At 50.4% G+C, this 57,671-nt stretch carries 51 protein-coding genes (2 of these 51 running past the window's edge); 19 read left to right on the top strand and 32 right to left on the bottom strand.

Translation table 11 applies throughout. The features are described from left to right. The 8 genes from BO53_RS0105930 to pxpB form a co-directional block, all read right to left on the bottom strand. Positions 1–1,238, bottom strand: partial view of a glutathione ABC transporter substrate-binding protein gene (locus BO53_RS0105930; RefSeq protein WP_031546533.1) — the 5' portion only. 331 nt of this gene lie to the left of the window's left edge; only the first 1,238 of its 1,569 coding nucleotides appear in the window; its start codon is at positions 1,236–1,238; its stop codon lies off the left edge, out of view. 115 nt (positions 1,239–1,353) lie between these two features. Then, a complete protein-coding gene (locus BO53_RS0105925; RefSeq protein WP_031546532.1) occupies positions 1,354–2,124 on the bottom strand; it encodes a putative hydro-lyase in 771 nt (256 codons plus the stop codon). A gap of 12 nt (positions 2,125–2,136) precedes the next feature. Continuing rightward, positions 2,137–3,348, bottom strand: coding sequence for an NRAMP family divalent metal transporter (locus BO53_RS0105920; protein WP_031546529.1), 1,212 nt, complete (start codon positions 3,346–3,348; stop codon positions 2,137–2,139). Between the two features lie 15 nt (positions 3,349–3,363). After that, positions 3,364–4,122, bottom strand: coding sequence for a LamB/YcsF family protein (locus BO53_RS0105915; protein ID WP_031546528.1), 759 nt, complete (start codon positions 4,120–4,122; stop codon positions 3,364–3,366). A 2-nt stretch (positions 4,123–4,124) separates the two neighbouring features. Then, positions 4,125–5,525, bottom strand: coding sequence for an acetyl-CoA carboxylase biotin carboxylase subunit (accC, locus tag BO53_RS0105910; RefSeq protein WP_051683034.1), 1,401 nt, complete (start codon positions 5,523–5,525; stop codon positions 4,125–4,127). Further along, positions 5,485–5,916 carry an acetyl-CoA carboxylase biotin carboxyl carrier protein gene (locus BO53_RS0105905; protein WP_245608202.1) on the bottom strand — a complete coding sequence of 144 codons (432 nt, stop codon included), beginning with the start codon at positions 5,914–5,916 and terminating at the stop codon, positions 5,485–5,487. The genes accC and BO53_RS0105905 overlap by 41 nt, the downstream gene beginning before the upstream one ends. Continuing rightward, positions 5,913–6,899 carry a 5-oxoprolinase subunit C family protein gene (locus BO53_RS0105900; protein ID WP_037341827.1) on the bottom strand — a complete coding sequence of 329 codons (987 nt, stop codon included), beginning with the start codon at positions 6,897–6,899 and terminating at the stop codon, positions 5,913–5,915. Before BO53_RS0105900 ends, BO53_RS0105905 begins: the two co-directional genes overlap by 4 nt. Next, the gene (pxpB, locus tag BO53_RS0105895; RefSeq protein WP_031546517.1) at positions 6,899–7,618 is read right to left on the bottom strand and encodes a 5-oxoprolinase subunit PxpB; all 720 of its coding nucleotides are present in this window, start codon (positions 7,616–7,618) and stop codon (positions 6,899–6,901) included. The genes BO53_RS0105900 and pxpB overlap by 1 nt, the downstream gene beginning before the upstream one ends. Positions 7,619–7,707: 89 nt before the next feature. Here pxpB and BO53_RS0105890 point away from each other — a divergent pair, with 89 nt between their 5' ends. After that, complete coding sequence (locus BO53_RS0105890; protein WP_031546514.1) at positions 7,708–8,973, top strand: Zn-dependent hydrolase; 1,266 nt, start codon at positions 7,708–7,710, stop codon at positions 8,971–8,973. Positions 8,974–9,022: 49 nt separating this feature from the next. Here the strand turns inward: BO53_RS0105890 and BO53_RS0105885 are convergent, their stop codons facing one another. After that, positions 9,023–10,696 carry a M20/M25/M40 family metallo-hydrolase gene (locus tag BO53_RS0105885; RefSeq protein WP_031546511.1) on the bottom strand — a complete coding sequence of 558 codons (1,674 nt, stop codon included), beginning with the start codon at positions 10,694–10,696 and terminating at the stop codon, positions 9,023–9,025. Between the two features lie 170 nt (positions 10,697–10,866). On the opposite strand from BO53_RS0105885, the gene BO53_RS0105880 reads away from it, so the two are divergent. Continuing rightward, on the top strand, positions 10,867–13,122 hold the full coding sequence (locus tag BO53_RS0105880) for an ATP-binding cassette domain-containing protein (RefSeq protein WP_031546509.1): 2,256 nt from the start codon (positions 10,867–10,869) through the stop codon (positions 13,120–13,122). A 62-nt stretch (positions 13,123–13,184) separates the two neighbouring features. Here the strand turns inward: BO53_RS0105880 and BO53_RS0105875 are convergent, their stop codons facing one another. From BO53_RS0105875 to BO53_RS0105825, 10 genes are all read right to left on the bottom strand, one after another. After that, positions 13,185–14,054 (bottom strand): DMT family transporter, encoded by an 870-nt coding sequence (locus BO53_RS0105875; RefSeq protein ID WP_031546507.1) that lies wholly within the window; start codon positions 14,052–14,054, stop codon positions 13,185–13,187. A gap of 209 nt (positions 14,055–14,263) precedes the next feature. Then, complete coding sequence (locus tag BO53_RS0105870) at positions 14,264–15,541, bottom strand: TolB family protein (RefSeq protein ID WP_156956103.1); 1,278 nt, start codon at positions 15,539–15,541, stop codon at positions 14,264–14,266. 136 nt (positions 15,542–15,677) lie between these two features. After that, positions 15,678–16,859: a diaminopropionate ammonia-lyase gene (locus BO53_RS0105865; RefSeq protein WP_051683033.1), complete on the bottom strand. Its 1,182-nt coding sequence runs from the start codon at positions 16,857–16,859 to the stop codon at positions 15,678–15,680. Positions 16,860–16,931: 72 nt separating this feature from the next. Then, positions 16,932–18,383, bottom strand: coding sequence for a glycoside hydrolase family 32 protein (locus BO53_RS0105860; protein WP_031546500.1), 1,452 nt, complete (start codon positions 18,381–18,383; stop codon positions 16,932–16,934). A 13-nt stretch (positions 18,384–18,396) separates the two neighbouring features. Then, positions 18,397–19,803: a sucrose-specific PTS transporter subunit IIBC gene (locus BO53_RS0105855; RefSeq protein ID WP_031546497.1), complete on the bottom strand. Its 1,407-nt coding sequence runs from the start codon at positions 19,801–19,803 to the stop codon at positions 18,397–18,399. Positions 19,804–19,899: 96 nt separating this feature from the next. Next, positions 19,900–20,889, bottom strand: a complete 990-nt coding sequence (locus BO53_RS0105850) for a LacI family DNA-binding transcriptional regulator (protein WP_031546494.1) — start codon at positions 20,887–20,889, stop codon at positions 19,900–19,902. 169 nt (positions 20,890–21,058) lie between these two features. Further along, the gene (locus BO53_RS0105845; protein ID WP_031546491.1) at positions 21,059–21,271 is read right to left on the bottom strand and encodes a DUF6366 family protein; all 213 of its coding nucleotides are present in this window, start codon (positions 21,269–21,271) and stop codon (positions 21,059–21,061) included. A 454-nt stretch (positions 21,272–21,725) separates the two neighbouring features. Beyond that, positions 21,726–22,694 carry an alpha/beta hydrolase gene (locus tag BO53_RS0105835; protein WP_031546488.1) on the bottom strand — a complete coding sequence of 323 codons (969 nt, stop codon included), beginning with the start codon at positions 22,692–22,694 and terminating at the stop codon, positions 21,726–21,728. Between the two features lie 55 nt (positions 22,695–22,749). After that, entirely contained in the window at positions 22,750–23,409 is a 660-nt protein-coding gene (locus BO53_RS0105830) for a DUF6320 domain-containing protein (protein WP_031546486.1), read from the bottom strand. After that, entirely contained in the window at positions 23,406–24,683 is a 1,278-nt protein-coding gene (locus BO53_RS0105825; protein WP_031546484.1) for an alcohol acetyltransferase, read from the bottom strand. Before BO53_RS0105825 ends, BO53_RS0105830 begins: the two co-directional genes overlap by 4 nt. Positions 24,684–24,875: 192 nt before the next feature. Between BO53_RS0105825 and BO53_RS0105820 the strand changes: the two genes are divergently transcribed. Further along, entirely contained in the window at positions 24,876–25,094 is a 219-nt protein-coding gene (locus tag BO53_RS0105820; protein WP_031546482.1) for a hypothetical protein, read from the top strand. 18 nt (positions 25,095–25,112) lie between these two features. On the opposite strand, the gene BO53_RS0105815 is transcribed toward BO53_RS0105820, so the two are convergent. Then, complete coding sequence (locus tag BO53_RS0105815) at positions 25,113–25,958, bottom strand: putative RNA methyltransferase (RefSeq protein ID WP_031546478.1); 846 nt, start codon at positions 25,956–25,958, stop codon at positions 25,113–25,115. Between the two features lie 429 nt (positions 25,959–26,387). Here BO53_RS0105815 and BO53_RS0105805 point away from each other — a divergent pair, with 429 nt between their 5' ends. The 3 genes from BO53_RS0105805 (at position 26,388) to BO53_RS0105795 (ending at position 27,935) form a co-directional block, all read left to right on the top strand. Further along, on the top strand, positions 26,388–26,837 hold the full coding sequence (locus BO53_RS0105805) for a hypothetical protein (RefSeq protein WP_031546472.1): 450 nt from the start codon (positions 26,388–26,390) through the stop codon (positions 26,835–26,837). Positions 26,838–26,859: 22 nt separating this feature from the next. Continuing rightward, positions 26,860–27,318 carry a hypothetical protein gene (locus BO53_RS0105800; RefSeq protein ID WP_031546469.1) on the top strand — a complete coding sequence of 153 codons (459 nt, stop codon included), beginning with the start codon at positions 26,860–26,862 and terminating at the stop codon, positions 27,316–27,318. 134 nt (positions 27,319–27,452) lie between these two features. Further along, positions 27,453–27,935 carry a MarR family winged helix-turn-helix transcriptional regulator gene (locus BO53_RS0105795; protein WP_156956102.1) on the top strand — a complete coding sequence of 161 codons (483 nt, stop codon included), beginning with the start codon at positions 27,453–27,455 and terminating at the stop codon, positions 27,933–27,935. Between the two features lie 128 nt (positions 27,936–28,063). On the opposite strand, the gene BO53_RS0105790 is transcribed toward BO53_RS0105795, so the two are convergent. The 3 genes from BO53_RS0105790 to BO53_RS13560 are packed head-to-tail and all read right to left on the bottom strand — an operon-like array spanning position 28,064 to position 31,640. Continuing rightward, positions 28,064–28,501, bottom strand: coding sequence for an SRPBCC family protein (locus tag BO53_RS0105790; RefSeq protein WP_031546464.1), 438 nt, complete (start codon positions 28,499–28,501; stop codon positions 28,064–28,066). A 30-nt stretch (positions 28,502–28,531) separates the two neighbouring features. Further along, on the bottom strand, positions 28,532–29,578 hold the full coding sequence (locus BO53_RS0105785) for a 5-methylcytosine restriction system specificity protein McrC (RefSeq protein WP_031546461.1): 1,047 nt from the start codon (positions 29,576–29,578) through the stop codon (positions 28,532–28,534). Beyond that, positions 29,571–31,640: an AAA family ATPase gene (locus tag BO53_RS13560; protein ID WP_245608201.1), complete on the bottom strand. Its 2,070-nt coding sequence runs from the start codon at positions 31,638–31,640 to the stop codon at positions 29,571–29,573. The genes BO53_RS0105785 and BO53_RS13560 overlap by 8 nt, the downstream gene beginning before the upstream one ends. Positions 31,641–31,803: 163 nt before the next feature. On the opposite strand from BO53_RS13560, the gene BO53_RS0105775 reads away from it, so the two are divergent. The 3 genes from BO53_RS0105775 (at position 31,804) to BO53_RS0105765 (ending at position 35,105) form a co-directional block, all read left to right on the top strand. Continuing rightward, positions 31,804–32,652, top strand: a complete 849-nt coding sequence (locus BO53_RS0105775; RefSeq protein WP_031546458.1) for an aldo/keto reductase — start codon at positions 31,804–31,806, stop codon at positions 32,650–32,652. 307 nt (positions 32,653–32,959) lie between these two features. After that, complete coding sequence (locus BO53_RS0105770; protein ID WP_031546455.1) at positions 32,960–33,673, top strand: aggregation-promoting factor C-terminal-like domain-containing protein; 714 nt, start codon at positions 32,960–32,962, stop codon at positions 33,671–33,673. 148 nt (positions 33,674–33,821) lie between these two features. Then, positions 33,822–35,105 (top strand): CBS domain-containing protein, encoded by a 1,284-nt coding sequence (locus tag BO53_RS0105765; RefSeq protein ID WP_051683030.1) that lies wholly within the window; start codon positions 33,822–33,824, stop codon positions 35,103–35,105. A gap of 79 nt (positions 35,106–35,184) precedes the next feature. On the opposite strand, the gene BO53_RS0105760 is transcribed toward BO53_RS0105765, so the two are convergent. Next, the gene (locus tag BO53_RS0105760; protein ID WP_031546449.1) at positions 35,185–36,585 is read right to left on the bottom strand and encodes an MFS transporter; all 1,401 of its coding nucleotides are present in this window, start codon (positions 36,583–36,585) and stop codon (positions 35,185–35,187) included. After that, complete coding sequence (locus BO53_RS0105755; RefSeq protein ID WP_031546446.1) at positions 36,578–37,792, bottom strand: amidohydrolase; 1,215 nt, start codon at positions 37,790–37,792, stop codon at positions 36,578–36,580. Before BO53_RS0105755 ends, BO53_RS0105760 begins: the two co-directional genes overlap by 8 nt. A 209-nt stretch (positions 37,793–38,001) precedes the next feature. Between BO53_RS0105755 and BO53_RS0105750 the strand changes: the two genes are divergently transcribed. Beyond that, positions 38,002–39,135 carry a trans-sulfuration enzyme family protein gene (locus BO53_RS0105750; protein ID WP_031546443.1) on the top strand — a complete coding sequence of 378 codons (1,134 nt, stop codon included), beginning with the start codon at positions 38,002–38,004 and terminating at the stop codon, positions 39,133–39,135. A gap of 121 nt (positions 39,136–39,256) precedes the next feature. Here BO53_RS0105750 and BO53_RS0105745 read toward each other — a convergent pair whose 3' ends face one another. Continuing rightward, complete coding sequence (locus tag BO53_RS0105745; RefSeq protein WP_031546438.1) at positions 39,257–40,663, bottom strand: sodium/glutamate symporter; 1,407 nt, start codon at positions 40,661–40,663, stop codon at positions 39,257–39,259. A 142-nt stretch (positions 40,664–40,805) separates the two neighbouring features. Between BO53_RS0105745 and BO53_RS0105740 the strand changes: the two genes are divergently transcribed. Continuing rightward, entirely contained in the window at positions 40,806–41,765 is a 960-nt protein-coding gene (locus BO53_RS0105740; RefSeq protein ID WP_051683029.1) for a M23 family metallopeptidase, read from the top strand. Between the two features lie 18 nt (positions 41,766–41,783). Continuing rightward, a complete protein-coding gene (locus tag BO53_RS0105735; protein WP_031546432.1) occupies positions 41,784–42,254 on the top strand; it encodes a peptide-methionine (S)-S-oxide reductase in 471 nt (156 codons plus the stop codon). 225 nt (positions 42,255–42,479) lie between these two features. On the opposite strand, the gene BO53_RS0105730 is transcribed toward BO53_RS0105735, so the two are convergent. Both BO53_RS0105730 and BO53_RS0105725 read right to left on the bottom strand, forming a co-directional pair. Next, positions 42,480–42,842 carry a toxin-antitoxin system HicB family antitoxin gene (locus BO53_RS0105730; RefSeq protein ID WP_031546429.1) on the bottom strand — a complete coding sequence of 121 codons (363 nt, stop codon included), beginning with the start codon at positions 42,840–42,842 and terminating at the stop codon, positions 42,480–42,482. 46 nt (positions 42,843–42,888) lie between these two features. Next, positions 42,889–43,119, bottom strand: a complete 231-nt coding sequence (locus BO53_RS0105725; protein ID WP_031546427.1) for a type II toxin-antitoxin system HicA family toxin — start codon at positions 43,117–43,119, stop codon at positions 42,889–42,891. A 151-nt stretch (positions 43,120–43,270) separates the two neighbouring features. Here BO53_RS0105725 and BO53_RS0105720 point away from each other — a divergent pair, with 151 nt between their 5' ends. From BO53_RS0105720 to BO53_RS0105695, 6 genes are all read left to right on the top strand, one after another. After that, positions 43,271–44,254: a formamidase gene (locus tag BO53_RS0105720; RefSeq protein WP_031546423.1), complete on the top strand. Its 984-nt coding sequence runs from the start codon at positions 43,271–43,273 to the stop codon at positions 44,252–44,254. 158 nt (positions 44,255–44,412) lie between these two features. Next, a complete protein-coding gene (locus BO53_RS0105715) occupies positions 44,413–46,158 on the top strand; it encodes a carbon starvation CstA family protein (protein ID WP_031546420.1) in 1,746 nt (581 codons plus the stop codon). A 13-nt stretch (positions 46,159–46,171) separates the two neighbouring features. Next, positions 46,172–46,429 carry a cory-CC-star protein gene (locus BO53_RS0105710; protein WP_031546418.1) on the top strand — a complete coding sequence of 86 codons (258 nt, stop codon included), beginning with the start codon at positions 46,172–46,174 and terminating at the stop codon, positions 46,427–46,429. Between the two features lie 21 nt (positions 46,430–46,450). Then, positions 46,451–47,383 carry an ArsA family ATPase gene (locus BO53_RS0105705; RefSeq protein WP_031546416.1) on the top strand — a complete coding sequence of 311 codons (933 nt, stop codon included), beginning with the start codon at positions 46,451–46,453 and terminating at the stop codon, positions 47,381–47,383. 154 nt (positions 47,384–47,537) lie between these two features. Next, positions 47,538–48,053, top strand: a complete 516-nt coding sequence (locus BO53_RS0105700) for a cupin domain-containing protein (RefSeq protein ID WP_031546413.1) — start codon at positions 47,538–47,540, stop codon at positions 48,051–48,053. Positions 48,054–48,219: 166 nt separating this feature from the next. Further along, positions 48,220–48,636 (top strand): hypothetical protein, encoded by a 417-nt coding sequence (locus tag BO53_RS0105695; RefSeq protein WP_031546410.1) that lies wholly within the window; start codon positions 48,220–48,222, stop codon positions 48,634–48,636. Between the two features lie 193 nt (positions 48,637–48,829). On the opposite strand, the gene BO53_RS0105690 is transcribed toward BO53_RS0105695, so the two are convergent. The 4 genes from BO53_RS0105690 to BO53_RS0105675 all read right to left on the bottom strand — a co-directional run bounded on the left by BO53_RS0105690 (position 48,830) and on the right by BO53_RS0105675 (position 55,781). Next, a complete protein-coding gene (locus BO53_RS0105690) occupies positions 48,830–49,906 on the bottom strand; it encodes a PIN domain-containing protein (RefSeq protein WP_031546408.1) in 1,077 nt (358 codons plus the stop codon). 264 nt (positions 49,907–50,170) lie between these two features. After that, positions 50,171–51,412 (bottom strand): restriction endonuclease subunit S, encoded by a 1,242-nt coding sequence (locus BO53_RS0105685; protein WP_051683027.1) that lies wholly within the window; start codon positions 51,410–51,412, stop codon positions 50,171–50,173. Then, entirely contained in the window at positions 51,405–52,961 is a 1,557-nt protein-coding gene (locus BO53_RS0105680; RefSeq protein WP_031546403.1) for a type I restriction-modification system subunit M, read from the bottom strand. The genes BO53_RS0105685 and BO53_RS0105680 overlap by 8 nt, the downstream gene beginning before the upstream one ends. A gap of 33 nt (positions 52,962–52,994) precedes the next feature. Beyond that, complete coding sequence (locus BO53_RS0105675; protein ID WP_031546399.1) at positions 52,995–55,781, bottom strand: type I restriction endonuclease subunit R; 2,787 nt, start codon at positions 55,779–55,781, stop codon at positions 52,995–52,997. A gap of 738 nt (positions 55,782–56,519) precedes the next feature. Here BO53_RS0105675 and BO53_RS0105670 point away from each other — a divergent pair. Next, positions 56,520–57,671, top strand: partial view of a P-loop ATPase, Sll1717 family gene (locus BO53_RS0105670; RefSeq protein WP_031546397.1) — the 5' portion only. It continues 369 nt past the right edge of the window; only the first 1,152 of its 1,521 coding nucleotides appear in the window; the start codon lies at positions 56,520–56,522; its stop codon lies beyond the right edge, outside the window.

The following is a 57,671-nucleotide window of genomic DNA, read 5'->3' as shown; positions in this document are numbered from 1 at the left end:
CCATTGGCTGTATATTCCTGATAGGCGCCGGATTCCATCTGACGGATTTCAAGCGTGATGCCGAGGTCGGAGAGTTCCTGCTGGATGAACGTTGCGATATCGGCAGTCGTCCGGTCACGCACGATGATTTCTGCTGTAAATCCATCGCTGTAGCCGTTCTCATCGAGCAGCGCCTGTGCGGCTTCCTTATCGTACTCGATCGGATCGAGGTCATCACTGTAGCCATTTACAGTCGGGTTCAGAGGCGTCTCTGCTACAGCTGGTATGCCTTCCAGCATCTCATTGATGATGGCCTCCTTGTCGATCGACATCGCAATCGCCTGTCTTACAGCCGGGTCGTCGAATGGTTCTTTTTCAAGATTGAAGCCGAGATACGACATGCTTGCACTCTCATGCTGCTCAACCCGCGTACCATCGGCACCGTCGATCTGTGCCACGTCACTCGGATTCACCGGATAGATGAGATCCGCGTCGCCTGTCGAGAGTTCCGCAATACGCGTACCGTCTTCAGGCACCGCCTTGAAGGTCACGGAAGACGGATTTGCCGGTTCGCCCCAGTAGTCCTCGTTGCGGCTCAATGTGATGTGGTCGCCCTCTACGATCTCCTCGAACTTGAAGAAGCCCGTTCCTACCGGATTGGCATTGACTTCAGTCAGCGGATCTCCACCTGATTCCATGCCTTCATAGTCGCTGTCGATGACTTCCTTACTGATCATATGGCCACCCGGATGAGCCAGGTGCGCAGGCAGTGCTGCAAACGGCCCTGCCGTATGTATATTCACAGTGTAGTCATCCACCACTTCCACTTCTTCGATTTCGGTGAACAGGAATTCAAGCGGTGCCCCAACTTCCGGATCACGCACACGATCCAGATTCGCTTTGACCACTTCAGCATTGAACGGGCTGCCGTCATGGAATGTCACATCTTCACGCAGTTTGAATTCCCACGTTGTATCATCCAGCTGCTCGTATGACTCCGCGAGTCCCGGCTCGAGTTCCAGATCCTGGTTCAGTTTGACGAGCGTTTCGTATATGTTGATCATGACATACAGCGAATATCCATCATTCGCCGCATGGGGATCCAGTGAATTCGGCAGTGCCTGCAGGCTGAAGGCGATATCCTCACCTGAGGATTCAGACGCTCCCGTTTCTTCCGTGTCCTCTTCGACATTGCTGTCGTCGGTACATCCCGCCAATGCCAGGACGCATATGAATAAAAACAAATATAATTTCTTCATCTTTCACCCTCCCTTTATTTACTTATTATACCTACATTCAATGTAGGAAATAAAGGGCAAATAAAGCGGAATTCCCGCCCATTCGGCTGAAATTCCGCTAAAAGTGTAAAACATCCTACTTTTTCCTGTAATCTTCATTCTTGATGTCTGTCACGAACATGTGCCCTGGATTGTGGGTGATCATGATGGAGGGCCTGGCATTGAGTGCCGCATTCTGCGGCGTGACACCGCATGCCCAGAACACAGGCTCTTCATCAGAATCGATATCGATCGGCTCACCGTATTCCGGTGCATTGATGTCACGGATGCCGATTTCAGACGGCTCCCCGTGATGCACCGGGCGGCCGTGCATGTCCGGAAACTGTGCAGTCACATCGGATGCCTTTTCAACAAGCTCCCTTTTGAACGGCCGCATGGATACGACGAGTTCCCCACTGAAGATGCCGGCGGGTTCTGTCGGGATGTTCGTCCTGTACATGGCGACGTTCTTCTGCTCCTTGATGTGCTTCACTTCAAGTCCCGCTTCAAGCAGCGCCTGTTCAAATGTGAAGCTGCAGCCGATGAGGAAGGTCACGAAGTCATCCTGCCAGTACTCTGTGATGTCTGTAACCGTCTCCTTGAGCTTCCCGTCCCTGTATATGTTGTACTTCGGCACATCGGTACGGATGTCGGAGCCTTCGGCATAGCTGCTTTCCACTTTGCCATCCTCCATCACCTCGATGACGGGGACGGCCTTCCTGTTCCGCATCGCATAGAGCAGAAAATCGAATGCATAGGATTTAGGCAGAATGACGATGTTGGCCTGCACATTGTCCCCGGCGGCCCCGGATGTCGTCCTGTCGAATGTTCCATTCCTTATCTTTTCACGCAGTGCTTTTGCTTCCATGAACATTCCTCCTTACTGGGTCCAGAGGTCCTGCAGACCCTGCAGCGACATGAATCCGGCAATCAGTGTGATGATGACGGCGACGATGCCGAAGATGATCATCCACATCGGGTGCTTGTAGTCGCCGACGATCTTCCTGTTCCTCGAGGCGATGAGCACCGCGCCCAGCGTCAGCGGCAGGATGAGTCCGTTGAAGGCCCCTGCAAGAATCAGCAGCACGACCGGACGGCCGACGAATGTAAAGATGATGGTCGAAATGACGATGAATGAGATGATGACGATATTGTTGTAGTCATCGAATACACGGTGCAGCGACCTCAGGAATGAGGCGCTCGTGTAGGCGGATCCGATGACCGATGACAGTGCGGCTGCAACGAGTACGACACCGAATATCTGCATGCCGATGTCACCGAGCGCAATCTGGAAGACGGACGCCGGCGGATTCTCTGGGTTGAGTGCAACCCCTCCGGAGACGACGCCGAGCACAGCCAGGAAGAGCAGCGTACGCATGACCCCTGTCGTGAGTATCCCGAGGTTCGCTGCTGTACTGACGAATCCGAGGTTTTCCTTGCCGGTCACGCCAGCCTCGATCAGACGGTGGGCGCCGGCGAAGGTGATATAACCACCGACCGTCCCGCCGACGAGCGTCACCACCGGCAGGAAGAGCGTCATCGGCTCCTCCGGCATGACTGCCCGGTAGGCCGCTTCCCCATAAGGGGGATTGGACCGGATCATGACGAATGCCGTGATGGCGATCATGAGCACACCGAGGATCTGGATGATGACATCCATCACCGCACGGCCATTCTTGAGAAGGAAGACGATGATTGCGATGATGCCGGCCAGCGCTGCACCAATCCTGGGATCCCAGCCGAAGATGGCATTGAACCCGAGGCCGGCACCGGCGACGTTGCCGATGTTGAAGGCGAATCCGCCGAGCACGATCAGGAAGGCGATCAGATAGCCGAGTCCCGGGAACACCTGGTTCGCGACATCCTGTCCCCTTTTGCCGGAGATGCTCAGTATGCGCCAGATATTCAGCTGGGCACCGATGTCGATGATGATGGAGGCAAGGATTGCGAAGGCAAAGCTTGCCAGAAACTGTTCTGTAAATACGCTGGTCTGCGTCAGAAATGCAGGCCCGATGGATGATGTCGCCATCAGGAATATCGCGCCGAACAGGAGACGCCGCTGCACGCCGGTCATTTTCGGTTTTTTATCCATATCCTCAAGTCCCCTCTACATTGTTTGTATGGTGATATCTTCTTTCCCGAGCGCACTTCTGATTTCCCTGACGAATTCCAGGGCTTTCGGTCCATCCCCATGGACGCATATGCTGTCGGCTTGGATATCGATGTCACGGCCGTTGATGCTCTCGACTTTGCCCTCCTTGACCATGCGGACGACACGGTCGACAGCCTGCTTTGTATCGGTGATCATTGCGCCCTCCTTCTTCCGGCTGACGAGCGTGCCGTCATCCTCGTAGGCACGGTCGGCGAACACCTCGTGGCGCACTTCGAGGCCTGCCGCTTCCCCGGCACGCACCAGGTTCTGATTGGACAGCCCCATCAGCTTGAGTTCCGGATTGTAGTCCTTGACTGCTTCAGCAATCGTTTGGGCCAGTTCCGCGTCTTTGAATGTGGCATTATACAGTGCACCGTGTGGTTTGACGTGGTTCATCCGCACACCCTCGACACGGCAGAACCCGTCGAGTGCACCGAGTTGATAGAACATCATGCTTCTGACCTCCGCCATCGACATATCCATATACCGTCTGCCGAATCCCATGAGGTCCGGGAATCCCGGATGGGCGCCGACACCAGTCGACCCGCTCTCCCTGATCATACGGATGGTTTCAAGCATGACCGAGGGGTCGGCCGCGTGGAATCCGCAGGCGACGTTCGCCGAAGAGATCAGCGGGATGATCTCTTCGTCATTGCCGATTGTATAGTTGCCGTAGCTCTCCCCAAGATCTGCATTCAAATCTACTGTGTACATGGTCATTCCCCTTCCTGTCCGATAATGTGATTGCGTGGAAGAAACTTGATGTCCACATCGTTCTTCCTGTAGTTCGGGTGGTTCATCAGGTAATGCTGGAAATCGAGATTCGTATGGATCGGTCCGATGACCGTCTCATCCAGCACATGGGTCATCCTCCGTATCGCCGCCTCCCTCGATACCGCATGGACGATGATTTTGCCGATCATGGAATCATAATGCGGCGGAATCATGTAGCCCGGATAGACGTGGGAATCGATCCGCACGCCCTGGCCCATGCCGAAATGAAGCGTCTCGATTGTGCCCGGGGCGGGCATGAAGTGCTCTGCGGGATTTTCCGCATTGATTCGGCACTCGATCGCAAAGCCGTTGATCGAGATGTCGTCCTGCGTGAGTTCAAGCGGCTTCCCCTGCGCCACCTCGAGCTGCAGGCGGACGATGTCCACGCCGGTGATCTCTTCGGATACCGTGTGCTCCACCTGGATCCGCGTGTTCATTTCGATGAAATAGAAGGCATCCTCCTCTTCGACGTAGAGATACTCGACCGTTCCGGCACCCCTGTAGTTGAGTTTGGCAACGGCTTCAGCCGTCCGTTCCGTAATATCCCTTCTCGATCCGTCATCCAGAATGGCGGCCGGAGCCTCCTCCACCAGCTTCTGGTTGTTCCGCTGGATCGAGCAGTCACGCTCATAGAGATGGACGGCATGCCCCTGCCCGTCCCCGACCACCTGCACTTCGATATGGCGGGCCTTCTCGATGAATTTTTCGATGTAGATCCGGTCGTCGCCGAAGGCATTCTTTGCTTCTTTCTTCGCTTCCTTGTACATCTTTTCAAGCTGCGCCGGCTCATGGACGAAGCGCATGCCCTTGCCGCCGCCGCCCGAGACCGCCTTGATGACGATTGGATAGCCGACCGTTTCCGCAACGGATTCGACTTCATCGAAGCTGTCGATGACCCCGTCGCTTCCGGGGATGACCGGTACGCCGGCATCCTTCATCGTCTGGCGTGCCTCCGCCTTGTCCCCCATCCGGGAGATCGTCTCCGCGGTGGGTCCGATGAAAGTGACGCCGATCTCCTCCAGACGTCCAGCAAACGTTGCCGATTCCGAGAGGAAGCCGTACCCCGGATGGACGGCATCGGCACCACTCACTTCGATGGCCGCAACGATCCGCTCGATATCCAGATAGCTCTCGGTGCTTTTGGCCGGGCCGATGCATATCGCTTCATCCGCAAGCGCCACATGCAGGCTGTCCCGGTCTGCAGTGGAATGGATGGCGACACTCGGGATGCCCATCTCCTTGAGTGACCGAATGACTCTGACTGCAATTTCTCCACGGTTTGCTACGAGAACCTTTTCCACGCTAGTCCTCCTTCGGCCGCAGAATGAAGAGCGGCTGGTCATATTCGACGCTCTCTCCATTTCCGGCAAGAATTTCTTCCACCGTGCCCGCTACATCCGCTTTGACATCATTGAACACCTTCATGGCTTCGATGACCCCGAGTGTGTCCCCTTCCGAAACTTCATCCCCGACGGATACGAACGTCTCGTCACTGTTCTCTTCCTTCTCGATGAAGAACGTGCCGACCTGTTTGGCACGGATTGTATGTCCCGACGCTTCTTCACCGCCAGCCTCCGGCTTTGGTGCAGCCTGTTGTCCGGCAGCAGGCGCATCGGCCACATTCGCCTCCAGATGGATTTTGAAATCCCCATCCTTGATCGTCAGCACCTTCAGGTTCTCTTCCTTCAGCAGCTTTGCATATGCTTTCACTTCTTCTATATCCAACCCGATCACCTCTCCATTATTCTTTTTAGCTTGCCTGCAGTCGGTCTGACGTGAGACCTGAAGTCATTGTTGACCTCAAGATAGCCGCCGTCCCTTATCTTTTTCATTTCTTCACGGTAGAGTGCCGTCGCCTCCTCTACCGATATCTCTTCAAACCTGACGGTATCCCCCGGATGCTTCTGGACCAGTTTCGGGATGTCGACACGCGCCACCGTGCCGATGCGGGCGTATCCCCCTGCCGTCTGCCTGTCGTTCAGGAGCACGATCGGCTTGCCGCCTTTCGGTACCTGAATGCTGCCGAGCTGGGTCGGCTCGGACAGGACATCATGTCCACCTTCAGCAACGAGCTCCGGTCCGTCGAGCCGGTAGCCCATCCGGTCGCAGTCCTTCGTCAAAGTATACCCTTCACCAAACAGCTTCTCCCGCATCTCTTCATTGAAGCGGTCATACTGCTGTCCGGGAATGACACGGACCGCTTCCTCCTCTTCGATTGCGCTGATTCTATAGGGGCGCGGCGCCGATGCCGCATCCCCGATGCCGATTACATCACCCACCTCGAGCGTACGGCCACGATAGCCGCCGATGCCGCTTCTGACATGCGTCGAAGCACTGTCGAGCACCAATTCCACCTTGATCCCCCCTGAGACCGCCAGGTATGTCCGCGAGCCGTTTTCAGCAGCACCGAACTCGATCAGGCTGCCCTTGAACACGGGAATCGGCACCCCGATGGAGAAGGGCGTCCCGTCAATCGAAAGTGCCATATCAGCACCCGCAGCCGCAATGACCGTATCCTGCATCACTTCGAACGAAGCGCCCCGGAAAGTCATTTCGAGGCCGGGCGCATTCCCATCATTGCCGAGCAGCTGGTTGGCCAGCATGAAGGCACGGTAGTCCATCGCACCAGCCGGTGAAAATCCTTCCGCCTGGTGGCCGTACCGTCCAAGGTCCTGGACCGTCGTGTAGAGTCCCGGATTTTTCACTTTAAGCACCATCATTGGCCCCCTTTCATTTCATATTTGATTTCGTAGTCGCCGGCGGCAATGTCATCTTCAATGCGCCTGTATTCCGCTTCATCGATCGGACGGTAGATGATGCGGTCACCCGCCGCGTAGAGGATCGTCTCCTCACGCCCCGGATCGAACAGGGGCACCGGTGTGCGTCCCAAAAGATGCCATCCGCCCGGGGATTCGAACGGATACATGCCCGTCTGCCTGCCCCCGATGCCGACCGAACCGGCTGGTATGCGAACCCTTGGTGTCTCCAGCCGCGCCTTATGTAATTTCTCATCCAGACCACCGAGATACGGAAAGCCCGGCATGAAACCGAGCATGTAGACGAGATATTCCCTGTTTGCATGCAGATCGATGACTTCCTGTTCCGACAGGCCATTCTCTCCGAAATTGCCGAGGTCCGGCCCGTACTCCCCCCCGTAGCATACCGGAATCTCGATGACCCTGTATTTGATCTCCTCTTCGAGCAGTGCCGCCTCATCGATGCCTTCAAGCGCTTCCTTCAACGCCCCGGCATCGGTCTTGAAAATGTCGAAATAGATGATGAGGCTCGTGTATGACAGGACGATCTCATCGATGCCCTCAATTTCCATTCCCTCAATATGATGGCGCAGCGCCACAAGCTTCCGGTTGATCTGTTCGTCGATCTCCTCACCCATCTGGATGGTCAGTGCATTTTCGGCAAACTGTCTGATCTCCATTTTTTCACCCCTCAACTGAATATTCCCACTTTTATTATAAAGGTTCATGTATTATTATCAAATACAAATAGAAAAAAGGAGAATGAGCGATGACAAATGACTTCCTCGGCAAGATGGCGGCTGAAACACTTGATAGTGCATCAAGCAGACGGCTCCATGCACGCATACTGGAGATTTCTGAAATCGGACGCACGGAGAATCAGGGTTCGAAAAGAATGGGATACTCGGAAGACGAACTGGCGGCAAAGGACAGGGTGGCAGACTGGATGGAGGAGATCGGCATGAGTGTACGCACCGACGGTGCCGGCAATGTGTTCGGAAGATATGAGGGCCAGGATGACTCCAGGGTCTTCATGGCCGGCTCCCATATCGATTCCGTGCCCGACGGCGGCCACTTCGACGGTGCTGCAGGCGTCATCACGGCACTTGAAATCGCAACACTGTGGCATGAAGCAGGCTACACGCCGAAGTATTCCTATGAAGTCGTCATCTTCTCGGACGAGGAAGGCAGCCGCTTCGGCAGCGGACTGACCGGCAGCCGTGCATTCATGGGAATGCTCACCGGAGAGGAGATCAACAAGTACCGCGACCCTGACGGTCAGACGATCGATGATGTCCTCGGAAACATCGGCTCCGACAGGAAGGCGTTCCTCGCGGCCGAAGGGCTGGACTACAATATCGAAATCTATGCCGAGGTGCACATCGAACAGGCAAAGCAGCTCGAGCAGAAGGATCTGCCCATCGGCATCGTAAGCGGCATTGCCGGCGCCACACGGACGAACATCACCTTCCGCGGCGAAGCGGGACATGCCGGCAGCACCCCGATGACTGAGCGCCGGGACGCCCTCGTCAAGGCATCCGAGTTCATCAGCACCCTGCCGGAGGTCGCCAAGGGCATCAGCCAGGAAGCCGTCGCCACCGTCGGCAAGATGGATGTGAAACCCGGCGGCGTCAATGTCATCCCGGGTGAGGTGAACCTCGTCGTCGATGCACGGGACATCGATACAGACAACCAGGCCAGGCTGATCGAAGCCGTGGCAGAGCATGCAGAAGAAACCGTTAAGGACAGTCCAATAGGCGTTGAGGTCGACCTCACGACACGTGTCCTGCCGATTCCGATCAATCCGGAAGTCATCTCGAAGATGGAGGCATCATTCAAAAGGCAAGATCTGCTTCCGGTCCACCTGCCGAGCGGTGCGGGGCACGATGCCATGAGCATCGGGACCAAGTTCCCGATCACCATGCTGTTCGTACGCAGCATCAAGGGCATCAGCCACAATCCGGAGGAGTTCACCCATATCGAAGACCTGAGCCGGAGCGTCCAGGTACTGAAGGACTTCTTTGAGAACTACTAGAAGACGACAAAGACCGCATGCATTGGCATGCGGTCTTTACTATTGCCATCTATTCGGATTCGAGCACGCGCCGCAGGACACGATTGGTCAGGTTCGGCACCACTTCGAGCGAGTAGGTCATCTCCATCCGCTCAAGCCGCTTGTGTCCATCTTCGCCATATGGTCCGATGTTGATTACGGGGATATTCAGATCGGCTACATCCTGGTAGTCGACGAACAGTTTCCTGCCCCATGAAGGAGTGTTGGCGACCATATCATCGATTTCCGACATGTCGTCGCTCATCGCCACAAAACTCATGTCGGATATGTGTGGGAAGAAATTCCTCGCCACGATCGGATGGTCATACTCCGGCTGCACCGCTTCAATCGCACCATCCAGTGCATCAAGCAGCCGGCGCTCGTTCTCCCGCTCCCCCGTCAGTGCGACCCGCGGGGAGTAGAGGGACGAGTAGAAGACGATGATCGCCGGGCGCTTGTCCGGCATGAACTTCCATGCCTCCTCGACGACGCGGGCCGCAAGCATGCGTGAATCGAGGCTTTCATCCTCCTCAAGCGCGGCCTTGAAATCCTTCATATGCTGCACATATTTTTCACCATGTGCCTCCCTGAGCAACGTGTCCATTTCATCATACGTATAGACCCTCGGCTCCCAGCTGATCTCCCGCCCCGGACGGCCGCTCGCCTCTTCGTATTTCCGGTAGCGGGTCCGGAAGGTTTCAAGCGTATTCCGGAAGGCCGTCTCCGCCTGTGCCTTCAGCAGCCCGAGCACCTTCTCCGGCGACCAGGAATGGACGAAGAAGTTGTAGTACACATAGGATGCCAGCGCCGTCTGAACGGTGTAGGACGGTTTCAGGTCGGTCTGCTTGAGTGACACCGGCGGCAGGGTCGCCTCCCCGAACGCCACATCGCACAGGTCCGGGTTGTAGCTGATCTGCCGTGTCAGTTCTGCTGCGATGAAGTTCGGGTCGAGCCCGTCGAATGCCGAGCCGACATGTGTCTCCTCCCCGGTGATGAAGAAGGATGGGAGCAGTTTGCCGACCGTCCCCTTGTATATGTAGCGGTTCCCGTCCCCCTCGTGGGCCGGTGCGACGAAATCGCTGTTGATGGCGGCGACGTACTCGAAGCCCTCCTCCGCCTCCCAGCGCTTCAATGTCTTCAGGGCCGAGAGGATGCCGTGCGATCCATCCTCCTCGTCACATTCGGCGATGAAGACGATGTTGCCGTCGAGCTGTTCCGGATGCGATGCATAGTGGGTGAGCAGGTAGAGGTTGCTTGCCACCCCGCTCTTCATATCCAGTACACCCCGGCCAAAGAGCCAGTCCCCGGATTCCAGCTGATTCCGTACATCCTCATGCACTGATTCGCCCTCAAGATGCGCCATCCATTCATCGGGGCGGAATGCCAACTCCTGCTGCGCGCCGAAGTCCGCCACACCGACCGTATCCATGTGCCCCATCAGCACGACCGTACGGCGGCTTTCCCCTTTCGTACCCCTGACATGCGCCATGACATTGTACCGCTTCCGCTCATCATTGACCGTCGGTTCCATGACGAGCTGCGACGGGTGCGCCTCAAAATACGGATGGGCTAGAAGCATCCCGTGAATGGATGCAGCAACCACCCGCTCTCCGTCCGTATTGACCTCACTCCGTATGCCGACGAGCCGCTTCGTGATTGCCAGCAGCTCCTCCCGGCAGTCCAGCCTCTCATTACCTTCTTCCATGAATATGCCTCCTTCTATGTATCGGTCCGTCTTTCATTTCCATGAATCAATTATATCAATCCCCCTCCGCCGCTGCACCAGTGAAATACTTCCCCGATTCCCAATCCCAGCCCGCTTCCATGTGATTTCCACCCTCCATTCGGGTAGACTGGAGGATAGAGGTGAAACGCATGTCAATGATACGAATAAAAGGCGCCAATCAGAACAACCTGAAAAATGTGAGCGTCGACATACCAAAGCATCAATTAACCGTATTTACAGGACGGTCGGGTTCGGGCAAGTCATCCCTTGTGTTCAATACGCTTGCCGCGGAATCGGAACGTCTGCTCAATGAAACATACTCAAGCTACATCCAAAACCAGATGACCCACTATGAGAAGCCCGATGTGGATCAGATAGAGAATCTGCCCGTCGCCATGATCATCAACCAGAAGCGGCTCGGCGGCAACTCGCGGTCCACGGTCGGGACGATTTCCGACATATACTCTTCGGTACGCCTCCTGTGGTCCCGCATCGGTGAGCCGTTCGTCGGCTACTCGAATGTATTCTCCTTCAATAATCCGGGCGGCATGTGTGAACAGTGCCAGGGGCTCGGCTATGTGGAGGACATCGACCTTGAGGAACTGCTCGACTTCGACCGGTCCCTCAACGAGGATGCGATCAAGTTCCCTTCCTTCAGGCCGGACAGCTGGCGCGGGAAACGCTATCTGTATACGGGGCTCTTCGATAATGACAAGAAGCTCAGGGACTACACCAAAGAGGAGATGGACACCTTCCTCTACACGAAGCCGACGAAGCTGAAGGATCCGCCAGACAACTGGCCGCGGACGGCGAAGTTCGAAGGTCTCATCCACCGCTTCAGGCGTTCATTCCTTTTGAACGACAACTTCGAGAAGAAGCGTTTCCTGGCCGATGTGGAGCGTGTCGTCACGAGCCGCAAATGCCCGGAATGCGAAGGGAAGCGGCTCAACAGGAAGGTGCTCTCATGCAAGATCGACGGCCTCGACATTGCAGACTTCACGGCCCTGTCCATCGAGGAGGCGATTCCGTTCCTGAAGAAGCTGGATGATCCGAAGTCGGAATACATCATCCGTCCGCTGCTTGCACAGATGGAATCCCTCGCCTATGTCGGACTCAACTACCTGACATTGGACCGCGAGACACCGTCGCTCTCGGGCGGGGAATCACAGCGCATCAAGCTGATCCGACACCTGAACAGTCCACTGTCGGATCTTGTCTACATCATCGACGAACCGAGTGTCGGGCTGCACCCGGAGGATATCGAGAAGATCAACACCATCATGCGCTCGATACGCGATAAGGGCAACACCGTCCTCGTCGTCGAACACGATCCGGATGTCGTCCGGATAGCCGACCATGTCATCGATATCGGACCCGGTGCGGGCCAGCATGGCGGCGAAATCATATTCACCGGCTCATACGAGGAACTGATGGCTTCAAGCACACCGACCGCGACCGCCCTCGGCAGGACGCATGGACTGAAGGCACGTCCCAGGGAACCGGAAGGCTTCATCAGCCTCGAACACATCACGAAGAACAACCTCAAAGATGTCTCGGTCGACATCCCGAAAAATGTGATGTCGGTCATCACCGGTGTCGCAGGCTCAGGCAAGAGTACACTCATCAAGGCCGGCTTCAAAAAGGATCCGGACGCGATCTTCATCGATCAGAAGCCGGTGCACGCTTCCAACCGGTCCAACCTCCTGACCTATATGGACCTCTTCGACGACATCCGGGCATTCTTCAGCCAGCAGACGGGGCTCAGGAAGGGCATGTTCAGCTACAACTCAGAAGGTGCCTGTCCGGAATGCGGCGGCAAGGGGATACTCAAGACCGAGCTTGCCTTCATGCCGGACTTCTCACAAGTATGTGAAGTTTGCCAGGGCACCCGCTACCGCCCGGAAGTCCTCGAGGCGAAAGTCGATGGCTACTCCATCGCAGACATCCTCGCCCTGACCGTCGAGGAGGCGCTGGAGATATTCACGACGAATACCCGCGTCATCAGTCGCCTGAGGAACATCCACGATACCGGCCTGCACTACATGACGCTCGGCCAGTCCCTCGATACGCTCTCGGGCGGGGAAATCCAGCGTGTGAAACTGAGCCGCCACCTCGACAGTGACGCCAGCGGAAAGGTCTTCGTCTTCGACGAACCGACGACCGGCCTCCATGAGGATGATATCCCGACCCTGCTCGACTGCTTCAGCCAGCTCATCGAACAGGGCAACACCGTCATCCTGATCGAGCACAACCTGACCATGATGACCCATGCCGACTGGATCATCGATGTCGGGCCTGGCGCCGGCATGCGCGGCGGGAACATCCTCTACAGTGGAGCACCTGAAGGTCTTCTTGATGTAGAAGGATCGGTCACCGCCAAGCATATCAGACGGTATATAGAATAGGAATGACCCGAAACCAAAAAAAGCATCCGACATACCCGTCGGATGCTTTTTCACGTATTCATCTATCCTGCCTGTTTGACACTGAGCACGGTGATCGTCACAAGGATGATCGCCATGCCGAGGATCTGTATGATCGTGAGCTGATCGCCGAGCAGCAGCACACCAAAGAGCGACGCCGTCACCGGCTCCACCATGGCGACCATCGAAGCCGTCGTCGGCGCCGTCCGCCGGACACCGATGACATAGATGATGAACGATACACCGGCACCCACTGCACCAAGCAGCAGGAACCACCATATGTCCCCGGAGGTCAATACACTCAAAGCCTCACTGATATCTATGAACCATACCAGGATGAGACAGAATGCGAAGAAGGCGATGGCAAGCACCGTCTGCGGGCTGCCGATTGCGGAAGCATTCTTGAAGCCGAATATGAACAGGGCATACGACAGGCCTGCAGCGAGTCCTGCCGCTACACCGAATATGCCGGTCGACACGGATGCCGGATCGTAGACGCCCGTGAGCAGGACGATGCCTATGATGACCGAGGCGACACAGAGCCACTTGAACCATGTCGACTGTTCCATCCTGAAGAGGAAAGAAATCAGCAGGACGAAGATCGGTGCCGTATACATCAGTGTCGCCGCAACAGCCACACTCGACTCCTGGATCGCGAGGAAGTAGAATGTGAAGTTCCCTGCGACGCCGATGCCGCCGACCACCGACCAGAGGTGGAAGCGCGGTGCAGTGATCCAGTTCTGCCTAAAATGGATGACGAACCATACGAAGAAGAATATGAACCCGACCGCCCCGCGGTAGAATGAAATCACAAGGGGGTCCCATCCCTTCTCCATCAATATATCCGCAATCCCCCCGCTGATGCCCCAGAACATGGCCGCCAGCATGACGAGCACGATGCCGGTGTATTTCATAATTGCGTCCTCCTGCCTTCCATTGATCACCAACCTGCAGTGTCAAATAGTCTGTGTTATCGCGTACCCGTAATTCAGCCGTTCTACACTTATGAATTGAAGGTTCGAGGATACAGGGAGGCAGCACGCAAAAAAAGGATGCGGACGCTTATCCTTCAAATGAAAACACCGTGGGACTCCTGTCAGGGAGACCCACGGTTTTCATTTTTCTACATGGTTTGATTGATTGAAGACACCCGCTTATGGATGAAGGCGAAAGCAAGCAGCACGACGGTGCATCCCAGGAGCCAGATCGCAATCATCATCAGCCCGATACCCATCCATGCGTTATTGAATGATGCGATGATCGAGCCGATGAGTGTGAATGCCGCAAGTGCTGCACTGACGATGGACGGCAGATATGTCCGGCCTTCCGCATGCATATAAAGGGTGGCAAGCCCGAACATCAGGAGATAAAGGATGGTCAGGGTCGCTGTATTGACCATCCGATCCACCACCGCTCCAGGCTGGAAGCCGCCTTCTGACTCCGGCAGGTCCATAGCGAGCGGCACCATTTCCTCTCCGTCATGGTCTGCAGTCATCAATTCGTATGATGCCGGCGCACCAGGCCAGTTCGGCTGTGCCAGAAAAGCAATCCGATCTTCGTCATGGAAGAACGCCGGTGAGGTGACGGAGGCACCATAATCCGTCACCTGCTGCGTGTCGCCACTTCCCATATCCATGAGGAAGAGTTCGTAGATGTACGTTCCCCCCTCTTCCTCGTTCACCATTGTCGTATAGGCTGCCAAGTTCCCATCTGGGGAGAGCTTAACATTAAACACCTCGCCCGGGAGTGGATCTCCCTCAAACGGCTTTTCTTCCCCGGTTTCAATATCATATGTCCGCAGCGCTGCACCCCGCATGCCATCTATAAAATGTAGTGTGCTGCCATCTTCTGATATATTGAGGCTATTCATATCCAGGGCATCTTTGTCGGTCAGCTGTTCATGTTTGGTACCGTCAGCACCGACCCGATACAGATCCCTGAAGTTCTCCTTTTCACCTTCCCGCGCCAGCAGATCTTCTGCCGGCATGCCGATATAATAGAAGGTTTCACCATCCGGCGACATGACCGCTTCAAATACATGCATGTCGGAGTCAGTCAGCTCCACCGGATCCGCACCCCGCTCAGGCAAGTAACGCAGCGTCTGGATTCGATCCTCGACGATGGCGATATAGAACAGCCCTTCCCCGTCAGGTGTGAACGTCGGATGACTGTGTTTTTCTGCTTCGGGAGATGTGAGTTGCGTTGTACTGCCATCCTCCAAATTCCCGACATGAAGCGACTCCCTGCCCTGGTCGAAATAGGAAAATGCCAACTGTTCATCATCCGGAGAGACGTCGATGGCTTCCCCGAGGCCCGTGTGATGGCGGGTTGGATCATTGTCACTCAACATACTGTAGGCAACCGATGCAGCGAACAGTACGGCCACTGCGCCGATCAGCACCAATAGCGTCTTTTTCCTACTGATAGTATCCCCTCCGTCAAATGATTGTAGTCTATCTCATAGCGGTTTCCAAAAATGAAGAAGCATCCGTGTTCATGAATATCTTCTCGCCATGATGGAATGACTATTCTAATACTCATAGCCTCCGAGTCATAACCCTTTCGTAGTTCGCGGCATCGGTATCGCCCTCGGTACTGATGAACAGGACATTTGAAGTGCCATCCAGTCCGAGCCGTTGGCTTTCCTCCTGATATTCTTCTTCCGTCATCAATCGATGGAATGCACCAAACGGTGCGGCACCGGATTCACCGGAGACGATGCTTTGATCGTCACCCTCAGGTCTTCCAAGCAGCCGCATGCCCCTGGCACTTGTCTCATCCCCGCAGCTGATGAAGGCATCGGCTGAGGCTTTCAGTATCTCCCAGCCCTGGATGCTTGGTTTGCCGCATGCGAGACCGGCCATCATCGTGTCAAGGGCGCCCGTGACCCGCTGCGGGTCTCCGGAAGGGTTCTGGATCGAGCGATGGAAGCAATCGGCCTGGTCCGGCTCCACGACGACGATCGTTGGACCTTCTCCACCAGTCAGGTTGAAGAGCGCCGCTGCCATCGCACCGGCGAACGAACCGACACCGGCCTGCAGGAACACATGTGTGATGCCATGGAAAACATTCTTTCCAAGCTGTGACTGCACTTCCTTGATGATCGTCGTGTAGCCTTTCATGATCGAGAGGGGAACCTCCTCATATCCCGGCCACGCCGTATCCTGAACCAGCACCCAGCCGTTCTCCTCCGCCAGTGCGGCCACCCGTTCCACCGTGTCATCGTAGTTCATGTTCATGATTTCCGCTTCTGCCCCAAGCTCCCGTATCGCTTCCAGACGAGAGACTTCCGATCCTTCCGGCATGAACACCTTCGCCTGCTGGCCGAGCAGTGACGCCGCCCACGCAAGCCCCTTGCCATGGTTGCCGTCCGTTGCTGTCGCAAATGTGGCGGTGGGATGGTTTCGGAGGGCATCCTGAAGGGTGTGATAACCATCGAACTCCATCCCCTCATGATCCCTGAAATATTCAGCCACCGCATGGATGCCGCCGAGCCCTTTGAAGGCGTTCAGTCCGAACCGCTTCGATTCGTCCTTCACATATATTTTCCCGACGCCGATGCTGTCCGCCAAATCATTCAACTGGACCAGCGGTGTCTCATCATAACCCGGCACACTCCCATGGAACATCTTCACCGCTTCCAGCCGTTCCGGGTCGAAATGTTCAAGGAGCAGCGGGTGGCTGCCTTTCTTCTTGAAGCCATTCCATACCATCTGCATATCCATCCCTCCCCTTTTCCTCAATGATAACAGAAAAAAGGACCGGGTTTTCACCCGGTCCGATCATTACCATCAGTACATGTCGATCGTATTCTCTTTAAGGTTCCATACGGTCATCTCACACTGTACTGCCCCACGCGCCTTCAGTTCGATATTCCTTTCATCTACTTCAGGGAAGAAGCGGGATGAGCACACTTCCTCCCCGCCATTGACGAAGATCTCCACCGAGGAGCGGTCAAGGAATATGCGGAGGTTCCCAAGTTGTTCCAGCTGGAAGGCACGCTGCTCGCGTCCCTCCCCCGAAAATTTCCTTCTTTCGATGATGAAGCGTTGACCATCGTAGACGACCTTCACATCATTCCTCAGAACCAGCTCAAATCCATCCGTGATGTCATTCTTGAATTCCACACTGATTTCACTGAGCGGTTCGATTCCGGCATGGAATGAGGTCTCGGGATTAAGCATGACCGCATGACTCACCCTCTCATCCCTCAGCTTTTGAAGTTCCGGAGCAGGGGCCTGAATCACCCTGTCCCCTTTCATTTCAAGCACCCGCGGAATCGTCAGTCCATGGATCCAATTCTTCCCGATGGTCGGCTGATCCTGTTCATCATCATCCGTGATGCCCATCCAGGCGATCAGGATGCGTCTGCCCGATCCATCAGTGAAGGTCTGCGGCGCGTAGAAGTCGAACCCCCGGTCGAGCTCGGTAAAATCTCCGTGGCTGTAGGTGTACATGGATGAATCGAAGGCTCCGGTGAAGTGTCCGGCCTGAAAGAGGTTATGGTACTTGTCCCCATCCGCTTCAAGCCCCTGTGGGCAGACGATGAGTATGTCCCTTCCATCCAGTTCAAACAGATCCGGACACTCCCACATGTAGCCGAAGTCGCCGAGCCCGTTGATGTTGCTGCCGGCGATCGGTCCGATGAAATCCCAGTCCACCAGGTTTTCAGAAGCGGCGATGACAGCTTCACCGTGCCCTTGTTCATTCTGTGCACCGAGGATCATCAGCCATTGCCCATCCGTTTTCCACACTTTCGGATCCCGAAAATGCGGGGTGTACCCGTCAGGCAGATGGAGCACAGGGCCCTTCTTCTCGAAATGGATGCCGTCCTCCGACACAGCAAGGCACTGGTAGGTCGACCGTCTGTCCTCGGCGTCCTTCACATTGCCGGTGTAGAAGAGGTACATCTTCCCGTCATGCTCGATGGCACTTCCGGAATAGCATCCATGCTTGTCATACCACGCATCCGGCACGAGTGCCGCAGGCTCCAGTGTCCAGTTGATGAGGTCCCTTGATGTGTAATGGCCCCAGGCCTTCTTTCCATGTGTCGTTTCAAACGGGTTCCACTGGAAGAAGACGTGGTAGGTCCCATTGAACTGTATCAGACCATTCGGATCGTTCAGCAGCCCGACAGGCGGCATCAGGTGATAATCGAGCCGATAAGGATCCATCTCAAGATTCTGTACATTATCGCTGATTTCGGCATCGATATGTGTCTGGTAGTCACTTTTCTGGTCCATTCCAAAACTCCTTCTACTCTTCAGTGATTTCTTCCGCCTTCTTATCGGAATAGCCGAACAGCCATGTCAACGTGAAGGCCACGCCGATTGCCACAACATTGACGAGGATGTACATGAAGATGTTTTCATTCAGATAGAGCAGCGTTCCCGGGATGACGGTGATCGCCATGCCTGTTCCCGCCAACCCTGAGATGGAGGCCACGAACCCGCCGGCGGCACCGCCGATGAGGCCCATGACGAACGGCCAGATGTAGCGCAGGTTCACACCGAATATGGCCGGCTCCGTAATGCCGAGGAATGCTGAAAATGACGACGGCAGCGCAAGCGCCTTGAGCTTCTTCGACTTCGTCTTCAGGCCGACGGCGAGTGTCGCGCCACCCTGGGCGGCAACGGAGGCTGTGATGATCGCATTGTACGGGTTGACGCCAAGCTCATCGAGCAGTTGGATTTCAAGCAGGTTGAAGATATGGTGCACACCGGTGATGACGATGATCTGGTTCAGACCACCGATCAGTATGCCGCTGATTCCGAAAGGCCAGGCGAGTACGGAGAGCGTCACATCCAGGATGACCCCTTCCAGCGCGTGGAAGATCGGACCGATCAGGAAGAGCGCCAGCGTGATCATGATGAGCAGCGTCAGGAACGGCGTGACTATCAGGTCCAGCGACTCCGGTGTCCTGTTCCGTATGAAGCGCTCCACTTTGGCCCCGATGATGCCGGCGATGAAGGCCGGCAGTACGGATGCCTGATAGCCGACGACGGGAATGAAACCGGCGAACATGATCGGCTCGACACCGCCGCCTGCAACATCCCATGCATTTGGCAGGGATGGACTGACGAGCATCAGACCAAGCACAAGTCCGATGATCGGCGTCCCGCCGAACACGCGGAATGTGGACCATGCCACAAGTGCCGGCAGGAAGATGAAGGCGGTATCCGTCAGTATTTCAGTAAACAGGATGAAGTTGTCCGAGATGTCATCGGCCGTCATGCCGAACAGGGCGAGTACCTCCTCCTGCAGGACGAGTCCGCGCAGACCCATGAAAAGACCGGTGGCAACGAGGATCGGGATGATCGGTACGAAGACATCACCGAATGCACGGATGGCCCGCTGGACGACATTACCCTTCTTGGCCCCCTCCTTCTTCGCTTCCGACTTCGTGGTGCCTTCAAATCCGGATTTGACCATCTCATCATGGATCCGGTTGACCGTGCCGGTCCCAAGGATGACCTGGTACTGCCCGGAATTGTAGAAGGCCCCTTTCACCTTGTCGATGTTCTCGACCGCCTCCTGGTCGATCTTGGTTCTGTCTTCTATGATCAGTCGCAGTCGTGTAGCGCAATGGGCGACGGAAGAGATGTTCTCCTCTCCGCCTACAGCTTCGATGATTTCCTTGGCGATTCTGCTGTTATCCGACATTTCAACACTCCTTTTATCTTAATTATCTGAATTAGGGAATCGATTCCACATTTGTGGAAGAAAAAATGAAGGCGCATGATTCCGCTTTCATTCTTACTATATACTATCGCGCTCAACCAACTTAAAGTCAAGCACTTTTTTTTCTGAGACGCCCTTTTCCCCCTGCAGCAGCTGCATCATCGTGCGCGCCGCAACACTGCCCGCCTGCTCATATTCGTATTCGATCGTCGTCAGGGCGGGTTCGATGAAGCGTGACGTTTCGGAAGCGCCGATGCCGACGATCGCGATATCCCCGGGGATATCATAACCGTGGCGCCTGATGTACCGCCATGCCCCGAGCCCCATCCTGTCGGTCGCTGCAAACACCGCATCCACCTTCCTGGATGATGCCTCCAGCATCCGTGACGCCGCTTCATATCCGGATTCGATGGAGAAGTCACCGGTCTCCAGCCAGGCATCCTCCACTTCAATGCCGTGCTGTGCCATCGCTTCCAGGTATCCCGCTTTCCTCTGCACGCCGACTGACCGGTCCGCCTCGTCCACACCGATGTAACCGATCGACCGGCGTCCTTTTTCAATCAGCAGCTCCGTCATTCGGCGTGCTGCAGCATGGTCATCGAAGATGACGGACGGCACGCCGGACATCTCCTGGCCGACCACGACCACCGGCACTTTGGATGTTTTGATTTCATCCATCAGTGCCTGGTCCACATTCGTCGCGATGAGGATGATGCCATCCACCTGCCGGTTCTGCAGCAGACGCAGATGCTCAATCTCCTTCTGCCTCTCCAGATCCGTGGTCGTCAGCAGGATCTGATAGCCGATGCCCTCGAACACGCTGTTCATGCCGTTCACTGTCCGGGAAGAGGTATCCGTGCTGATCTTCGGCAGGATCACCCCGATGATCTTCGTCTCCTTCGTCCGGAGGGACTTCGCATGCTGGCTCGGGACATAGCCCGTCTCCTCGATGACATCCATCACCCTTTTCCGGGCCTTCTCGCTGACATACCCCGTACTGTTGATCACCCGGGACACCGTCGTCCTTGAGACACCCGCCATTTCCGCTATATCGTTGATGGTTATCATTAGCCTTCACCTGCACTTCTCTATCTTCTACTGCCTTCATCATAACCGATATCGCGTCCATTTTGAATCCATTGCTGATGGTTTTTCTTCATCTGGCACCGGATTGAAAAAAGGCGGAGCGCAGTACGCGCCCCGCCTCCGTCTTTGATGCATGGATCTGTCATGGGACTCAGAAAAAGACAAGACCGGCTACCAGCCCGATCACGAACAGCAGAATGAGCAGGCCAAGACCCTTCCAGCCGAGACTCCCTGCCATATCGGCCAGACTGCCGCTGCCTGCCCGATCGGAAGCATCCTTCAGATTCCCTGCAGGATTGTTTTTCAACTCTTCCTGTCTTAGTCTTTCTCCTCTTTGTTCGGAAGTCTCTCTGTCCTTATGCATAATACAAACACCTCCTATGATAAATTCATTATCAGTATCCTCTTACCCAAAATTCATTAAACACTTTTTTCAAATGAAAGGAGATGCTCCTCAAATATATTAATCATCAACTATAGACGGGAAGACGATCCTTCTTATCAAATCTATAAGATATAAAGCAGGACAATAAACACCAAACTCAGAAATCAGGGTATAGAAAAGAAACTATATTGACCTCTGAGGATGATGGAAATGTTGGTATTATTTAGTTTTTTAGGAACTGTATTTGCTGTTATTGCGATTGGGTATTTAATTCAAACTGACAGATGGAAACAAAAATAGTCGAGACTGTAGTGAACCGAAGAGTTGAACATTAATTAAGCAATATTTTCAAGGGCCTGTCTTCTGTATATAGCAGAAAACAGGCCTCTTAATTTTGTTCTGGCTTTCCTATGGGTGTAGTAATCTATTATCTTCATTCCAGCGACTCCAATATCTTTCTCATCTTCCTGCGCGCCTCCGCCCCTTCCGGAATCGGATACTGCGGGAAGACATGGTTCATCAGCGGATACTCGTAATACTCATGTTCGGCCCCGGCATCCCGGAGCATGTGCGCAAACTTCCGTGCATCAGGGAGGCATATTTCCCGTTCCCCGACGAACATGTAGAGTTTCGGCAGGCCCTCAAGCGGTCCATTGATCGGGGAGACCCTGTAATGGGCCGGGTCGTAATTCCCCGCCCAGATCCGCCCGATGACCTTCAGGTTCTCGGGCTTCAACATCGGATCGAGCTTTGCATACTTGTCCATCTCGGGATGCTCCAGCGTGACATCGAGCCAGGGCGAGATGACGATGAGCCCCTTCGGCATGGGCAGCCCCTCCTCAGACAGCCATTGGGCGAATCCGATCGCAAGGCCACCCCCTGCAGAGTCCCCCATCAGCACCGGCGGTGCCGCCGACTCGCCGAGCAGCTTCTGATAGAGTGCCGCGACGGCTATGTATGCCCGCTCAAACGAATGTTCCGGCGCCTTCGGATAGATCGGCACGATGAACTCGAGGCCTGTGTCCTGCACCATGCGGTCGAGGAACAGCCAATGGAATATCGACGGCTGATGGATATAGCCGCCGCCATGGAGATAGAGGACCCGGCGGTGCCCCCGCCTACGGCGGGGACGCATCCTGTACACTTTCATCCCCGCTTCCTGGAAGGGTTCGATTTCCGACCGCATGATGCCTTCCGGGATCCTGTGCTCCCTGCGGTTCTCCCTGAAGTTTCTGGCAAGCATCTCCGCATCGACATCTTCGAGGTCGAAGTTGACGATCCTGATGATATCCTCGGCCAGCCTGCTCCCGACACTCCTGCCTTCGATGAGGACCGCCCGCCCTGCATAGGACAGGACGCTTGCCCCTGCGAGCACTAGAGAGGCCTTGAGCATTTTATTCATCCAATCATTCCTTTCAGATCATGTTGCTTCCATCAAACTGGTCGTGCCGAATATGCTACAGGTGGAACCGGCGACCAAGCTGCGTCATGAAGGCCTGGTTGGCGAAGACCAGCATCAGCGCAAATGTCGCGACTGCATACAATGCCGCAACGAGGCTCGGCCACAGTACCGTGGCCAATCCCGTCAGGTAAAGGACCGCGGGCACGAACCCGAGCCCGATCATCATCAGCAGAAAGCTGACATAGCCCGTCCACTTCAGGCGCACCGTCACCATGATGATTGTAATCACCAGGATGCCCGCAATGATGAGGGCCGGCACGACATAGTCCACCGACCACTGCACGGCGCCCGACATGGCATCTATGACGAGCAGCACGATGGTCAGGCTGATGACTTGGGCAGTGATCTTTCCGCCAATGTGCGAGGCCGAGAGGATCGTATGGCTCAGCGATACCAGCGCATAGAATACGGCGACCGCCACATAGAACACCCACAGGAACTGGGGAACGACGATGAGGTTGATGAAGAAGCAGACGAGTACAGCCAGGAGGCCGATGAAAATCGCAAGACGCGATATGCGGGCGCGGATCCGCTGCTGCTTCCTGTCGTAATCGGGATACCAGCGGATGGCCGCCTGTGCTTCTGATACTTCCGTCTGACACAACGGACACCGCCTGTGCGCCGTCATGACATCACATTCTGGACAGCGGTTCATCGCTCCTCCCCCCATCGATTCGAATAGACCATGACTTCAAGCCCCGTCATCTGCCGCAGCCGCCGGAAGAACGACCGGATGATGGTACTCTCCTCGATCGACCGGGCGAATGTCACGGTCAGCTGGTCATTCAGTGTGCCGACCCCGCAGTTGATCGGGCTTTTCCTTGTGGGATAGAGGATGATTTCCATCCGTTCCACATGTGGTTCCATTGACTCGGGCAGAGCGATGTTCCCGAGATTCGAGAGCGTCATCGTCTTGGCCCGTTCGCCGATCTGATTGAACCCGAAGCGCATGATGGGATATTTCAGGAGGACCGGCGTCGCACGTATGAACAGGCTGCTCTGGAGGGAGACGAAGCGGTTGATGCCCTGCTGCAGGCGCGCCTTATCCGTCTTTTCCACGAGCTGCTCCGTCACTGTTCTGATGATCTCATCAAACTGCATATAGCCATCCATCGGCACACCGATATTGGCCACCGAAAAGAAGTTCCTCAACGTTTCGGAAGGAAACGCCCTGCGCAGGCTGATGGGCAGCGCAACGACCACATTCCCTTCAGGGGATCCCTGCCGGATCTTCTCTTCATGAACGACATCGATCAGGACACTTGTGAGCAGGCCGGTCAGCGATGTCCCCCGGCTCTTGGCATACCGGTTGAGGGCGGATGCATCGACCACGCCGTGTACGACATGGATGCCTGGCGGATCGAGCGTCTTCCCTTCAATCTGATAGGCCTTCTGTCCCCGCTTCTCCGGCCGCCTGACCGAGTGCGATGTCGCATACCTTTCAAAACTGTCCTCCATCTCTTCACGTTTCGGCGAATCCTCGGGCCTAAGCACCTTATCATCCGCCGTGACCTCATTACCCTTGAGGCGCAGATACTGGTAGACCAGCGTCTTCAAGAATTCCATCGCACCCCCGCCATCGGTCAGGGAATGGAAGATTTCGACCGAAACCCGGTGCTCATAATAAAGGACACGGATCAGATAGGCATTGTTCTCCTTCCTGTCGATCGGAGCACAGGGATGATCCACCTCCTGCTTTACAAGCAGCTGTTCATCATTGTGCTCCATGAAGTCCCAGAACAGGCCCTTGCGCACCCGGACGGTGAGCGTCGGAAAGCGGACCGCCACGATATCGAGCGCCGACTGCAGACATTCCGGATCGACCTGCTCCTTCAGGATCATCGCCACCCGGAAGACCGACGAGTTCGTCGTATCGGAGACCGCATGGAAGATCTTGCCCGTGTTGTCTATCCTGTACCATTCATCCATGAGTCCGCCTCCTTTATCATTGGTTGTCCATTTATTGTATCATCTGCCGGGAAATTTTGATGCCGGCCGACGCTCCGTAAGTTCCCGCAGAATCCTCTCCATCCACCCGTAAAGGCCCCCTTGCTTTTAACCGGCATCATTTTCATAATGAAGGTGAACCTGCATATTTTCGGAATAGGAAGGTGAAAAAGGATGCCCCGGAAAAACCGTGCCTCAGACTTCTTTGCACTGGCATTGCCCTTTGGCATGATGGCAGGCACCCTCATCGGCATGATCGCGGGTCTCGTGATCAACGCTGAAATTATGATCTATACTTTGGCTGCCGGAACAGTCGCAGGCTATATGACCGGCCTGTTGGTCTACCTCATACTTCATCACCGGCTCAACAGCAGGGACCAGTCGGATCTATGAACCGAGCCAGCGGCTGATTCACCTGCGCCCGACCAGTATTTCAAGGTCGATGGTCACCGTCTTCTCCGCGGCGATGAAATCATCCAGTTCACCGGGCGCATGGTTCCATGCCAGCGGCGACATCTCTATCAAATGTTCGAGTGCCGCACGGTCGAGCGTCACTTCATCCGTCACACGCCGCCGCTCCACAACCTCATAGTTTTCCTCGAAAAGGGATACGGTGCCGGTGTTGTCGTATGTCTCCCTGTCGGTGTCCCTGTACAGCGCCTCACGCAATTCCTTGAGATATCCGGACTCCGGCACGACCTTCACGACCAGCCCGTCCGGTGAGAGGACGCGGTTGAACTCGGCATAGTTTGCAGGCGACAGGATATTCACGATCGCATCCATGCTTCCGTCCCGGATAGGCAGCTTCGCTAAATCTCCGACGAACCATATGGAATGAGGGTAATGCTTCGCCGCCAGCATGATGCCCTCCTTGGCGATGTCGACGCCGATGCCGACACCATCCACGCCATCCAGTATCCGATCAAGGTGCGAGCCTTCCCCGCTGCCTGCATCAAGCACCAATGGCCTGCCCGGAAGCCGTCTGATGATCCCCGATACTTCCTCATGCATCTGACGATAGAATCCGCTTTCCAAAATGAACGCCCGCCGATGCTGGAACAGATTTTTATCATATTGTGTCTTCACCGGCCGGGTCATCATGTTTACATAACCCTGCTTTGCGAAATCGAATGAATGATTGTTTTCGCACGCGAGGCTTTTTAGTGCTTCAACATGCATTGCACCCCCGCATATCGGGCAGCGCAGCATGCCTGCATGCCCTTCAACCAGTGCGGCCATCTGTTCCTTCTTCTTCATGTTTCTCCTCCTGCTCCGTCATCTCTGTTGCCTTAATATTAGAGGTATTGTATTGAGAATTCAATTGTACCGCGGCAATTCACACAGCCGCTTACGGAAATCATTCCACATATGCAAAAATCATGACAATTATTTACATACCATTGTTTTGCAACGTGCTCTTGTCTATTCTGAAATAAAGGGAGAGATACATATGGAATACTTGGAAATTTTACTGCCCATACTTTTTTTCACACTTGTCCTGATATATGTCAATCGCTCACACCGATTCAACACCAGTGGAAAAAACGCTAAAAATTCTCCTGCAGACATATTCCTTAAAGGCATACTCGGTATTGAAGTCATTGTATTGATCATGATTCTGTCATTACATTGGTACAGTCTATAATCATTCGACTCCTGTGAAAATTAATGAAAGAAGGTAATCAGATGAAAAAAGTGTTTGTCACTTTATTCGCATTTTCAGCTTTGGTATTGGGTGCATGTTCAGATACCAGTAATGAGCTGGAGGGAGAAGTTTTCAGTATTTTTTCATGGACGCCTGTTATTTCTCCCGAAGACATCGCTTCAGACAACTTCAACCCTTCTTCTAGTTTGGAATTCGATTTCAAATCATCGGATACGGTCGAGGTAAGATCAGGAGGAAAGACATTTGAAGGAGATTATTCTTTGGAAAATGATACATTGAGTCTGGATTTGAAGAATGAAGATGATGAAGCGTCATTGGCAATGGAATTCAGGGATTTTACCCGACATGAACAGAATGAAAAATTATATACCGGCACCATTTCGAAGCTGGATATTAAAACGGGTGGACGTCATAGGGTAGGCAGCAATTTTTCCCTGGATGGATATGTGGGGTTCTATAAAAGCAATTAAAACTTCTTGAATAAAATTTTTTATGAGACTGAAGGGAGAAGGTACCATCCATTTCCTTAAAACCAATCTATTAAGTCTGATCCTCGGCCTTCTGTTCCTCGGCGGCATCCAATTGATGCTCAACACCTATCGGCTGTCTAGGCTGGTCAGTATCGGGATGGACACAGTCATCATCCTCTCGATCATCCTGATGTTCATGCTCCTGCTGATTTCAGGCGTCTGCATTTATCTGTTCCAAAGAAATACAGGCAGGATGATCTACCTTTCAGGCATCCTATGGTTCCCCTACTACTATATCGGACTGCAGATATTCAATCACCTGCTTCCCATCACAGATCGGGGCGATGTCCCGCCGCCCGTAGTGGGGCTGTTCATGCTCGCCGGCATGATGATCTTTCCGATATATATCCTCTCTTCCCTCCTGCTGTTTAATGTGATGCACCAATCTGCAGAGTCAAATGATGCGAAACCTGCCACCTGATGAAAAATAGGTTCTTTGCTGCTCCGGACACGCTGGTCCGGGGCATTTTCTTTATAGGCATAAGATTTGAACCTTACACTTATCTGTCCTACACTTTAATCAATCGTGCACGATTAATTATTTGAAGGAGGGGTATATTCATGGAAGATATCAAACTCGCCAACCAACTGTGCTTTTCCGTCTACAACACGAGCCGGCTGTTCACGAAGTTCTACCAGAAGGCGCTGTCGGAGTTCAACCTGACCTACCCGCAATACCTGGTGCTGCTCGCCCTGTGGGAAGAAGACCATCAGACGCTCCATCAGATCGGCAGACGGCTGCATCTCGAAAGCAATACGCTGACCCCCCTGCTCCGCCGTATAGAACAGGCGGGCTGGATCATCCGCGAGAAGTCACCGCAGGACAAGCGTCAGCTCGGCATCCGGCTGAAGGACAAGGGACGCGATGCACAGGAGCCGATCCAGCAGGCCATCGCCGAATGCCTTGGCCATGAACACCTGGACATTTCCGAGTACCGGGAAGCACATGAAACGATTGTGAAACTCGAAGAGACGCTGCGCGCAGCGCTGGCTGAAGACACGGACAAACCAAAAGGTAAATTCAATGGCCTGATGTAATCACGATGCCACATCAAATGATGTCAGGCTTTCCCCACGCATTCAAGCGGCGTCATCGATCTGCTCAAGTTCGAATTGCTGTAATAATGTAAACAAAAACAGTCTGGAATATATTTTCCAGACTGTTTTCATGTTTCCACTACATCCCCAAGTTTCTTCATCTGATGATCCAGCACCCGCTTCATGACAGTCTTTACCCCCTTCAACACAAGCTTGTACCTACGGCTCTCGGTGTCGAAATGGCTCGTCACCCTGACCTTCGTAACGCCACTTTCCAAAGGTTCAAGCCTGAAGTCCGAGATGATGTCTCCCTGCCTAAGGGCAGTCTTCACCTTGATGTACCGCTCCACTTCATACTCGATGATTTCCGACCGGAACTGATATGTCCGGTTCAGCACCTTCATACGCGTCCTGAACTTTGCTCCCGCGCCGCGTTTCTCTTCTGTCAGGTATTCATTCCCTTCGAATATTGGGCTCCAGGATTTAAGCTTTTCGTCATCATTCACCACTTGGAAGATTTCTTCCGGTGTGGCATCCAACTCCCCTTCATAACGGTACAGTTCCATATGCATTCCTCTTCTCACATTGATTAGTCATCACTTTAAGCTACGTTCAGCCATTTCAAGCAGTTGTTCCTCCATCTTATGGAAATCGAGTGAAAGGTCCAGTGTCTCGATACGTATATTTTTACCTTTAATCATATACGAGTTGTTTGGCTGAACAGCTGTATTGGTCTTGGCATACAGCAGTAATCCACTGACCGTCTCCTCTTCTTTTTCATTATAGTTTTCCAAATAGGAAAATATCTGATACATGTTGCCCGATAGATGCTTCAGGGAGGATTTTTCATTGAAACTTGTCATGTTCTGCTGATAAAACTTTGTATCGATGATTAGGGTATTGGCCCCTTTCTTTAAAACAACGTCAGTTTTCATGACAGGCAATCCTTCTGAATACCCACCAGCTGTATCCCAGTTTATTTGCGGCCTATAGACCTTATAATCTGTTTCCTTCCTGTAGAAGTTGAACACAAACTTTTCGAATAGAGAAGATAATTGCTGCTCATCCTTAATTGCCTGTTGATTATGGGAGTAGCCATCCTCCCCCACCAACAACCCTTCATAAAGGTATTGGCACAGGTCAATTGGCAGCTGGTAGAACATGTTTTGGTTCGTAAACCGTATATGACTCCATAACTCAGAATTCAACGTAATTTCCTCTACACCTGTAAAAAAGACAAGAAGATTTCTCAACTTCTTTCTATGTTCAGTCCCAGTGTCTCCGTGTATCGCAAGCTTCAGAAGAGCTGATTTGAGGATCTGGTTCAGTAAATTGTTCTCAGTAAGTTCGTCGTACTGTACCGCAATCTTATGTTTCAAGGTGTTGGAGACGCCCATCGTTTCCCCAATATCAATTTTCCCCCGGATGAAAGTGGAATCTTCTTTGACTTCCCTGTATTCCTTCCACATTCCACGCTTGACTATTTTGGTAGTGCTGATGATCAACAGTTCTGTATAAAGTTCAGTCAGGTTTTTGAATGTTTCAGTTGAATACGATGATTCATCTTCTATTTTCAATGAACGGTAAGCATAGCTGAGCATATAGAATATGTTTCTGATTGGAATGCCGGTCGGGTTATTCATCCAGGACATCCTTCAATTTACCGTATTCAGCCTCTACGATGTCCAAGTCGTCAAACCAATATTCTTCGAGCTGGGGCTTTATTTCATATTCCAATATTTCGTATAGGGCATCCCTTGTATCTTCCTTTAAGGACGGGTCGATGAAATAGCTGTGTCCTATTTGGAAACCTGGCCCGAATGTGTCCTTTATCTTCACATTCAACTTTTTGACTTGTGGGATGAAACGGTTGATCAGAAAGGGGTTCTGATAGATTTCAATGAAGCTATAGAATGTCGGTGTGTCAAATGCAGGTTCCAGATCGAAGAAGGCGAACCTCCTTCTCAATGCGTAGTCGAGCATCGCCAAACTTCTGTCAGCCGTATTCATTGTACCAATGATATAGATATTTTTAGGCACATAGAACTTCCTATTTGAATAAAGCAAATTAATTTCTTGCCCACGTTTGTCCGACTCTATCAACATCATCAATTCGCCAAAGATACGGCTCATGTTCCCACGATTAATTTCGTCGATGATAAAAAAATAGGGCCGATCATCCTGGGAGGCTTTCTCGCAGAAATCGATAAAAGGCCCGGTAGATAGAGAGAAACCTTTTCCATCTCTCTTGGGGCGGAAGCCTTCTACAAATTCTTCATAGCTATAACTTTGGTGGAATTGAACAAAATGAATTCTCGAGTCGTCCGCTTCACCCATAAGAGAGTATGCTAAACGATCTGCAATGAATGTTTTGCCTACTCCTGGTGCACCACGCAGTATCAAATTTTTCTTACGTTTCAAAATCGATTGTAGACGATTAAGATCAGCCTCATTCATGAACACTTCTTCCAGAAAATCTTCATTTACGTAGGGGGTAGTACCCGTATATTCTTCAGGTCTGGTTTTTAGAAACCTTATAAAACTTTCAATACTGATAACAGCATTGGAAATATGTTCTTGATAGATCCCTTCACTCTGCTGAAGAAGAATTTTTTCTTTAAGCTCTTCTAGTGTTTCAGTATTAGTTTCATTAAAAATAGAAATCGAAAAATCTTTTTCAAAATCCAATAAAGTAGCGATTCTTGATTGTACTTCAGATATATCGAGATTCTCTCCATCTTCTTTCTTTTGGGTCAATAACCACTCCTCAAACTCCTGTTGTAGAACCGAGAACTCCGTCCCCCGTTGTTTTATTCTATTTTCAAACTTTAAGATCCAATCCGGATATTTGGTGAAATCAGTCAAAGTCTTTATAGTAATAGGGTCGTCCAACTTCCACTCCCCTTTTTCCAACCATTTCACCTGTCGGGTATGCTTGTATTCTTCCAATTGATCATCATACACATACTCTCCCGTAATTCTACCCTTCCCTATAATTTTTCTAGTGCCTTCTTTAACATATACGATGTCTCCAGGCTTCATTACTCTGGCAAAATCCCATGTAGCGAGCGAGTTGTTCCAAGGGGAATTATTCAGGTTCTCATAATCTTTCATGTAGTTTTTTATTTCATTACGGTTATTAAAATTACTAAGATCCCCCAAGTAACCCCAACCAATGGCAATATAACCTTTTTCATAAAATGTCTCCCAGTATTCAGCTCCCCGACCAGGTTGAAGCATCCAATATCTTATGTTCTTATCAAGTTTGAATGTTCCATGTTCGTCCTCTGGAAACTTTCCTTCAGGATAGTCTTTATAGTATAAAAACTTTAGGTAACTTCGCAATAATGCTCCCAGCTCAGGAATCCCGCCCATATCTTCCGGTCTACTTCTTATATTACTTTCAACTTGTTCTCGCGCTATTTCGCTCCTATATATTAGTGCTTTATCTCTAAACTTACTTGGATATCTCTTATTTGCTCCCGAAAGTATCTTTTCAACATCTTCTTCATTTTCCCCCGTTATTGACTTATATATAGGCAGAAACTCCTCATAAATCTCATAATTGAAGAAGTTATCCTTCGTGTCTGATTGTATATTGTACTTCTTTAGCTTTATCCCCAATTCTTCCAGATATGGACTATACCAAGAACCCACTTTCTCTCCTGCGTAATCTTTAGCCCAGCGTTTATACTCTTCCTTCATATTCATAAACACTCTCCTTATACTATCGAATATAGCTTGATTTCATCATACCATCTTTCCCCTAACTGCTCTAAGTGTCTGAGTGCACATCATTACCCATCAATTTTCATGAGTGGTAGAATGAATTCTGCACCACAAACCAGAAAATGTAAGGGGTATAGATATGGAACATTTGACTAGTACATTCAAACTATCCAACGGAGTCGAAATCCCGAAGGTCGGTTTCGGCACATGGCAGACGCCGGACGGCGAGACGGCAGTGAATGCCGTCAAGCAGGCGCTCGTATCCGGCTACCGTCATATAGATACGGCAGCGGCCTATAAGAATGAAGGCAGCGTCGGCAAGGCGATCAGGGAATCGGGGATTGCCCGTGAAGACATCTTCATCACCAGCAAGCTGTGGAATGAAGACCGTGGCTATGAAAATACGAAGCAGGCCTTCGAGAATACACTCAAAGAACTGGGCACGGACTACCTCGACCTCTATCTCATCCACTGGCCGGCGAACGAAAAGCAGTTCGACGACTGGAAAGAGATCAACCTGGATACATGGAAGGCGATGACCGAGCTATATAAAGAAGGAAAAATAAAGGCCATCGGCGTCTCCAACTTCATGACGAACCATCTGGAGGCACTCCTTGATGCGGAAGTGAAGCCGATGGTCAACCAGATCGAATACCACCCGGGCTACACTCAGGATGCGGTCGTCGACCTCTGCAGGAAGCATGACATCCTGGTCGAAGCATGGAGCCCGATCGGTTCCGGCCGCCTGCTCGAGAATGAAGACCTTACAAAGATCGCCGATAAGTACGAAAAGTCCGTCGCACAGCTGTGCATCAGATATGTACTGCAGAACGATGTGCTGCCACTGCCGAAATCCGTCACCCCATCCCGCATCGAAGAGAACACAGACATCTTCGATTTCGAAATCATGGAGCAGGACATGAAGACGATCGATGCGATGGAAAATGTCGGCTTCTCCGGCATGGACCCGAACGATGTGGATTTCTAGACCCAGAACATCATAGTCAGAGCCTCCGGCCAATCTATTGGTCCGGAGGCATTTTTATTTGAAGCTGGCAGACGATGAACGTTCCAGTATTGAATTTTCTCAAATATTACAGTCATATCTCCACATTACAGACACCGGTGTATTTTGTAATATCATTATTATTTGCCTGTAACCACAGGCGGGAATACACGTGTTATAGTGTGTCTTGTCTTGGAAAAAGCAGGACATCAAAACGTGATGCACCCTGAAGATTAAAAACAACCGATTGATAAATAATATACCCATTCATGGAGGATGAGATTTTTTTATGAAGAAAACAATACTGACGACGACACTCGCACTTGGACTTGGCGTATCCGGCATCGCAGCCGACCAGAATGCAGAAGCTTCAGAAATCAATAAAGCTGAACTTGCGCAGATGGCGCAGAACAACTCAAGCACACTGAACAATGCACCAATCCACGAAGGTGAATACAGCTACAACTTCACTGTTGATGGCGTCAACTACAACTTCGAATCCAATGGTACACAATATACATGGTCCTATGGCGGCTACAGCGTAGAAACACCGGAAGTGGCTGAGGCAGCACCACAAGAGGCGCCTCAACAAGCGGCACCGCAGGTGACTGAAGAAAAAACACAGGAAGCTGCGCCACAACAGCCAGCTGAAACGGTAACTCAAGAAGAGGCACCTCAGGTTGTTGAAGAAGAGCCGGTACAACAGACACAGCAGGTTGAAGATGTACAGGCAGCAGCACCAGCAGCGAACGGTTCCACTAAGGAACAGTTCCTCGCAGCAGGCGGTTCAGAAGCAATGTGGCAGCACATCGTAATGCCTGAATCCAGCGGTAACCCGCAGGCCGTCAATGAACTCGGCTACAGAGGCCTTGGTCAGACGAAGGAATATTGGGGCACTGGTTCTGTAGAAACACAGACTGAAGGCATGCTCGACTATGCTGTTGAACGTTACGGTTCCGTAGAAGCAGCAATCCAATTCCGTCAAGCGAACAACTGGTGGTAAGATCTCCATCCCATTCAAAATCCGCATCACCTCTCTGAGGTGATGCGGATTTTTTTGTTATCCAGCTGAAAAATATAATATGAATATTTTCATTCCTGATGTAGTGATATAATTGAATCAATGACTACGTGGTACGGAGGTGATGCAGATGCAGGTGATCATTTCACATGTGAACACCGATTTTGATGCGCTTGCTTCATTGATTGCAGCAAGCAGGCTCCATCCGGACGCAGCAGTCGTCATCCCGAATGAACAGACCGCTCCTGTCAGGCAGTTCCTCGCCATCTACAGGGACAGCTTCGACCTGATCGAGGATACGCATGTCGACTGGACGGAAGTGACCGATATGATCCTGGTGGATGTAGCGTCCATATCAAGGCTCGGCAACCACACCGGCAAACTCGATGAAGGACAGATGACCATCACCGTCTATGATCACCATACGCCGGGCGAAAATAATGTCAAAAGCAATCATGAAGTAATAGAACCGGTCGGTGCGACGGTGACCCTGCTGATCGAAGAGATCATAAAGCGGGGGCTTCCCGTGTCGCCGCTTGAAGCCACCCTCTTCGGCCTCGGCATCTATACGGATACAGGCGCCTTCACATTCCCGAACACCACCAGCCGGGACTTCATCGCCGCGAGCTTCCTGCTGGAACAGGATATGAACCTAGAAGTGATCCAGCGGTTCTCCGACTATAAGCTGAACCCCGACCAGCAGCACCTATTGACCCAATTGTTCAGCGATGCAAAGACGATCGATCAGGATGGGCTGACGCTGATCGTCAGTGCCCACCAGATCGATGGCTTTCTGATAGAGCTTGCGACGATCACCGACAAACTGCTCGAACTGAGCGGCGCCGATGCCGTGCTGACTGTGGTCAAGATGGAGAAGCATGTACACATCGTCGGCCGCGGGAATTCGAACAGAATCGACCTGCGTCCCCTGCTTGAAGCATTCGGGGGCGGCGGACATCCCCGGGCGGGTTCGGCCACAGTCCGGAAAAGTGAACTGGAGGATGTGGTGGCACAGGTGGATGATCATCTTGACCTTATTTTGAAAAAGGCGGTCATCGCCCGCGACATCATGTCGCATCCTGTCGAAACCATTACGCCCGATACCAGAGTCGAAGATGTCGAAAGTCTGATCGAACAGCGTGGATACTCCGGGTGTCCCGTCATGGAAGACGGCAGTCTGATCGGCATCATCACGCTGCGGGATATCGACAAGGCGAATCGTCATAATCTGGGCCATGCTCCCGTCAAGGCATTCATGCGTGAAGACCCGGTCACCATCAAGCCGGATACTACCATGGAGGAGATCGAAGAATTGATCATCACCCACAATATCGGCCGGCTGCCGGTGATGGAGGATGGGCAGCCGGTCGGCATCGTCACCCGGACGGACATCATTCAGGTGCTGCACAGCTGACTTGTTTCCCCGATAGCGAAACGGATACCTCATAAAAAATTGCCCACGCTCCAGTTTTGGAGCATGGGCAATTTTCAATTCATTCTAAAATTTCCTCCACTTTTTCCAGCAGGAATACTTTGATGAAGAGGAATGCCGTGATGATGATGGCGATGTTCACCATGAAGGCGCCGCTCGCCGCCCACTCGATGCCGAACAGGCCGTTCAGCAGGGAATAGACCGAGACGAGGATTGCGATGCCGAACCCCTGTCCCAATGTCGACGCCATTTTGAATATAGCGGATGCGACACCTGTCTTATCCGATGGCAGTGAGGACACTGCGGTATCCAGTGCAGGGGTGGCGAACAGTCCGACGCCCGCACCAAAGAATGAAAATCCAATCAGTGCGCTGATGATGAACCCGAGCCCATCGAAGAACGTCAGCGTCAGGAAGACCACGCCGACCGAAAGCAGTACCGGTGCGGCCATCAATGCCTTCTTCGGTCCATACTTGGCGATGCTCTTCTCCCCTACCCGTACGAGCAGCAGCAGAAGGATCACGTACGGCAGTGTCACCAGTCCCGACTCGAATGCAGTCAACCCAAGGTTCGACTGTGTGTAGATGTTGAACACTGCGATGCTCCCGACGGACATGTTCAGCAGGAAGTTCCCTGAGGCGACGCCCGTGTAGGAGCGGTTGGCGAAGAGCGAGAAGTCGATGAACGGCTTGTCCTTCTTCTTCTCGACCCTGTAGAAGACGAATGCACTGGCCAGGACCACCGCAATCAGTGCAAGCGAGATGGGACTGAGCCATCCGACTGTGTCACCCTGGGTGATGAACACACTGAGTGCCGCCATTAGGATGGTGAAGAGCGCAAGTCCTGCATAGTCGAATGACAATCCACCTTTTGGCAGTGGCACAGTGTGATGCCTCAATTCCTTCAGGAGGAACAGCGCAAGGAGCGAGAGTGCAATGGAAATGATGAAAATCCACTGCCATCCCAGATAGGTGGAGACGGCGCCGCCGAAGAACGAGGCGAATCCGGTACCACCGAATGCACCGATGGACCACCAGCTCAATGCACCGCGGCGCTTCTCCCCTTCAAATATGCTGTTGAGTATGGAGATCGTCGCCGGCATGAGCATTGCGGCGGAGAAGCCCTGGATGACACGTCCCGCCAGCATGATGTAGGCATTGCCGGTGATGATCAGCATCACGGAACCGATGATGCTCAGTATGATGCCGATGAAGGTGAACCGGACCTTTCCAAGCTTATCCGAAAGGTTCCCGGCAGCCACCATGAAGATGCCGGTGATGAGCGAGGTCAGGCTGATCGACAGGTTGATGATACCCTGTGATGTGTCGAAGGTGTTCTGCAGATTCGGACCCAGGTTCAGGAAGGTCTGGGCAAACAGCCAATAGGTCAGGATCGCAAGCACGATTCCGAGGATGATCATATTGCCTGAACGTTTCGTCACTTCCCCGGCTTCATTATTCATTTCCGGCACCCTTGTCCAGGTTTTCCAGACGGCTGAGTACAACCCCACCCAATGATTTGGCACAGATCAGGAGACTGTCCTCATTGACTTCAAATTTCGGATGGTGGTTCGGATAGGCGGTCTCCACCCCTTCCGGCTTCGCCCCGACGAACAGGAATACGCCCGGTATCTTCTCCAGATAGTAGGCGAAGTCTTCGGAGGCGGACTGGGGTTCAGGGTTTGTATACTTGTCGAAATATGTCCCCTCGGACGCCATGAGGATCTCCTCCAGGAACTCGCATTGTTCCGCATGGTTATGGGTTACAGGATAATCATAGACGTAGTCCAGCTCACATTCGACATCAAACATGTCTTCAATGCTCTGCACGGCCTTCTTCATCGATTCGTAGAGGAACTCCTTGCTGTCAGTCTCGAGATACCGCGCTGTCCCCCTCAATGTGACGCTGTCCTGGATGACGTTATAGCCGCCCGGTGCATCGAAGGCCGTCACGGACAGCACCGTCGAATGCATGGGATTGGAAAATCTAGAAATGATCGTCTGGGCATTGGTGATGAAGTAGGCGCCAGCAACGAGGGCATCCTTCGTCGTATGCGGCATAGCACCGTGGCCGCCCTGCCCTTTTATCTTGAGGTCGAAATTCGAACGCCCGGTGAGTGCATTCCCCTTCACGAGTCCGATTTCACCCTGATCGATCGTCGGCAGGACATGGATGCCGTAGATTTCATCCAGATCGTCGAGTTCACCCGATTCCACGATGCTCTTCGCCCCGCCCGGCGGCACTTCTTCAGCATGCTGGTGGATCAGTTTGATCGTACCGTTCCATTCATCCTTCAGCTCGATCAGTGTTTCACCCAGTATCAGGAGATACGCCGTATGCGCGTCATGTCCGCATGCATGCATTACACCGTCATTTTTGGATTTGAACGGCACATCCGCCTGCTCCTGGATCGGCAGTGCATCAAAGTCCGCACGCAGTCCAATCACCGGACCCTTGCCCTTCCCTTCGATCTCCACGATGATGCCATGGCCATTCCCGACTTCGGATTTGACCGTCACATCCTGATCCTTATAGAAATCGAGGATGTACTTTGCCGTCTCCGCTTCTTCAAACGACAGTTCCGGATTCTCATGCAGATGGCGGCGGATTTCCACCATCCGTTCTTCCTTCTCTTCCAGCCTCTTGAATAACTTTTCCTTCAATTGCATCTTAATGACCCATTTATTAAAAAATTCACATTAATCTTCACTACCATTAATACATATTTCAGCTTTCCATACGTGAAACAAATATGAAATTTTAATTATAATTTTCAATCGACATCATTACTGCAGATAGAAATCGCATTCTATTGAATGATTATTCAGTCAATAAGTTATATAATGGGGAGTATACATTTTAGAAGAGAGGGATATTTATGCGTTTTGAAACAAAAGCCGTCCATGCCGGACGCAAGGTCGACCCCGTCACAGGCGCGGTCACGACACCGATCCACCTATCCACTACATATGAGCGGGCTGAAGATGGTTCCTATACGGATGGCTTCATGTACAGCCGGGGGGACAACCCGAACCGCCGGTCGCTGGAAGCATGCCTCACGGAACTTGAAAATGGATATGACTGCGTGACGTATGCTTCAGGCATGGCGGCGATCGCCTCGGTGATCGAATCCCTGCCTGCCGAGAAATCCCAGCGCATCGTCATGGCCGATGATATGTATTTCGGCGTCCGCACACTGATCGGCGAGACGGACATCGGCAGACGGTATGACATCGTCACAGTCGACATGACCGACCTCAACGCCGTGAGGGAGACTGTCGAGGAGGCGGATACCGGACTCGTCTGGATGGAGACCCCGTCCAATCCGCAGATCAAGATCACCGACATCGAAGCCGTCGTCGAGATTGCCACAGAAGCTGGCGCCTACACCGTCATAGACAATACAGCCGCAACACCGATGCTGCAGAATCCGCTCGCCCTCGGCGTCGACTTCTCGCTCCATTCCGTCACGAAGTACATCGGCGGCCACAGCGACCTGCTCCTCGGTGCGGTCGTTGCGAAGGAAGACACTCAGATGCTCACCAACCTGCGCAACTGGCAGCATGCCAAAGGGGCCGTACCATCTTCATTCGACTGCTGGCTGGCCCTGCGCGGTGTGCAGAGCCTGTCTGCACGGATGCGTGTCCACTGCGCCAATGCCAAAGAGATTGCCGACTTCCTAAAGCAGCATGACAGGGTCGAAGCCGTCCATTATCCAGGCCTTGAAAACCATCCAAGCCATGAGGTCGCCAAGAAGCAGATGAGCGGTTTCGGCGGACTCTTGTCGTTCCAGGTCAAAGGCGGAGAAAAGGAGGCGCTCACAGTCGCCAATACTGTCGAAATCATCACGCAGGCCACGAGCCTCGGCGGCACACACACCTATATCGAGCACCGCTACTCCGTGGAAAAGGAACTGACTCGCGCACCCGAGAATCTGCTCCGCCTGTCCGTCGGCCTCGAAAATGCCGATGACCTGAAGGAAGACCTGGATCAGGCGCTGAGTAACATATAGATCAGACAATTGATGCAATTCCGCTAGATGAAAAAAGGACGAATGGCCCATCACCAGAAAGTGGATGGTCTGCCATTCGTCCTTTAGTATGTGTGTCCATGAAATGCATGAAGAAGTTCTTCTATTCCACCTTCTTCTTCCCGAAATAAAGGAGGCCCATAAGCAGTCCGATCAACAGCATGACCGATGCAAAGATGAGAAACGGTATCGGGCCGAACTGAAAGACGAGCGGCGCGGATAATGCGGTGACGAGGCCGCCGCCAAGGAACGGCTCGAACACAAGCTGTTTGTAGCCGAAACCTTCAAGTGCGGGAGATTCTGTCTCAGGGTCCGCCACGCGGATCAGCATCAGACCGGTGGCGGTAACACCCGTCGACTGGCCAAAGTCACCGATGGCCCGCTCAAGCCAGTAGTCCGGCAGCATCCTTGGTCCGAAGACGAAGAATCCGAACACGTTCCACAAGATACCGAATACAGCGAGCAGCAGGAACGGCACAAGATATTCCCCGAGGACCGCCAGTGAAACGGTCGCAATGGCACTGATGATGAGTATATCGAGGGCAAAGCCCTGGATGCTTGTAATCATCTGCCTGTCGACGAGACGGTGCTTGTCATATTTGTCCACGAAGAACTGGACGGCCAGTCCCCCGAACATCGCTAACGGGAACAGCGGCACATATGTCATGAAGTCCGAGCCGAACAGCGCAGCTTCGAGCCACGTGATGCCTTCCAGCAGAAGGTAGCCGATGAAGATGGCGAGTCCGACGATGGCGAAATGGAATGTAAGCGTCTCGATCGATTCGGACCTGACCGTCTTCTTTGGTCCGGAATCGCGGCCTTCCTCCTCGACGATGCCCGCTTTCTTCGTCGCAGACATCCCTTTTACATTGCTGATGATCTTCGTCTTGTCCCTTCGGACACCCCAGTTGATCAGGATGATGCCGATGATCACCCCGCTCAGGATTCCGACAGTGGCCATACCGACAGCGAGGTCATAGGCTTCCGGGAATCCAAGGTCCGCGAATGTCTCCTGCAGCCCGGCAGCCGTACCATGTCCGCCCTCGAAGCCGATTTCAATGAGTGCACCGACAAGCGGCGGCATGTCATAGAACGGCACCAGGATAAGCAGCGCCAGCAGGAGGCCGATGACATACTGTCCCCAGCCAAGGGTCCAGCCGAATGCCAGCTGCGGTCCCCCGACATTCCAGATCCTCTTCAACCCCGGCAGGACAGTACCGATGAACAGCGTCGCAAAAACGATGTTGATCATGAGGCCGGGAAGTGATGACCAGACCTCCATGATCTCTTCAGTCAATATCCCCGTTGTCCAGAACGAGTCTTCTCCGACGAAGTTACCGGCGATCCGCCCCAGTACTCCCGGGCCCAAAAACAAGGCCACAAATCCCCCGATGACCGACGCTGGGAGGAAAAGGTTCTGCATCAACTCCACACGCATCCGGATCCATTTTCCGAGCAGGAGGAAGATTCCCAGGATCAGCAGCGCAAACCCTATGTGTTCCGGACTCATATTTCCACTCCTCTCAAGTATTTCTTAAAAAACACACACCTTCCTCTATTTACCGTCCATAAACAATAGTTAGTGTTATCCCCCCTCTTCCCAACAATGATAATATGGAAACGTGAAACCAATGACAAAACGGAGGGGTTCTGTGAGTAATCATCGTTCCAACGGTAAAATCGATCCCGAAAATTTCGGGGAGGCTTTCCTGAATGAAAGGCCGAAGTCCATATATGACCAGTGCATTGCGGACTTCAAGCACATCATCACCCTCGACCAGTTCGAGAAGATGGTGTATGGATACAACCAGGGGGTTGAGCAGTATAAGCTGGAGCACGTCTCCCATCTTGGGGAGCACCGGCACTATCTGTGGCGCGATCAGAGTGGCAAGAAGGGACTCAGCGTCTATTTCGACTCGGCCGACCTGATCCACCGGCTCGTAGTGCATGAATATAAGACGTTCCCGAAAACCGACGGCACACTGTCCGAGATCTCCTACACCATGCCGGTGAATGGCGACTGGCTCGTCTTCTGGGGCGGCGCCAATGAATTCATCAACTACCATTACGCCTACCCTTCCCAAAGATATGCGTACGACCTGTTGATCATGGAGAAGGGAAAGACCCATAAGGGCACACCGAAGAAAAATGAAAACTACCATGCCTTCAATAAGGACATCATCGCCCCCGCCGGTGGCAGGGTGGTCAAGGTGCTCAACAACATACCGGATAATGTGCCGGGTGTGATGAATGAAAAGCAGCCCGCCGGCAACTACATCATCCTCCAGCATGCCAAAAAGGAATACAGCCTCCTCGCCCACCTGAAGGAAAACTCGATCAAGGTCGATAAGGGAGATATCGTCCAGGCGGGAAATGTAATAGCGAAATCCGGCAATTCCTCGGAAGCGCACATCCACTTCCAGGTGATGGACGCCCCGAAGATTCATAAATGCAAGTCCATCCCCATCCGCTTCAACGATCGGAGCAGCCTGGTCCAGGGGGACATCGTCAGCCAGAGGCTGAATGACAACGCAAAAAGATTCGATCCGGATGCACTCGGACCTGAAGGCAGTCCCCTCATACCGGAGTTTCTGACAAGAATATTCAAATGACCGGAAGGAGCAGATGATATGGAAACCGTATACTTGGCTGGCGGATGCCTGTGGGGCGTCCAGGCCTTCATCAAGACTTTGCCCGGCGTCATATCCACGGAAGCCGGCCGGGCAAACGGCAGCAGTGACACAATCGATGGTGCATATGACGGATATGCTGAATGTGTAAAGACGGAATTCGACCCCGCAGTCACCTCCATCGACCAATTGATGGGTCACCTGTTCGAGATTATCGACCCCTACAGTGTAGACCGTCAGGGTGAGGATGTCGGCAGGAAGTACAGGACTGGATTATATAGCGAAGACCCGGAGCATCTGGAAGAAGCGGAAGCATTCATAAAACAGAGGGATGACCACGCACAAATCGCCGTCGAAGTACTCCCTCTCACCAATTATGTAAGAAGTGCAGAGGAACATCAGGACCGGCTGGATAAGTACCTCAATGACTACTGCCATATCCCGAAGGAATTATTGACGAAACACCGATGAGTGTCTCCGTCATTACTGGAGGGAACCTATCCTTTCTCCCCCACTGCACTGGATTTATAAGACTTATGGTGTTATAATACAAGCAACAAATAGGATGCTGTACATGAAACACCGAACCCCCAATCTATGGCAGTAGATTGGGGGTTTTATTTGGTACATCGATTATGACATCTGGTAGGGCATTACGATGAGAAAATCCTTCTAAACCAATTTACATAGGTCTATTTACTTGCTGAGCTTATTTATCAGATACTGGTTTAAAGAAACTCCTTCCAATTTAGCCGCCTGGCTTAACTCCCTATGCAGACTCTTCGGCATACGGACCCTTAAATTTCCACTAAACTGTTCATCACCAATAGGTTCCGGTATCTCTTCCCCATTTTCCATCATATCCTCAATGAAACCTTCCAGCACTTCATATATAGCTTCATGCGTATCTTGGAAGGAATCCCCGGTTGCGATGCATCCGTCGAACTCCAACACTCGAGCTGCATAATAATCTCCAGATTCATCCCGGATGGGCTTAATAATAACGTTGTAAGGTTGCTCCAAATAGTAGTTTAAATCTTTCTTCTCTGCTACACTCATATGCTTCCATGACCGTAAAGTGGATTGAAGTGTACAAATAAGGGAACTAATCTTCCCCTATCCGCTTCAACAGTTCTCTGATCAGATAGGGTTTTAATGGTTTTTGATATGGCAAAGGCCATCTTTCTCCTGTCATCTTGTTCTTAAAGATGTGATGACTTCCCTTTACCCTCACAAGTTCATATCCATAAGCCTTTAACACCTTTTCAGCTTCAGAGAACTTTATATTATTCGGCTGACGTTTCATCTTTTCAATCAGCTTTTCCACTCCAGCCATGTGTCACCTCCTTCTCGCTCACTATAATGGTACCATATATGACACCATATAAAAATAAATTTGATGCGTAATTGTTTGTTATCCTTTCATGACCTGTTTGCCCCAACAACCCCAGGGGTAAATTTCGAGTAAATGAAGGAGGATGAATAAAATGAGTGGACTTGGTGGACTGAACAAATCACAGAATGGTGTGGTCATCGGACTTGTACAGCTGCAGTTGCCGGTGACTGAAACGAAGGCGGACCTCACGCAGCAGACGGAGAAGGTTTGTGAAATGGTCAGGAAGGCGAAGCGGTTTGCTGCACCGATCGACCTGGTGGTCTTTCCGGAATATATGCTGCATGGCCTCTCCATGAGCATGGACAAGGAGATCATGTGTGATGTGGATGGCCCTGAAGTCGAGGCATTCAAGGATGTGTGCAGGGAGAATGACATCTGGGGCTGCTTCTCCATCATGGAGTATAACCCGGACGGTAATCCATACAACACCGGACTGATCATCGACAACAAGGGAGAAATCAAACTGAACTACCGGAAGCTGCATCCATGGGTGCCCGTTGAACCTTGGGAGCCGGGAGATGTCGGGCTGCCGGTATGTGAAGGGCCGAACGGCAGTACACTTGGACTCGCGATCTGCCACGACGGCATGTTCCCGGAAGTCAGTCGTGAGCTGGCGTATAAAGGTGCTGACATCATCCTGAGGACGGCAGGATACACTGCGCCGATCCGTCACTCCTGGCGGATCACGAACCAGTCGAACGCCTTCTGTAACCTCGCCTATACCGCATCGGTCGCCATGTGCGGCACCGACGGCACGAACGATTCCATGGGCGAAGGCATGATCGTCAACTTCGACGGGGTGCCGATGGTCGAAGGCAGCAACCGCCCGGATGAGATCATCACCGGGGAAGTCAGACCGGACCTCGTCCGGGAGGCGCGGACGGACTGGGCCGTCGAGAACAACATGTATCAGCTCGGACACCGCGGCTATGTCGCCGTCGAAGGCGGCATCACCGACGCGCCGTACACCTATATGCAGGATCTGCAGAACGGGGAGTATAAATTGCCATGGGAAGATGACATCGTCCATAAGGATGGGCAGGCCTACGGCTTTGAGAAACCGAGAAAAAAGTAGAATCACATCCAATATAATCACATGTCACCGGAAGTATATCCGGTGGCATTTTTGTTTCTTCCCCTCCATGAAAGGCTTCATTGTACTTTTTCGCATTTACAATAATTTGAATATTCGCTACACTCTAAAGTAATACATAATAAGAAGGGGGAACTTCAATGAATGCCATACTCGTCGCAATCATCGGCCTCGGCGTCTTCGTCCTGGGCTACCGCTACTACTCCAAATTCATCGCAGAACGCATCTACCGGCTCGACCCCAACTATATGACACCGGCCCACAAGTACAAGGACGGCGTCGACTTCGTACCTACGAACAAATTCGTCCTCTGGGGCCACCACTTCACATCCGTCGCGGGGGCGGCACCGATCCTCGGGCCTGCCATCGCCGTCTACTGGGGCTGGCTGCCGGCCTTCCTGTGGGTCATCCTCGGGACCGTATTCGCCGCCGGTGTCCATGACTTCGGAACGCTCGCAATATCCGTCAGGAATAAAGGCCAGTCGATCGGTACGATCGCAGAAAAGTTCATCGGCCGGCGCGGCAAGATACTGTTCCTGTTCATCATCCTCACACTCGTGCTGATGATCAATGCGGTATTCGCCTGGGTCATCGCAAACCTGTTCATTACATATCCGGCAAGCGTCCTGCCCGTCTTCATCCAGATTCCACTCGCGATATGGATCGGCTACGCGGCATACAAGAAGAATATGAAGATGCTCGTCCCTTCACTGCTCGCACTTGCCGCCATGTATTTCGTCGCCGTCATTACGGCGGAAGTATCCTGGCTGCAGATCGACCTCGTGTCCTATATGGGTGGTGAGGAGGCTGCGGGACTGTTCGGCCTCGGTGCCGTATCGACGGCCTTCATGGTCTGGATTGTCATCCTGCTCATCTATGTCTATATCGCATCGACTCTGCCGGTATGGAAGCTGCTCCAACCACGGGATTTCATCAACTCCCACCAGCTGACCGTTGGGCTGCTCATCCTGTATGCAGGTCTGCTGCTGACGAATCCAACGATTAATGCACCGGCGACGAACGCCGATGCGGACACTTCCTGGCTGCCGCTGCTCTTCATCACGGTTGCCTGTGGTGCAATCTCCGGTTTCCACGGACTCGTATCTTCGGGTACATCATCCAAGCAGCTCGATAAGGAAACGGATGCCCGCTTTGTCGGCTACTTCGGTGCCGTCGGCGAGGGGATCCTTGCACTCATCTCCATCATCGCCGTCGTAACGCTGTTCAGCAGTGTGGATGACTTCTCTGCCACCTACTCGAGCTTCAATGAAGCCAATGCAACCGGCCTCGGCAACTTCGTCGAAGGGGCTGCGATTCTTGCCGGCGGCCTCGGCATCCCGGCAGCTGTCGCGACAACAATCGTCTCCATCATCGTCGTCAGCTTCGCTGCTACAACGCTCGATACGGCAGTCCGCCTCATGCGCTACATCATTGCTGAAATCGGCACCGAGTATAAAGTACCGTCACTCACGAAGAAGCATGTGGCAACAAGCATCGCCGTCGTCTCCACTGCCGCACTCGTACTGATTCCGGAAGGGCCGAACGGATTCGGTTCCGGCGGCTATCTCATCTGGCCGCTGTTTGGTACATCGAACCAGCTGCTTGCGGGCATCAGTCTGCTGCTGATTTCCATCTGGCTGAAGCGCCAAGGCATCAACTACGCCGTCACGCTCATCCCGATGATCTTCCTGATGTTCATGACACTCTATGCCATGTTCGTCCAGGTGTTCTTCGAATGGGCCTGGTACGCCGACGGCTCGAACCTGCTGCTGTTTGTCTTAGGCGCAATCATCTTCGTCTTTGCCATCTGGATCGTCATCACATCCATCCAGGCACTCTCCGGCAAATTCGATGATGAACTCGCGAAGCACCGCAATGACGAGTAAGGAGGGATAGCCCATGCTCGAAAATATCAAGAAGCTGATCCGGTACTACGAGGAAGTGCTCGAAATGCCCCACCGTACGGAAGTCGCCAGGGAGCTGAGGGACCAGGATGACCTCTTCCTGCTGCTCCTCTACTCCGAGATGATCGGCATACCGAATCCAGTCTACTACTACACGCTGGAACTGTACCCGCACATCATCGAGGACTTCCACGACTGGCATCTCCGCATGGGGATGGACAAATCGCCCCTTACCGGCATCCGCTGCTGCTGACTATACTAAAGGAGCATATCCATGAGCATTCATACAAAGAAGATCCTGTTCATCGGTGGCAAGGGCGGCGTAGGAAAATCTACGTCCGCTGCCGCCATCGCATGGCGACTCGCAAAATCCGGGAAGAAGACGCTCCTCGTCTCGACCGATCCGGCCCATAACCTCGGGCACATCTTCTCGCGTGACATCGGTGGGGAAACTGTACAGATTACAGATAACCTCCATGCGCTTGAGATCGACCCGGAGCATGAGACGAAGAAGTATATCGACTCGGTGAAGGAGAACATCAAGGGCACCGTCCAGTCCAGCATGATCGAGGAAGTCAACCGCCAGCTTGACACCGCCCAGGCCTCACCCGGTGCGGATGAATCGGCGCTGTTCGACAAGCTCGTCTCCATCATCCTCGAGGAGGAAGCCGAATACGACCACCTCGTTTTCGACACTGCCCCAACTGGCCACACCATAAGGCTTCTCACACTGCCGGAGCTGATGGGCGTGTGGATCGAGGGATTGCTGAAGAAGCGGCAGAAGACGAATGAGAACTACACCCAGCTCTTAAACGACGGGGAGCCGGTTGAAGACCCGATCTATGATGTCCTACTCACCCGGCAGAACCGCTTCTCACGGGCACGGGAGATCATGCTCGAGTCCGGCAAGACGGGATTCATATTCGTCCTGAACCCCGAAAGGCTGCCGATACTTGAAACCAAGAAGGCTGTAGGACTCCTCGACAAGTATCATCTGCATGTAAAGACGCTCATCATCAATAAGGTGCTGCCCGATGAAGCCGACGGCACCTTCCTTGCCCAGCGACGGGAGCATGAACAGCGGTATCTGAAGGAGATTGAAGATACCTTCACGGATCAGAACCTCATCCGAGTGGCCCTGCTCCCCCATGACATCACGACCATTGAGGAGCTCGACCGATTCAGCGCGTATTATGAGATGGACTGAGAAGATAAAAGGAGCCTCCACCACTGTGGAGACTCCCATATGTTGAATCTATTGGAGCAGAGCAATCTGCTCCTTTTTTATGGACTTTAAATGTAATGGTTAGCTTCAGTCAGAAGCGGTAAAAGTATAATAATCACTATTTGGAGGGATGAAGATGAAGCGTGCTGAGGATATTGAAATCATTCCAATAAAGGTCGAAGACGACGGCAAGATACCCAACCACCCCGACTTTCCCCTGCTGATCTATAAGAATGTGTTTGAAGATGGTGATGATATTCTCACCATCCTCAACGCCAATGGCTGGTCCGGGGAATGGCTCGGTTCCGTCCACCCTTTCCACCACTACCATAGCAACACCCATGAAGTGCTTGCGGTCAAAAAAGGACATGCCACACTGCAGCTTGGCGGTGAGCAGGGTGAAGTGGTAGAAGCGGAGAAAGGCGATGTCATCATTCTCCCTGCTGGTTATGGTCATAAGAAGTTAGAAGCAAGTAACGATTATGCGAATTACGGTGCCTACCCCGGAGGCGCCAGTTTTGATATGTGCTACGGGAAACCTGAAGAGCGGCCTGAGAAGGTGGAAAATATTAAGCAGGTTCCGATGCCTGGATGTGATCCTGTGTTTGGTATGAATGGATTATTCAATTATTGGAGGAAAACTTTACTTTAATCAAGATAAGAGCCTAAGCCTTAAACCAAAATAAATTTCCATATTGACCCCTTTAATATTTATTGTATCATTGCAGGGACAAAATCCAGTGCAACCTTCCGAAGTCTTTACAATTATATGGTAAGCTATGAGTAATCCACTATCTTTTCAGAAGGAGGAAATTAATTTGCCTAAAGTATATATTATCAATACTAATCAATCCCACAATCCTAAATGTGAGGACGAGATGTTAAGAGATCAGAAGTGCTCAGCTTATTATAATCCTTGGAAATATTATATTGATACAATTGAAGCTAATGATTTGGTTTTTTTATATTCAAGCAATGTCGGTATAATTGGACGAGGAATAGCTACTGGGATTATTGAATTATGTGATTATGAAGGAAATGAGAATGAAGAGCATTATATGCATCTAAATCGTTTTGAAAAATTAAAGGACCCTTTAAAAGCCTCTGAAGTAACTTCTATCATAAGAAAAACAGCAGGGAATGACTTTGATATTAGATGGAATCAAACCATGATACTAATTGCACATCAATTTGGTATCAAAGTGTGGCAACATATTACTAAAAATTGCTTATAAGTGGCTCTCACAACGAGAATTTAGGTTATGCTAAACTAGTTTAAATTTTTTTAAACCCTCCCCTTGATTAAAATTAAATAAAATTTTTAAACTTCATCTTTTTGTTAGAGTGTGGAATTAACTACAAGGAAAACTACTATCTCAATATTAAACATACTATTTTTTTTAGCCAAAATAACAGTAATCTTATATACTAATCTTCCTCTGAAAGTGTTAGTCCAGTAATCTCAAAAGAAATATCATTTTCTCCATCTATAAAAACATCTGTATGTATATATGAACGAAATGATTTTTCCAAGCTATTACTAGAACCTCTAGCTCGCACCTCAATTAAAGCATAATAATCACCCTCGATGTGATAATGGGAAAATTCAACTGGTAGTATATTATTAATGGTTAAATCAGTAATTTCAAAGATTCTTATTCCAGCACCATAGGCCTCTAGATCTTCTATCCAGTGCTTATATTGTAATAAGACTTCATTTACATTATTTTGTAAAAACTGTTTTATATGATGAGACTCCTCTATTTCTTCCAATAAAGAAGGAGAAGTTTTTTTAGAAATAGAAATTAAATGTGAAGTTATGTCTTCAAGGTTATCAAGAATTCTAATTGGCTCATTAAATTCATTTTGATATTCTTCCTCTAAGCTCTGATCAAAATCTTTATCTTTTGAAAAGAGCATTATTTCATAGTTAAGATGATTTTTTTTATAATCAATAATATTCTCCCATAAAATTGCGTCTTTGAATCCTTTATCTGACTGCCCTTTCTTCGCTTCAAAAGGACTTCTCTTTTCTAGAGCTCTATCAACTAATGAATGAAAAGATGCACTATACATGCTCATATTAGTCAAAATTGCATATTCATTTGCAAGTGTTTCCCGAATCTTTTCAAGTGCTGTAAGCGTGTACTTTTCTACATCAAACATTTCATCACGTTCTATTTCTATACCTGGTAATTCAGTGTTTTTGATAATGTTCTGTATCTTGATAACATTAGAATCATAGGTTTCTATGTATTGTCTTCTAAGTTCCTCTAAGGCAATATCTGGTACCACTAAGACTACTAATTCAATAAGGTTCAACTCTACAAGGGCTTTCTGTATTTTATTAAGACTACCTGTTAATTTATTTGGAGACTCAAATTCAAGACTCCCCCTTAATGTATTCGTTTCAAAGACTATACAAAGATGTTTGTTTAAACCTTTAGATGTATTGGCTTCATTATGGTTGTAAATATTAACATTAGCTTCAGAGTTCTGCTTCACAAATATTCCTCCTCTTTATAGGATAGAGAATTTTAAAACTTCACCTTTTGACTTTTATAATCTAATCTAGTCATATTTATTCATAATTCACGAGTAACTGTAATTCTTCAATTTTATATTCATCCCAAAAATACATGTTAAATGAATTTATTTAAAGTAAAATACTACAATTCTAGTCTTTCCACCAAACAGTAACAACTATAGCTTTATAACTTTTTAGTGAAAAGACTAGTAATAATAAAAATGTTAAGTTCTAGTTGCAATTCATATAAACATCTTTTGAAGCAAACTTTTCTTTTTTATTTTTAGAAGCGTTAATTTTTGTGTATTTCTTTCTAATATTTTATCAATAGTATTAAATAGATTTGAAATTTTTATTTGTTCCTCTTTTTTAGGAACTAATATTGTAAAGTTCCTCAGCCTATCTAAAGCTAACTTGGGTTGACTACTTGTGGTCTTCTCTCTATTTATATAAGTTTGTATCTTATTACTCTTCAAATAAGTATATAAGAAGTATTGAGAGATATTTTCTTCGTAATTTGTTATTTTATTGCAGTTCTCAGTTAAATTAGCATCTTCAAGACTCTGGTCAACTATACATACTTTACCCAATGTTCCTGCTATAGAAATAATAAGATCTCCTGATTTAACTTTATACTTTCGAATCAAAAGTTCTGTTTCTTTTGATAAATATTGAATATTTTTATAAGAAACATATTTGTCAGTCATATCTGAAACACTAATATAAGGTACGTTATCTTCTCTAACTGAAGTTAATTCATGTCCTTTGGGAAGTCTTTTTCCTGATTCCACATCACTTAATTCTTTAAGTTTCTTCTCTTGCCACTCCGGATAGTCATTACCATTCTCATCTTTGAACCTTAATTCTTGGGAGAAAATCTTTTGCATATACCCCTTCTTCTGTTCTTCCAATAATTCAAGCTTCTTCTCTTCCAACTCAATCAGTCGATTTAGCTTGGTAAATAAAGCGCTTATTTTATCCTGCTCTTCAATACTTGGATACTTCATTTCCAATTTTTTAATATCGTTATTATACAAATGTACTACTGTCTTACCTTGAGCATATTTAGCCAACTCAAATTTGTATTTACCATTAATCATTAGTGAAACAAAGTGGCCCTTCACATCTTCCTTTGGTGTCAATATATTTATATCCCCACCTGCTAATACATTGTCAACACCTACAGAACTAGCAGTAGCGATATCAATCGATGTTTCCCCCGAAGAAGGTATCAACACATCATTGAAAAAAGCATATTTCAATCTATTTTTTGGTAAATTTGTTTTACTATGAACTTCATTAATCTCTTCATTATATTTAGTGTAGAGCTCACCATATAATACACAAGAAGCTCCTTCATCAGATAAATCTGATTTGGATATGCCTTTTCCTTTTGAGAAACTCATTATTTCTTCCAGTTTCCTCTCTTCCCATTCCCCACTAAACTCTGGAAACCTCAACTCAGGTACATTCTGTTTACTCATCATACAACACACCCAGTTCTTTCAAATATCCATTAATTTCTTTTTCAAGTGTTTCGATTTCTGCATCGATTTCCTTTATGTCCTTCTGGACCTGCTGGAGGTCGACGGGTTCTTCTTCTTCAAAAGTATCGACGTATCTCGGGATGTTCAGGTTATAATCGTTCTCTTCGATCTCTCCGAGTGTTGCAACATAGCTGTATTTGTCTATAGTTTCCCTGTTACGGTATGTTTCGAGGATTTTCTCCACGTCTTCATCCTTCAGATGATTCTGGTTTTTGCCTTTTTCAAATGCATTTGAAGCATCGATGAAGAGGACATCGTCATCTGCCTGCCTATTCTTCTTGAAGACAAGGATGCATGTCGGGATGCTGGTGCCGTAGAAGATATTGGCTGGAAGTCCAATGACGGCATCGAGGTAGTTTTTATTTTCAATCAGATACTTCCGGATTGTACCTTCTGCTGCACCCCTGAAAAGGACACCGTGCGGCAGGACGACGGCCATCGTGCCGTGGTCATCGAGGTAGTGCACCATATGCTGGATGAAGGCGAAATCTGCCTTTGATTTCGGTGCGAGCTTGCCGTAGTCGCTGAACCGATCGTCCTCAAGGAATGAAGCATCTCCGCTCCACTTGGCACTGTATGGTGGATTGGCGACGACGGCTTCGAACTTCATATCACCGAATGCCGGCTCTTCGAGTGTATCGCCATTCTCTATGGAGAATGCCTTGTAGTTCACATCATGCAGAAGCATGTTCATTCGGGCGAGGTTGTATGTCGTACTGTTGTACTCCTGGCCATAGTAGTGTCTGACATTGGCATTCCTGCCGACACGGAGCAGGAGGGATCCGGAGCCGCATGTCGGGTCATAGACGTTTCTAAGGTTGTCTCTGCCGGTCGTCACGATTTCAGCGAGGATTTTGGACACTTGCTGTGGTGTGTAGAACTCCCCCGCCTTCTTGCCTGCTGTGGCGGCAAACTGTCCGATCATGTACTCATACGCATCCCCGAGCATGTCTATTTCGATATCACTGTGCACAAACGGTAATGTATTGAGATTCAACATGACTTTGGAAATGAGTTTCGTCCTGGCGGAGACGCTGTTGCCGAGACGTGATGATGTAAGGTCCATATCATCGAAGAGGTGAGTGAAATCATCCTCACTCTGTTCTCCGAGCGTCGATGCTTCGACGGCTGAGATGGCTTCAGAAAGCTTCTCGATGTCGAAGTCCCCCGCTTCAATCTCCCTGATCATCGTGCTGAAGAGATAGCGCGGCTCGACGACGTAGCCGATGCGTGTAGTGAGTTCTTCCTTCAATGCTTCCTGCATCTCTTCATCTTTCCAAGCTTCAGAGTAGGAGATATTATCCTCTCTCAGCATATCGTCGACTTCCGCTTCTGTCTTCTCAGACAGGAATCGGTAGAAGATGAGTCCGAGGATATAGTTCCTGAACTCACTCGCATCCATATTTCCCCTCAGATCATTGGCAATGCTCCATAATTTCTTGTGCAGCTCTGCCTGCTGCTGGCGCTGCTTTTCGGTTACTGTCATCATCTATGTGTTTCCTCCTGTATACTTATCCTGTTATTCTGCAAACCCGAACTTGCGGGTCGTCTTCTTGATGAAGTCGATCACCTTGTCGACCTTCTTCTTGCGTTTCATGAATGGACCCGACAACTCCTTCGAAATGTCCTTACGGTACAACTGTCCGCTGAACTGGTACTCGGTCAGGAACTGGAGCAGCTTTCCATGCTGCATGTCCATCTCTTCCGAGAACTCCTTGAGCACCTCATTCTGCTTGTCCTCTTCGAAATCGAGATAGACCTTATCGATATTCGCATCCTTATCAAGCGTCGGTACGACCTTGTCTAGGAACTCCCGGATGAGGTCGGCTTTGAGCCTGAGCTGCTCATCGTCCGCACGGTCAAGCAGCATCTTGATGTTCTTGCGCTCCTGTGCCTGCTGCTTTTTATCTTCAAGGTCGATGTTGCGGAGCAGCATGCGGATATAGTGGACGTTGATCTTGTCGTTGCGGATGAGTTCAATCTCGAAGTCGATGTCATTGATGACAGACACCTTCTCTCCTTCACTCTCACCGCGGACATACCGTTCATAAAGGTCGACATACTGCCCCTTGTAATCTTCATAGTCCTGTTCCGACATGCCGATTTCTTCCCGTGTAAACTCGAATGCTTCAAATGTCTTAAGCTTCACCAGTGCCCGGCCAAGTGCCCTGAATGCCAGGATGAATGATTTGATGATCGTTTCATCCTCAAGCACCTGCACATCACCAGGGTTCGGTGCAATGGCATGCATTTCATCTAGCGCCTTTTTGAACTCGTCCAAATACTCCTCATACGACTTGCTCAAGACGGTGTCCGTGCTGTCGGTCTTACTGAAGAGCTGGATGGCATCATCGGTCGCCTTCTTGAGGTTGCGATAGACGACGATATTGCCGAAGGACTTCTTCTGCTTCTCCACCCGGTTGGTGCGTGAGTAGGCCTGGATGAGGTCATGGTGCTTTAGGTTCTTGTCGACGTAGAGGGTGTTGAGCTTCCTGCTGTCGAATCCCGTCAGGAACATGTTGACGACGATCAGGATATCGATCTGTTCAACCGCCTTCTCCCCTTTGATCCGCTTCGACACATCCTCGAAATAGCTGCCATACGTATCGATGGAGAAGTTCGTGCCGAACTGTCTGTTATAGTCGCCGAGCACCCGGTCGAGCTGGTGCTTCGCGGCTTCTTTCGTGTCGCCGTCCTTCATATCCTGGTTCGTCTGATACGTGAAGATGGTCGCCACGTTGAGCGGACGTTCCGCTTCTTCGTTCACCTTCTGGAACATATCGTAGTACTTCATCGCCATGTCGATGCTCTGGGTGGCGAAGATCGCCACATATTCCCGGTCCTTCGTCTTCCTGTCATGAATCTGATGGATGTGCCGGGTGACGAGTTCAATCCGCTTGTCCGCCATCCATATTTCATCCGTATCGATCTTCGACACATACTGTTCATCCATCACCTTGAGTTCATCATTGATGGTGCTGATGTATTCCACAGAGAAACCGAGTACGTTGCCGTCTCGTATGGCATCCTTGATCAGATAGCTGTGCAGGCACGTATCGAAGATGTCCGCCGTGCTGCGTCCATCCTGACTGCGGTTCTCCTTGAAGCGCGGGGTACCAGTAAAGCCGAAGTACTGGGCATTTTTGAAGTGTTTGCGGATTTCCATATGCATGTCACCGAACTGTGAACGGTGGCACTCATCGATGACGAAGACCACCTTGTCCGTCCGGTAGTCGTCCATCACCGGGTGGTTGGATTTGATGGCATTCGTCATCTTCTGGATCGTCGTGATGATCATCGGCTTGCTTTTGTCACCGAGCTGCCTGAGCAGATGCTTCGTGTTGTCCGTATGGTCCACGGAGTCCGGTTCGAATTTTGTGAACTCCTTTTGCGTCTGGGTGTCCAGGTCCTTGCGGTCGACGAGGAAGATGACCTTCTTGATGTCCGGCTCCTGTGCCAGCAGCTGGCTCGCCTTGAATGAGGTCAGCGTCTTCCCGCTGCCCGTCGTATGCCATACAAAGCCGTTCCTGTCGGTGTTGAGCGCACGGTTGATCAGAGCTTCAGTAGCATACACCTGGTAGGGACGCATGACGATGAGGTTCTTGTCCGGCTCATTGACGATCATGTATCGGGAAATCATCTTCGCCAAGTGTGTTGGTGCCATGAAGCTGCCGATGAATGCATCAAGGTTCGTGATGCGGTTGTTCTCCTCATCCGTCCAGTAGAACATATGGCTCTTCATGATCTCCTTGTCCCCGTTGGCGAAGTATCTGGTGTCATTGTAGTTGCTGAGGAGGAATAGCTGCGTATAGCGGAACAGACCTGTGTAGTTGTCCCGGCGGTACCGCTTCACCTGGTTGAATGCCTCGTTGATCGCCACACCCCGACGTTTCAATTCGAGCTGCACCACAGGGAGACCATTGATCAGCACCGTCACATCATACCGTCCTTTGAACCTGTCCTCCACACTGATCTGGTTCGTCACCTGGAAGCTGTTCCGTGCGTAGTTCTTCTGGTCGAAGAACTCGAGATAGAGTTCCGTCTCGTCATCCCGCTTCAGCACAAACTTATCCCTTAGGATCTTCGCACTGTCGAATACACTCTTATTGTTGATCTGCGTCATCAGACGGCTGAATTCCTTGTCGGAGAGCGGCTCTGCCTTCAGCTTCGCATGACGCCTGTTCAGGATATCCCTGAAGTTCTGTTCCAGTGCCTCGTTGCTTCTGATCGGCACCCGTTCATATCCAATACCCTCAAGACGTTTCATGACCTTCGCCTCAAGAGTATCCTCTCTTTCGTAACTCATATGTCATTCACCCATTCTTGTCTATTGGAAGTTGCTTCCATTATACTATAGATGCCCCTCCAAAAAGAACATGTCGGTTGAATTTAATACAGACAGCCACGTTAAAGGTGGCCGTCTATTCGATGTTACATTTCCTTATCCATAAAATCAGGATTCCAGATGACTTTGTTACTTTTCTTATGTTGAGCCTGTTAACTTAAATTTGTGTATATTTTATTAAATGCTTTACATAATAACTCAGCATTCATCATGACTATTGATATATAAACTTTAAAAGTAAATAATCTTAATCAAAGTATTGCAAATTAATTTGGTTAAAATAGCTTAACATACTTGATAAAATCACTATATCTGTTCAGTTAAACCCATTTCAATCTATACTTTTCTATACGCCACTAAATAATTAAAATTAAAAACACTCCACCTTAAATTTAAATAGTGTGGTGATTAATTTCATATATTCTCCCTTTCTTTCCCACCTAGCTATTGGAGTTATATAATAATACATATAAAATAATGAATGACATAATAGCGTTAAGCTTATTCCGATAACACTCACGCTTACAGCACTGATAGAGTTTTGATTTTACTTAATAAATGGGGTCTATTAAGTAACCAATACTTTCTATCGCCCTCTTCCCTTTTTATGTATAATATACTTCAAGTATATTTAATTATGTTGTTTTAAGTGTTGTCTCTATATTTTTATCGATTTAATTACATAAGGAGGGTACACTTTTGCCAAATGAAATTAAGTTAAAGGATTTATTTGTTGGAGATATAGACGGAGAAGTGGAATCAACAAGAGAGGATTTCGAACAATTATTTTATACTAAAAATAGCAAATTCAATCATATTATTAATTCGGACAGATTTATTATTTCAGGAAGAAAAGGGACTGGTAAAACTATTCTTTCTCAATATATATTTAAACAAATGAATAAGAGGAAAGGTGTAGTTTGTAAAATATTTACTCGTCATGATTTTAAATTACAACAACTAATAGATTTGCAACACAGATCTCTACAAAGAGATGAAATCAATCATTTTTGGAAATGGCTATTCTTAATTCAGTTAGGGAAAAGTATTTTAGAAATTGATAGAATTAATAAATGGATTCCTTTTACTTCAGAGTATAAATTAAAACAGTTTTATTCAGAAAAATATCCAGAAAATTTATTTAGATTAAATGAATATGATACCTCAAAAACTCAAAATACAACATTAAAAGGGCAGAAAAAGTTAATGAGGGACACCATTGGAGCATCTATAGAAGATACTCATCAAACCAACAAGAGCTTTATCAAAACAGAATACTACGAACTAATTTCTTTGTTAGAAAAAATGGTATTGAATTGTATGAAAAAAAATAAAGATTCGGTTTTAATTTATGATGATTTAGATGAACTAGAAGATAGAATAGGAGAAGACTCTAGTTATTATAAAGTATTAATCTCAATGCTTGAGACAATCAAAACTATTAATTTAGAAATCAAAAAAACAGGGAGGCAGAATTCTAAAATTATTGTAGTGTTACGAAGTGATATAATAGATGACCTTCATAAATACTCCAGTAATTCGAATAAGTTAACAACGGGAAGTAAAACTGATTTGTATTGGATATCAAAAAACTATAATAAGCCGGAAGAACATCCCTTAATGGAAATGCTGCTAATTAAAATTAAAAATTCAGTGCCCGCATATAAAGGCCTAGACAATAGTAGTTTATATAAACGATTATTCCCTAGAAAAATTGAAAATAAAGAAGTCATCGACTACCTTCTCAATTACAGTTTTGGAAGACCAAGAGATATAATAAGGTTTCTAACATTAGTAATGGAGAGTTTTCCAAATGAGCGATCTTTTCATCCTAGTTTTTTTAAAGAATGT

Source organism: Salinicoccus luteus DSM 17002 (assembly GCF_000712035.1).
GTDB classification, from domain to species: domain Bacteria; phylum Bacillota; class Bacilli; order Staphylococcales; family Salinicoccaceae; genus Salinicoccus; species Salinicoccus luteus.
Note: the sequence above shows the minus strand (reverse complement) of the source record. Positions and strands in the feature narration are given on the sequence as shown.

Coding starts and splice junctions, on each gene's coding strand:
- BO53_RS0105925 (WP_031546532.1), bottom strand. CDS start 2,124: ATGGAAGCAAAAGCACTGCGTGAAAAGATAAGGAATGGAACATTCGAC.
- BO53_RS0105920 (WP_031546529.1), bottom strand. CDS start 3,348: ATGGATAAAAAACCGAAAATGACCGGCGTGCAGCGGCGTCTCCTGTTC.
- BO53_RS0105915 (WP_031546528.1), bottom strand. CDS start 4,122: ATGTACACAGTAGATTTGAATGCAGATCTTGGGGAGAGCTACGGCAAC.
- accC (WP_051683034.1), bottom strand. CDS start 5,525: ATGACCAGCCGCTCTTCATTCTGCGGCCGAAGGAGGACTAGCGTGGAA.
- BO53_RS0105900 (WP_037341827.1), bottom strand. CDS start 6,899: ATGGTGCTTAAAGTGAAAAATCCGGGACTCTACACGACGGTCCAGGAC.
- pxpB (WP_031546517.1), bottom strand. CDS start 7,618: ATGGAGATCAGACAGTTTGCCGAAAATGCACTGACCATCCAGATGGGT.
- BO53_RS0105890 (WP_031546514.1), top strand. CDS start 7,708: ATGACAAATGACTTCCTCGGCAAGATGGCGGCTGAAACACTTGATAGT.
- BO53_RS0105885 (WP_031546511.1), bottom strand. CDS start 10,696: ATGGAAGAAGGTAATGAGAGGCTGGACTGCCGGGAGGAGCTGCTGGCA.
- BO53_RS0105880 (WP_031546509.1), top strand. CDS start 10,867: ATGTCAATGATACGAATAAAAGGCGCCAATCAGAACAACCTGAAAAAT.
- BO53_RS0105875 (WP_031546507.1), bottom strand. CDS start 14,054: ATGAAATACACCGGCATCGTGCTCGTCATGCTGGCGGCCATGTTCTGG.
- BO53_RS0105865 (WP_051683033.1), bottom strand. CDS start 16,859: ATGCAGATGGTATGGAATGGCTTCAAGAAGAAAGGCAGCCACCCGCTG.
- BO53_RS0105860 (WP_031546500.1), bottom strand. CDS start 18,383: ATGGACCAGAAAAGTGACTACCAGACACATATCGATGCCGAAATCAGC.
- BO53_RS0105855 (WP_031546497.1), bottom strand. CDS start 19,803: ATGTCGGATAACAGCAGAATCGCCAAGGAAATCATCGAAGCTGTAGGC.
- BO53_RS0105850 (WP_031546494.1), bottom strand. CDS start 20,889: ATGATAACCATCAACGATATAGCGGAAATGGCGGGTGTCTCAAGGACG.
- BO53_RS0105845 (WP_031546491.1), bottom strand. CDS start 21,271: ATGCATAAGGACAGAGAGACTTCCGAACAAAGAGGAGAAAGACTAAGA.
- BO53_RS0105835 (WP_031546488.1), bottom strand. CDS start 22,694: ATGAATAAAATGCTCAAGGCCTCTCTAGTGCTCGCAGGGGCAAGCGTC.
- BO53_RS0105830 (WP_031546486.1), bottom strand. CDS start 23,409: ATGAACCGCTGTCCAGAATGTGATGTCATGACGGCGCACAGGCGGTGT.
- BO53_RS0105825 (WP_031546484.1), bottom strand. CDS start 24,683: ATGGATGAATGGTACAGGATAGACAACACGGGCAAGATCTTCCATGCG.
- BO53_RS0105820 (WP_031546482.1), top strand. CDS start 24,876: ATGCCCCGGAAAAACCGTGCCTCAGACTTCTTTGCACTGGCATTGCCC.
- BO53_RS0105815 (WP_031546478.1), bottom strand. CDS start 25,958: ATGAAGAAGAAGGAACAGATGGCCGCACTGGTTGAAGGGCATGCAGGC.
- BO53_RS0105805 (WP_031546472.1), top strand. CDS start 26,388: ATGAAAAAAGTGTTTGTCACTTTATTCGCATTTTCAGCTTTGGTATTG.
- BO53_RS0105800 (WP_031546469.1), top strand. CDS start 26,860: ATGAGACTGAAGGGAGAAGGTACCATCCATTTCCTTAAAACCAATCTA.
- BO53_RS0105790 (WP_031546464.1), bottom strand. CDS start 28,501: ATGGAACTGTACCGTTATGAAGGGGAGTTGGATGCCACACCGGAAGAA.
- BO53_RS0105785 (WP_031546461.1), bottom strand. CDS start 29,578: ATGAATAACCCGACCGGCATTCCAATCAGAAACATATTCTATATGCTC.
- BO53_RS13560 (WP_245608201.1), bottom strand. CDS start 31,640: ATGAAGGAAGAGTATAAACGCTGGGCTAAAGATTACGCAGGAGAGAAA.
- BO53_RS0105775 (WP_031546458.1), top strand. CDS start 31,804: ATGGAACATTTGACTAGTACATTCAAACTATCCAACGGAGTCGAAATC.
- BO53_RS0105770 (WP_031546455.1), top strand. CDS start 32,960: ATGAAGAAAACAATACTGACGACGACACTCGCACTTGGACTTGGCGTA.
- BO53_RS0105765 (WP_051683030.1), top strand. CDS start 33,822: ATGCAGGTGATCATTTCACATGTGAACACCGATTTTGATGCGCTTGCT.
- BO53_RS0105760 (WP_031546449.1), bottom strand. CDS start 36,585: ATGAATAATGAAGCCGGGGAAGTGACGAAACGTTCAGGCAATATGATC.
- BO53_RS0105755 (WP_031546446.1), bottom strand. CDS start 37,792: ATGCAATTGAAGGAAAAGTTATTCAAGAGGCTGGAAGAGAAGGAAGAA.
- BO53_RS0105750 (WP_031546443.1), top strand. CDS start 38,002: ATGCGTTTTGAAACAAAAGCCGTCCATGCCGGACGCAAGGTCGACCCC.
- BO53_RS0105745 (WP_031546438.1), bottom strand. CDS start 40,663: ATGAGTCCGGAACACATAGGGTTTGCGCTGCTGATCCTGGGAATCTTC.
- BO53_RS0105735 (WP_031546432.1), top strand. CDS start 41,784: ATGGAAACCGTATACTTGGCTGGCGGATGCCTGTGGGGCGTCCAGGCC.
- BO53_RS0105730 (WP_031546429.1), bottom strand. CDS start 42,842: ATGAGTGTAGCAGAGAAGAAAGATTTAAACTACTATTTGGAGCAACCT.
- BO53_RS0105725 (WP_031546427.1), bottom strand. CDS start 43,119: ATGGCTGGAGTGGAAAAGCTGATTGAAAAGATGAAACGTCAGCCGAAT.
- BO53_RS0105720 (WP_031546423.1), top strand. CDS start 43,271: ATGAGTGGACTTGGTGGACTGAACAAATCACAGAATGGTGTGGTCATC.
- BO53_RS0105715 (WP_031546420.1), top strand. CDS start 44,413: ATGAATGCCATACTCGTCGCAATCATCGGCCTCGGCGTCTTCGTCCTG.
- BO53_RS0105710 (WP_031546418.1), top strand. CDS start 46,172: ATGCTCGAAAATATCAAGAAGCTGATCCGGTACTACGAGGAAGTGCTC.
- BO53_RS0105705 (WP_031546416.1), top strand. CDS start 46,451: ATGAGCATTCATACAAAGAAGATCCTGTTCATCGGTGGCAAGGGCGGC.
- BO53_RS0105700 (WP_031546413.1), top strand. CDS start 47,538: ATGAAGCGTGCTGAGGATATTGAAATCATTCCAATAAAGGTCGAAGAC.
- BO53_RS0105685 (WP_051683027.1), bottom strand. CDS start 51,412: ATGAGTAAACAGAATGTACCTGAGTTGAGGTTTCCAGAGTTTAGTGGG.
- BO53_RS0105680 (WP_031546403.1), bottom strand. CDS start 52,961: ATGACAGTAACCGAAAAGCAGCGCCAGCAGCAGGCAGAGCTGCACAAG.
- BO53_RS0105675 (WP_031546399.1), bottom strand. CDS start 55,781: ATGAGTTACGAAAGAGAGGATACTCTTGAGGCGAAGGTCATGAAACGT.